Here is a 57050-nt window from a genome sequence, read left to right on the forward strand (position 1 = left end):
CGGCCCGATGTTCCGCCTCGACGACCAGGCCGCCGCCCGCGGGCAGGGCTGCCCGATCTGACCTCCCTGTCCGCCGGAAGGCGGTTGGCCGAGCGCCGAACAGGGCACCGTGCTGCCCAACCGCGCATGCGGGCCGACACACGGGAGTCGACGATGACGAATCTGGCGACGGCGCTGGTCGAGACGTCGAAGGAGCACGGCGATCGTCCGGCGCTGCGTCTGGACGACCAGGTCGTGACGTACGAACGGTTCCTCGACGCCGCGCGCGGCGTCGCGGGCCTGCTGCGGGCGCGGGGCGTCGAGCCCGGCGCGCGGGTGGGCATGGTCTTCCCGAACGTCCCGGCGTTCCCGATCGTGTTCTACGGCGCCGTGCTGGCGGGCTGCGTGGTCGTCCCGATGAACCCGCTGCTCAAGGGCCGGGAGATCGAGTACTACCTCGACGACGCGGGCATCTCGGTGGTGTTCGCGTGGGACGCCGCCGCCGACGCCTCGCGCGAGGCCGCGCAGGGCCGCGACATCGAGGTGGTCGCCGTCGGCGCCGCCGGGCCCGACGAGGCACAGCTCGCCGGCACGCCGGTGGAGGAGCCCGTCGAGCGCGACGACGAGGACACCGCGGTGATCCTCTACACCTCCGGCACCACGGGCTCGCCCAAGGGCGCCGAGCTGACCCACGCGAACCTGGCCACCAACGCCCGGGTCTCCTCGCGCACCCTCACCGAGCTCGGCACCGACGACGTCGTGATGGGGTGCCTGCCGCTGTTCCACGTCTTCGGACTCACGTGCGGTCTGAACTCCGCGGTGCTGTCCGGCGCCTGCCTGACGCTGCTGCCGCGGTTCGACGCGACGAAGGCGCTGACGATGATCGGGCGCGACCGCGTGACGGTCTTCGAGGGCGTGCCCACGATGTACGCGGGCCTGCTGCACGTGGAGGACCGCGAGCAGTACGACGTGTCGTCCCTGCGCTCCTGCATCTCCGGCGGTTCGGCGATGCCGGTCGAGGTGCTCCGCGAGTTCGAGGAGACCTTCGGGTGCGTGGTGCTCGAGGGCTACGGGCTCTCGGAGACCTCGCCGGTGGCCTCGTTCAACCACCCCCATGCCGAGCGCAAGGCCGGGTCGGTGGGCACCCCGGTCGCCGGCATGGAGCTGCGCCTCGTCGACGACGACGGCAACGACGTCACCGGCGACGACCCCGGGGAGATCGCCATCCGGGGCGAGGGTCTGATGAAGGGGTACTGGGGCCGTCCCGAGGCGACCGCCGAGTCGGTGCCGGACGGCTGGTTCCGCACCGGCGACGTCGGCCGCCGCGACGACGACGGCTACTACTTCATCGTCGACCGCAAGAAGGAGCTGATCATCCGCGGGGGCTACAACGTCTACCCGCGCGAGATCGAGGAGGCCCTCTACGAGCACTCGGCGGTCGCCGAGGTGGCCGTGGTCGGGATCCGGGACCGGGACCTCGGCGAGGAGGTCGGCGCGGCCGTCGCCCTGCGCCCCGGCGCTGAGGTCGGTGTCGACGAGCTGCGCGCGTTCGCCAAGGAGCGCGTCGCGGCCTACAAGTACCCCCGCCACGTCTGGCTGCTCGACGAGCTGCCGAAGGGGCCGACGGGCAAGATCCTCCGTCGCGAGGTCCAGCCGCCCGAGGACCTCTAGAAGGGGTGCGCTGCGCGCTCGTGAACACTTCGGAGTGCCACAGCACTCCGAACTGCTCACATGGGCGTCAGCCCACCTCGACGACCAGCCAGCCGCCGTGGTCGTCGGCGACGGTGAACGGGTGCGCGGAGCGCTCGCCGAGCGCGTGCAGGGCGGCGTGGTCGAAGGTCCTCAGGTGCCCGTACACGGGTTCGGGGACGTCCTCGTAGGGCACGGCCACCACCGCGCGGTGGCGGGCGACACGGAGCATCTCCTCGAGCACGGTCACCGTGTCCTGCGCGGGCAGGTGCTCGAGCAGGTGCACGGCGGTGACGGTGTCCACCGAGCGGTCCGCCGCGGGCAGGTGCCGGGCGTCGGCGACGACGGTGCGCACCGCCTCGTCGCGGCGCCGGGCGACGGCGCCGAGCAGGCCCATGGTCCCCGGGGTGTGGTCCGTCGCGACCACCGCGAACCCCTCCTGGGCGAGGCGTAGCGGCAGGAACCCGAAGCACGAGCCGACGTCGAGGACGGTGCGCCCGCGGATCTCGGCGACCGCGCGCTCGTGCACCGGGGCGAAGCCCGCGAGCGACGACTCCGGCGGCGCGAGAGGGTCGGCGGGCTCGCGGGGGTGGCGGAGCACGGCGAGACTGTTCGCGTAGAACGTCGACCACGCCGTGAGCGGGTCGCTGATCGTCGAGCGCACGATCCCGGTGAACACCCGCTCGAAGTCCGCCGCCGAGGTCACGACGCCCGAGAGCTCGCCCGCGACGAGCCCGGCGATGTCGTCGTCGAGCTCGTCGGGGCGCAGCCGGTGGAGCACGAGCAGGCGGTCGCCCGGCCGGTGCACCTCGAAGTGGTCGGTGACCCGCTCCGGGGGTCGCGCGGCCACGAGGCGAACGGGCACGGGTGCCCGGTCGACGTGGCAGACGACGATCCCGCCGTCCTCCCACCGCCCCGGGTGGGACGGGGCCAGCGGATCGATGCGGACCGAGCCCGCGGCCGGAGGGGTCGTGGGGGTGGGCGAGCCGCGGACGGTCATCGCCCCGTCATCGCCCGATCATCTCGGCCGCCATGTCGTGGCTGACCTCGGAGAGCCCGGTGAGGTCGCGGACGACGCGGATGCGGTCGACGAACTCCGCGTAGCGCGGCAGGTCGCAGGCGCCCAGGCCCCACGAGTAGCGGGGCTCCGGGGTCAGCCAGATCGTCTCCCGCGCCCGGCGGGTGATCTCGGCGAACGCCTCCATGTTGGCGTCGTTGCCGTTGCCCCGCCCGTCCCCGAGGACGATCACCGTCGAGCGCCGGTTCACCGCCGACCCGTGGTCCTCCAGGAACGTCCCGAACGAGGTCCCGTAGTCGGAGTTCGCGTCGACGTCGAGCAGGTCGCCGCCGAAGATCAGCCCCAGGGCGTTCTCGACGGTGTGGTCGGCGAACAGGTCGGTGACCTCGATGAGGTCGGCGACGAACGCGAACGAGCGCACCTGGCCGAACATGTCCTGCAGGCCGTGGACGAGGTGCAGCGTGAACCGCGCCGTCGCCCGCACCGACAGCGACACGTCCGCGAGGATCACGAGGCGCGGCTTGTCCTCGGTGCGCTCGACCGTCACGGGGCGGAACGGGATGCCGTCGAAGCGCATGTTGCGCCGCATCGTGCGCCCCGGGTCGATGCGCCCGCGGGCCGACTCGCGCCGCTTGTGGGTCAGCGCGCCGTGCAGTGTCTTGGCCAGCCGGCGCAGGGAGTCCTCGAGCTGCTGGCGCTCGTGCTCCTCGGCCCGGTCGACCTCGGCCCGGTGCGCGTCCTCGTCGGCGTGCCCGCCGTCCATCACCCGCTGCTCGATCTCCAGCAGGCGCTCGAGGTGGCGCTTGATGGCCTCCGGGAGGTTCTCGAGCATCCCGGCCAGGCGCCGGCGCAGCGCCAACGCATCGGTCTCGTCGCCCTCGTCGCGGATCCCGTCCTCGACGCCCTGCAGCCACCCCAGCAGCGCCTCCTGCTGGGCGACGTTGAGGTCGGCGTCGACCTTCGTGCCCGAGTCCGTCGCGATGTCGCCGGGCAGGCCGCCGCCGTGCAGGCGGTCGGTCTCGATCTGGACCTTCTCGCCCGTGCCGGTCTCGTCGGTGGCGCCGTCCTTCGAGAAGACGATCTCGTCGGTCATCGCCGCGAGGTCGATCTTGTTGGCCTCCTGGTGCAGGTTGTACTGCTGGGCCATGTCCTCGGGGTCGAAGAACTCCTTGATGTCCACGGGCGTGCCGTGGTCGTGACCCTCCTGCGGGGTCTCGCTCGGCTCCTCGGAGAGCGTGAAGTTCTCCAGGGCGCCGTCGTCGGAGAGGTCCTCGTGCCCGTGCCCGTGGCCGTGCCCGCGGTCCTCGGCGCCGATCCGCACCAGGGCGAAGAACGCGTCGAAGATCTCGTCGAACGACTCCTCGTCGCGGATGTCCTTGACCAGCGAGACGCGCAGGGCGGCCTTGAGCGTCTCGCGGTCCGCGAGCACGCCCGGCTCCCGCGCGCAGCGCATGGCGTCGAGGACCTCCGATGTGGAGATCCGCACCTGCCGGACACGGAGCAGCCGGACGAAGCGATGGATGCTGGCCTCCATGAGCGGGGCCCTCCTCTGCGTCGGTGCGGCTAGAGCGCGCGGCGCTTGCCGAGGCCCGCGCCGAAGGAGCGGGTGCCCTGGCCGGAGCTCACCGGGCGCTTCTTCGGCGGCTCGGTCTCGCCGCTGCGGGCCTTCTCCTGGTACTCGCGACCCGGCGCGCCGTACACGCCGGCGTGGCGGCCCTCCTCGTCCTTCGCCGCGCGGACCGCCCGGCCGTCGGGGCCGTCGTCCTCGTCGTCGAGGACGGGCCGCGACGTGGTCGGCGCGGGCCCGCTCGAGTGCCCGTTGTCCTCGTGGCCGTGCCCGTGGCCATGACCGTGGCCGTGCCCGTGGGCGTCGGCGATCTCGGCGTTGGGGTCGACGAGCTTCGGCAGCGCGCCGAGGGCCTTGGTGACGTCCTTGTCGTACTTGACGACGACGCTCACGGTGTCCGAGAGGACCTGCGAGTTCAGCTCGTCGATGCCGAGCACGGCCAGCGTGCGCGCCCAGTCGATGGTCTCGGAGATGCTCGGCGCCTTGCGCAGCTCGAGCTCGCGCAGGCCGCGGACCACCTCGACCAGCTCGCGGGCGGCGGCCTCGGGCAGCCCGGTGTTCTTGGAGCGCACGATCTCCAGCTCGCGCTCCGCGGTGGGGTAGTCCAGGAACAGGTGCAGGCAGCGGCGCTTGAGGGCGGCGGCCAGGTCACGGGTGTTGTTGCTGGTCAGGATGACGTACGGGGCGTGCTTGGCGACGAAGGTGCCGATCTCCGGCACCGAGACCTGGAACTCGCCGAGGGTCTCGAGCAGCACCGCCTCGAGCGCCTCGTCGGCGCGGTCGACCTCGTCGATCAGCAGCACGACGGGCTCGTCGGAGCGGATCGCCTCGAGCAGCGGGCGCTCGGCGAGGAAGTCCTCCGAGAAGAACACGCTGTCCTGGTTCTTGATCTTCTCCACCGACGACGGGATGTCGGGGGCGTCCTGCACGATCTCGGCGATCTTCTCGCGGAGCATCTGGGTGTAGAGGAGCTGCTTGCCGTAGTCCCACTCGTAGAGGGCCTTGGTCTCGTCCTGGCCCTCGTAGCACTGCAGGCGCAGGAACCGCCGGCCGGTGGCGACGGCGAGCATCTTGGCGAGCTCGGTCTTGCCCACTCCTGCAGGGCCCTCGAGCAGCAGCGGCTTCTCGAGGCGGGTCAGCAGGAACACCGTCGTGGCCAGGCGCCGGTCGGCGATGTAGCCGTGCTCGGCGAGCGCGTCGACGACCTCGTCGACCGAGCCGAAGGGGGACGCGGTCTGGTCGGTCGGGGTGCTCACGCAGCGCTTCCTCTCGTTTTCGGGAGACGGGGCGCGGCCCCGTCCTCTTCAGTGTGTCCCGGAAGACACGCCGGTGCCCGGCAGGGCTGAAGGAAGTTCAGCCCCCGCCGGGCACCGGGTGGTACGTCAGCTCAGCTCAGCAGGTCGTCGAGGTCACCGTTGAGGCAGTGGTCGACGACGGGGCGCACCGTCGTGAAGGTGCACTCCTTGGGGTTGCCCGGCGTGCAGGCGTCCCCGAGGACGTGGTTGGTGATGCGGTCCACGTCGGCGTCGTTGCCCGTGATCGTCTTCTCGTTCTCGTAGAACTTGGTCGGGCCCTTGCCCAGACGGTTCTTGGAGTACGAGTCCTGGGTGACGTCGGTGAACTTCTCCGGGATGCCCACGTCGCGCAGGAGACGGATGGCGGCGGCGAGCGCGGCCTCCGCGGCCTGGACGTCGGTCATGTGCGTCGTGTCCACGCCCATGGCCTGGGCGATGCGCGCGAAGCGCTTGTAGGCCACCGGCATGTTGAAGGCCCACACGCGCGGGAGCGCGACGGCGTTGTTCAGGCCGTGGTGGGTGTCGTAGAAGGCCGACACCGCGTGCGAGATCGAGTGGATGATCCCGAGGCCACCGGAGTTGAACGCCTGGGCGGCGATGTACTGCGCGTACATCATGCCCTCGCGGCCGGGCAGATCCTGCCCGTTCCACACGGCCTCGCGGAGGTGGTTGTTGGTGAGCTCGATGGCCCGGATCGCGTTGCCCAGGCTCGGCTCGAAGTTCAGCCGCGAGACGTAGGGCTCCGAGGCGTGCGCGAGCACGTCGAAGCCGCACTGCGCGGTGAAGTCGACCGGGCAGTCGTAGTAGAGCACCGGGTCGTCGATCGCGAGGCTGGTCACCGAGTTGTCGTCGAACGCGACGTACTTGTGCGGGTTGTTCGGGTCGGTCGTGGTGTCGGTGATGACGTAGGCCCACGAGGTCTCCGAGCCCGTGCCGGCCGTGGTCGAGACCGCGATGTGCGGCGGGTTCTTCGGGTTCTCGGACTGGTTGAAGCCCTCGAACTCGTTGACGTTGCGGCCGTCGTGGGCCACCGAGATGCGGGCGCCCTTGCACGCGTCGTGCGAGGAGCCGCCGCCGATGGAGACGAAGCTGTCACAGGAGTTCTCCTGGTACAGCTTCACCGAGTCCATGACGTTGTAGTCCTTGGGGTTGGACTCGACCTGGTCGTAGATGACCGTCTCGATCCCGTGCCACTTCATGGACTCGGAGATCTTGTGGACGATGTCCGTGCCGCGCAGGCCGGAGGTCATGATCAGCGTCTTCTTGAAGCCCATCTTGAGGGCCTCGGGGCCGATCAGCTCGTGCGAGCCGGGCCCGAGCAGCGCCCGCGGGAAGGGGTGGAACTCCTTGATCGGGAACGGCTTGAGCAGCTCGTCTACCTGCATGCTGGTCCTCTCGTCGGGGTCAGGTCCGAGGGCCCGCGCACCCGCGGGGTCTCTCGTGATCCGGCGTGACGCTAGGCGTGGCGCCGGTCACGGCGACAGGGGTACGCGGTGATCCCGACCACGGCGACGGTGCCCGTCCTGCACCTTCGGACAGGTGGGGCGCCTGCCCATCGTGCGGCGTTGTCGACTCCCCGCTGTTGCCAGTTGTACGTGACAACGGTGGCGGGTGGGTGAGCGGATCACGGGGAACCTCCGGCGGGTGACCGAGGACCTGGCCGGACGGTGTGCGCTCGTCACCGGCGCGAGCCGGGGGCTCGGGCGCGCGATCGCCGGCGGGCTGGCCGCCTCCGGGGCACGCGTGATCGGGATGGCCCGCGACCCCGACGCGCTCGCGCAGTCCGTGGCGGGGTTCGGCGGTGAGGCGCTGGCGCACGACCTCGCCGACGTCGACGGGATCGCCGCGCGCGTCGACGGGCTCGAGGTCGACGTGCTGGTCAACGCCGCCGCCGTGATGAGCGCGAAGCGCTCGAAGACCCTCGACACGACGGTGGACGAGTGGCGCGACGTGCGCGCCGTCGACCTCGACGCCCCCTTCGCGCTGATCTCGGCGCTGGTGCCGGGGATGGCGAAGCGCCGGTGGGGCCGCGTGATCAACCTGTCGGCGTGCCTCGGACGCATGTCCGGGCCGGGTACGGCGGGCGGGCTCGCCCCCTACCGCGTCGCCAAGGCGGGCCTCAACGCGCTGACCCGCAACCTGGCCCACGAGCTGGCGCTCGGCCGCCGCGGCGTCCTCGTCGACGCCACCTGTCCCGGCCACTGCCGCACCGACATGGGCGGGCCCGACGCGCCCCGGTCGATCGAGCAGGGCGTCGACACCGCCCTGTGGCTCGCGCGCCGGGACTCGACCCCCTCCGACCCCGCCCCCACCGGGCGCCTGTGGGAGGACCGGGTCGAGGTGCCGTGGTGAGTCGCCGCGCGGTGAGCGAGCCCTCACGGTCGATGTCGATCTCTACGAGGGCCGACCGGGCTCGCTGATCACGGGAACCGCGCACTCCCACGGTGAGGTCGGTGCCGACGTCGCGATCAGGGGTCGGCGAGCGCCGCCCGGGCCAGGTCCAGGGCGCGCTCGGGGGAGACGCCGAGGGCCGTCACGCGCCGGGCGTACTCCGCGGCGAGCTCGCGCGCCGGGTCGGGTGCGCCCCCGTCGCCGACGACGAACGTGCCCAGGCGCCCGCGGGTCTCGACGACCCCGGCGGCCTCGAGCTCGCGGTAGGCGCGGGCGACGGTGCCGGGCGCGATGTTGAGGTCGGTGGCGAGGCGGCGCACCGCGGGCAGGCGGGTGTGGGGCGCCAGCCCGCCGGAGCGGGCGAGCTCGCTGATCCGGGCGCGGAGCTGCTCGTAGGGCGGGTCGGCCGACGCAGGGTCGAGATCGATCAGATCGCTCACGACGTCGAGAATCCCCGCGAGAGGGCGTCGAACGCTTCCTCGACCAGCGCGCCGAGCGCGTCGGCGTCGGCCTCCGGCCGCGTGTGCCAGGCGCTGAACACCGCGCGCATCGCCGCCACCACGGCCCGACCAAACACCTGCGCGCGCAGCCCGCCGACGTCGACGCCCCAGCGACCGGCCGCGTCGGACGCGAGGGCCTGCTCCCAGTCGCGGTAGCGCACCGTGGCCCGGGCGGCCAGCTCCGGGACGTCCTCGATCAGCCCGAGACGCCGGCGCAGGGCGGGCAGCTCGGCGTCGGCGTAGTGGTTCACGGCCAGGAACGCGGCGCGCGCCGCGGCCACGGGGTCGTCGCCCGGCTCGGCCGCGAGCGCACGGACGAGCCCGGCCCGTCCTTCATCGAGCTCGCCGAGCACCACGTCGAGCTTGGTCGGGAAGTACCGGAAGAACGTGCGCCGGCCGACGCCCCCGGCGACCGCGAGCTCGTCGACGGTGGTCTCGTCGAAGCCCTGCGTGGCGAACAGCTCGAGCGCCACGTCCTCGAGGCGCCGGGCCACCGGGACCCGTCGCGCGCTCCTGCTCGTCACCCGAGTCGTCACCTCCAGAGCATCACGTACCAAGTCGCGCCCGTGAACGCCCCCACCGAACGGACGGGCGTTTCCCACCCGGACAACGTCTGGCGGTGGCACCGAGTGCCGCTTAGCGTTCCCAGCGCCCGAGGCACCCGCTGGTGAGGAGGACGCGATGGAGGAGAACGAGGAACTGGTCGAGGAGACCCTCGTCGAAGAGGTCTCGATCGACGGCATGTGCGGCGTCTACTGATGACGACGACGGCGGCGGGGGCCGGTCCCAAGGCGGCCCCCGCCGGCGTCGACGACTTCGACGCGGACGCCCCGTACCGGATCTCCGGTTCGGTGTCCGTGCGCCCGGAGTCGTTCGGCGCCCTGGTCTACGACTTCCACACCCGTCGGCTGTCGTTCCTCAAGACCCGTGCGCTCGTGCGGGTCGTCGAGGCCCTCGCCGACCAGCCCGACGTCCACGGCGCCCTCGAGGTGGCCGAGGTTCCCGCGCACCAGCGGCAGCAGTACCTCAAGGCCCTCGCCGGCCTCGCGAAGGCGGGCACGATCCAGCCCCGCTCCACCACCGAGGGGGACACCACCTCATGAAGCTCGTCGAGCACTTCGTCGAAGGCCTGACCTCCCCGATCTGCCTGACCTGGGAGCTCACCTACGCCTGCAACCTGTCCTGCGTGCACTGCCTGTCCAGCTCGGGACGGCGCGACCCGAACGAGCTGTCGACCGACGAGGCCAAGGCCGTCATCGACGAGCTGCAGCGCATGCAGGTCTTCTACGTCAACATCGGCGGCGGCGAGCCGACCGTGCGCAGCGACTTCTGGGAGCTGCTCGACTACGCGATCGCCCACGACGTCGGCGTCAAGTTCTCCACCAACGGTGTGAAGCTGGACAAGGCACGGGCCGCCCAGCTCGCCGCCACCGACTACGTCGACGTCCAGATCTCCCTCGACGGCGCGACGGCCGAGGTCAACGATCACGTCCGCGGCCCGGGCTCGTACGCCACGGCGATCCGCGCGATGGAGAACCTCTACGAGGCGGGCTTCGGCCAGTTCAAGATCAGCGTGGTCGTCACCCGCCACAACGTCGACCAGCTCGACGACTTCAAGGCGATCGCGGACCGCTACGGCGCCCAGCTGCGGATCACCCGCTTCCGCCCGTCCGGACGCGGCGCCGACTCGTGGGACGAGCTGCACCCCACCCGCGAGCAGCAGCGCCAGCTCTACGACTGGCTCGTCGCGCGCGGCGAGGACGTCCTCACCGGCGACTCGTTCTTCCACCTCTCCGCGTTCGGCGAGGAGCTGCCCGGGCTCAACCTGTGCGGCGCCGGGCGCGTGGTGTGCCTGATCGACCCGGTCGGCGACGTCTACGCCTGCCCGTTCGCCATCCACGAGCAGTTCCTCGCCGGCAACGTCCGCTCCGAGGGCGGGTTCACGACCGTCTGGCAGGACAGCGAGCTGTTCGCGGAGCTGCGCGGGCCGCAGTCGGGGGGCGCGTGCACGAAGTGCTCGCACTACGACGCCTGCCAGGGCGGTTGCATGGCTGCGAAGTTCTTCACCGGTCTGCCGCTCGACGGGCCCGACCCGGAGTGCGTGCTCGGCAACGGCGAGCGCGAGCTGGCGAAGCTGGAGATGGACGCGGTGATCCCCAAGCCCTCGCTGGACCACTCGCACCGGACCAGCCCGCAGAAGAAGGACGCCGGCGGCCCGGTGCCGCTGACGTTGTCGGTGCGCCGTCCTGACCGGGCGTGCGACTCCGACCCGCTGGCCGGGGAGGGCACCCGCCTGCCCGCCGGCATCCGGGTGGGCTGACCCGCTCCACCGAACGCCGGTCGCGACCGCGGTGCTTGCCCGCGCGCGACCGGTGGGCCGGTCCGGGCACCCGCCCGGGCCGGCCCCCCCACGTACGCAGTTCCCGCCGCCGAGGTCCCTCCGCCCCAGGCGGGCGCGCGACCCTGACGGGCATGCCCACGATCACGGCCAACGGCACCACGCTCTACTACGAGCTCCGGGGCGACGGCCCGCCGCTGATGTTCATCTCGGGTGGCCCGGGTGACGCCGGCTTCTGGCCCGAGGTCGCCGACGCCCTGGCGGACGAGTACACGGTGCTGAGCTACGACCGTCGCGGCAACTCGCGCAGCCCCCGCCCGGAGCACTGGACCGAGGCGCCGACGGACGAGCAGGCCGACGACGCCGCCGCGTTGCTGGAGGCGCTCGGTCTGGCACCCGCCGTGGTCCACGGGCACAGCGCCGGCGGGATCATCCTGGCGAACCTCGCACTGCGGCGCCCCGACGTGCTGCGGGGCGCCGTCTTCCACGAACCGGCCTTCGTGGTCACGCCGGGCGCGCAGGAGACGTTCGCCGCACTCCAGGAGCGCCTCGGCGCCGCCATGGCGCAGGGCGGGCTGTCGCGGGCCATGGAGATGTTCCTGCGCTGGGCCGACGGGGACGCGGGGTACGAGTCCCTCGATCCCGACTTCCGTGAGCGGATGCTCGGCGACGGCGAGGTCCTCTTCGGTCTCGAGATGAGATCGGCGCTGAGCAGCATGCCCACGTCCGACCAGCTCGCGTCGATCGCGGTGCCCTGCGTCGTCGTCGCGGGCAGGGAGAACCGGGATCCCGCGGCGACCCATCACTGGGCGTACGAGGCGGCGCAGTGGGCGGCCGAGGCCCTGGACGCCCCGCTCGTGGAGATGCCCGGCGCCCACGGATCGATGATCACCCACCCCGAGGCCTTCGTGGCGACGATGCGCCCGGTCCTGAGTCGCCTCGCCGCCTCGCAGGTCGACGCCTGACCCGACCCGATCAACGGGTTGCATCCCTTGCGAGGGGTGATCGGTCCGGATGCACCCACTTTCGATCCGATCCCGTGGCCGACACGGATGACGGTGCATGACCGGGTCATCACAGTCCGCGCCCGAGCCCCTGGCCGCCCTGCCGTTGCTGGCGGAGGCCGGGGTCAGCGTCTACTGGGTGCCGCTCGACGGGCGGACGGCCTGGGTGGCCGACGCGGACACCCGCCAGGTGTGGATCTCCCGCGCGATCCCGCGGGAGGCGTTGCTGCGCCATCTCGTCGAGGCGCTGCAGTTCCTCGACGACGGGGCCGGGTCGGATCCGGACGAGGCCGCGGTGCCGGATCTGCGCCTGGTCCACTCGACGGATCGCGTCGAGCGCCGCTCGCGTCGCCGGCCGCCGTCGTTGGGTGTCGTCGCCGACGGGTGAGGTCCGGGGCGCTCGGCGCTGGATCGTGGCGGGGCCCGGCCGCCCCCGACGGGCCGCTCCGCGAGGTCGATCGCGTCCTCGCGGCCCGAGTCAGGCCGGGCGCCACCCCAGCGTCTCGTCGGCGAGCAGATGGCCGACGAGCAGTTCGGTGCTGGCGGTGGCGTCGGGGTGGGTGACGACGTGCCAGGGCCGCGAGATCGGGACCCCCGCCATCGGCAGCTCCACCAGCGCTCCCTCCGCGAGCAGACGGGCGACGCCCTCGCGCGCCACCAGCGTCACCCCGAGCCCGGCCCGTGCCGCGGCGATCGTCGCGCCGTGCGACCCCATGATCAGCTGCGACGTCGCGCCGGGCAGGTCCTCGAGCAGGCTCGTGAGCGTCGTGCGGATGCCCGACCCGTGCTCGCGCAACAGCCAGGTGGCGCCGGCGGGGTCGAACCCGTCGTCCGCCCCGGGCGCGCCGACGACCGTGAGCGTGTTGTCCCGCACCGCCCGCACGCGCGCCGGGAGGTCGCCCGGCGGGCTGCCGGCGACGACGACGTCGACCTCGTGGTGGCGCAGCATCGGCCACACCACCGCACTCGGGGCGACCTCGACGCCGAGGGTGACGTCCGGCTGGCGGGCGCGGAACGACGCCAGCATCGCGGGGAGCAGGTGCTCGCCCGCCGTGGTCACCGCGCCCAGGCGTACGTGGCCGCGGCGCGGGTCGGCCTCGCTCCGGGCGGCGGCGGTGGCCTCGTCGAGCAGGCCGAGGATCCGGCGGGCGTAGCCCGCGTAGCGCGCGCCGGCGGCGGTGAGGCGCACGCCGCGCCCCTCCTTCTCGAGAAGCGCGACGCCGATCTCCTCGCCCAGCGCCCGGACCGCGGCGGAGACGGTGGACTCGGTGACCACGAGGGCCGACGCGGCCGCGCGCACCGACCCGTGGTCGGCGAGGGCGACGAACGCCCGCAGGCGCGCGGTGGTGGTCACGCGCGCCGACCCTATGTGAGCGAACTTCGGGCCTATAGCCCCGAAGTTCGCTCACATGGGGTCAGTCAGCGCGGTGGCCGCCTGCGAAGACGCGGCTGGCGCGGAGGTCGGGGGCCTCGAGGGTCGTGAGGTCCGCGAGGCCGACCTCGGTGTCCCCGCCCTCGCCGAGACGCCGTGCCTGGCGCATCCGGGCGCGGTCGAGGGCGTTGCGCACGCTGCGGGCGCCCGCGAACCACGGTTGCTCGCGACGCCGCTCCAGGTACTCGTGGAGTGCGATGTACGCCTCGGACGAGAAACGCAGCCCCTGGTCGGCGACCATGCCCTCGGCGATGGTCACCAGCTCGTCGGCCGTGAAGTCCGGGAAGTCGACGTGGTGCGCGACCCGGCTCTGCATCCCCGGGTTGGCCTCGAAGAACGTGGCCATGCGGTCGGCGTAGCCGGCGAGGACGACGACGAGGTCGTCGCGGTGGTCCTCCATCGCCTGCAGGAGGATCTCGATCGCCTCCCCGCCGTAGTCCCGCTCGTTGCCCGGGCGGTGCAGGTAGTACGCCTCGTCGACGAACAGCACGCCGCCCCGGGCCTTGCCGACGATCTCCTTGGTCTTCGGCGCGGTGTGCCCGACGTACTCGCCGACGAGGTCGTCGCGCGTGGCCGTCACCACGTGGCCGCGGCGCAGGAAGCCGAGGCCCGTCAGCAGCTCGCCGATCCGCTGCGCGACCGTCGTCTTGCCGGTGCCCGGGTTGCCGGTGAAGCACATGTGCAGGGTCGGCCGGTCGGCGGTGATCCCGAACCGCTCCCGGACGCGGTCGACCACCAGCAGCGCCGCGAGCTCGCGCAGCCGATCCTTCACCGGCGCCAGCCCGACCAGCTCGCGGTCGAGGGCGTCGAGGACGTCGTCGACCCCGGCCTCGCGGCGGACCTCGCCCAGGTCGACGGTGTCGTCGGGCGCGAGCGCCTCCTCGTCCCGTCGGCGTTCCTCGGCCTCCGCCGCCGTCTCGTCGGAGACGGCGGCCGAGCGACCCGAGGTCCCGAACGAGGTCCGTCCGTCAGCGGCCATGGCCGTTGCTCCGGGCGCCGCGACCCGAGTCCGCGCGTCCGTACCGCTGTCCCGACGGACGGTCGGTGGCGTACGCGTGGGTGGTGTACGCGATCTGGCGGTCCTTGCCCTCCTGGCGCTCCAGGCGGAAGCCCGGCTCCTCGGACGGCCGGTTGACCAGGAACGACAGCGCGACGGTCTGGCGCCCCAGCGAGGCGTCGTACGCGATGACCCGGACGTAGTGCTCCGGGTGCTCCTCGCGGCAGGCGCGGACCTCGTCGAGCAGGGCCGCCGGGTCCTGCAGGTCGAACATCGGCAGGCCCCACATCTCCCAGTAGGTGTTGCGGGGATGCGGGTCGTCGGTGAACTCGATCGACAGCGGCCACTCGTGGGCGAGCGCGTAGTCGATCTGGAGCCGGATCTCGTCGTCGGTGAGGTCCGGCAGGAACGAGAAGGTGCCCTGGGTGATGCGCACGGGATCCTCCTTACGAGGGGGTCGGGGTGGCGTCGACGGTGTCGGTCGAGGCGTAGTCGAAGGTGATGTCGCCCCACGTCGAGAGGGCCATCTCGAGCGGCTTGTTGCGCTTCCCGGCGTCGCGCAGGATGTCCGGGCCCTCGGCCAGGTAGTCCCGGCCCTCGTTCCGGGCCTTGATCATCGCCTCGACGGCGACGCGGTTGGCCTCGGCGCCCTGGGCGATGCCCATGGGGTGGCCGATGGTGCCCCCGCCGAACTGCAGGATCGTGTCCTCGCCGAGGTGGTGCAGCAGCTGGTGCATCTGCCCGGCGTGGATGCCGCCCGAGGCCACCGGCAGGGTCGCCGGCATCGACGCCCACTCCTGGTCGAAGAAGAGCCCCTTCGACGGGTCGGCGGCGTAGGAGTTCTTCCGCAGCACGTCGTAGAAGCCGTGCACCGACGCCGGGTCGCCCTCGAGCTTGCCGACGACGGTGCCCGCGTGGATGTGGTCGACGCCGGCGAGGCGCATCCACTTGGAGATGACGCGGAAGCTCACGCCGTGGTTCTTCTGCCGCGTGTACGTCGCGTGCCCGGCACGGTGCAGGTGCAGGATCACGCCGTTGCGCCGCGCCCACTTCGACATCGACTGGATCGCCGTGTAGCCGACGGTCAGGTCGAGCATGACGATGACGCTGCCGAGGTCGCGGGCGAACTCGGCCCGCTCGTACATCTCCTCCATGTCGCCGGCGGTGATGTTGAGGTAGTGACCCTTCACCTCGCCCGTCTCGGCCTGGGCCTTGTTCACCGCCTCCATGCAGGCCAGGTAGCGGTCCCGCCACCGCATGAACGGCTGCGAGTTGATGTTCTCGTCGTCCTTGGTGAAGTCCAGGCCGCCGCGCAGGGCCTCGTAGACGACGCGGCCGTAGTTGCGCGAGGAGAGCCCGAGCTTGGGCTTCGTGGTGGCGCCGAGCAGCGGGCGCCCGAACTTGTTGAGATACTCCCGCTCCTGGACGATGCCGTGCGGCGGACCCTGGAACGTCTTGACGTACTGCGTCGGGATGCGCATGTCCTCGAGGCGCAGCGCCTTGAGCGGCTTGAAGCCGAAGACGTTCCCGATGATCGAGCTGGTCAGGTTCGCGATCGACCCCTCCTCGAAGAGGTCGAGGTCGTAGGCGATGTAGGCGATCCACTGGCCGTCGACCCCGGGCACGGCGTCGACGCGGTAGCACTTCGCCTGGTAGTGCTCGTAGGTCGTGAGGCGGTCGGTCCACACCACGGTCCACGTGGCGGTGCTCGACTCGCCCGCGACGGCGGCGCCCGCCTCCTCCGGCGGCACCCCCTCCTGCGGCGTGACGCGGAACGCGCACAGGATGTCGGTGTCCTTGGGTTCGTAGTCGGGTTGCCAGTAGCCCATCTCCGCGTAGGGGATGACACCCGCGCTCCATCGGTCGGCCATGCCTCGAGAGTGGGCGTGGTCGCTGAGAAGGACAATCAAGTGTTGCGCGGCGACACTTCGTCGAACGGCTCACTGTCGACGGGTGCGGTGACGGTCACCGTCGTGCCCGTCCCCGGCCGCGAGGTGACCCGCACGGAGCCCCCGACGAGCTCCGCGCGCTCGCGGACCGAGGCGAGGCCGTAGCCGGCGCCGTCCGTGCCCGCCCGGTCGGCGGTGCGTTCGGCGGGGTCGAACCCCACGCCGTCGTCGGCGATCTCGAGCCGCACGCCGGTCGATCCGGTGGTCAGACGCACCGTGACCTCCTCCGCGCCGGCGTGCTTGAGGACGTTCTGCAGCGTCTCCTGGGCGATCCGGTAGAGCGCGACCTCGACGTGCTCGGGCAGCCGGCGGTCCTCGAGGTCGAGGGCCACGCGCACCTCGGGCAGCCCGCGGGCGAGCGCCGCGAGCGCGCCGGACAGGCCGAGGTCGTCGAGGACGGGCGGGCGCAGCGCCCCGATCGCGGCGCGGGCCTCGTCGAGGGTGGTGAGGACCATGTCCGACGCGGTGGTCAGGTCCGTGCGGGCCGCTGCGGCCTCGTCGCGGCCGAGGAACGTGGCGACGGCGTCGAGGTGGTACGAGAGCGTCACCAGGCGCTGGGAGATGCCGTCGTGGATGTCGCGGGCCAGCCGCTGACGCTCGGCCTCCTGCGCGGCGATCATCTGCTCGGCGAACCGGCCGTGCGCCTCCTCGCGCGCCGCGAGCCTGCGGTGCATCCGCGCCTGGTGCAGCGCGCCGGCGACGAGGCTGCCGATCGCGGTCAGCACGCGCACGTCGCGGTCGTCGAACTCCCGGTGCGCGACCGTGTGCACGTTGAGGACCCCGGCCAGCCCCACCGGCTCGCTCTCCATCGGCACCGACACCATCGAGGTGTACTGCTCGCCGTGGAGCTCCGGGATGGCGACGTAGCGAGGGTCGGCCCGCTTGTCGCCGGTGATCACCACGGGTTCGCGGTGGCTCGCGACCCATCCTGTGACGCCGGTGTCGAGCGGCAGCCGGACCCGGCCGACCTGCGCGTCGAACGGCGGCGTCGCCCCGGCGAGGGTCAGCGAGCGCTCGGTGTCGTCGAGGACGTGCACGAAGCAGACGTCCGTCGCGGTGGCCCCGGTGATCACCCGGGCCACCGCCCCGGCGAGGGGCTCGACGCCGGGGCCGCTCGTCGTCGCCTCGATGATGGCGAGCAGGACCTCGTTCTCGCGCTGCGGGTCGTCGAGGCCGAGGCCCCGCGTGGTCACCGGAACACCCCCTCGCGCAGCGCGGCCGCGACGGCCGCGGTGCGGTCCGGGACCTGCAGCTTGCGCAGCAGCGAGCGGACGTGGCTCTTGACCGTCTCGTCGCCGATGACGAGCTGGCCCGCGATGGCCCGGTTGCTGTGGCCCGCGACGAGCAGGGCGAGGACCTCGCTCTCGCGCTGGGTCAGTCCCAGGTGCGCGCCGGGCCAGAACTCGTCGCGCTCCATCCGGGCCGCCGACGCCGCCGCCCGCCCGGCCATCGTCGCGTCGACGACGGTCGTCCCCGTGGCGGCGAGCTCGAGGTGGCGCACGAGCTCCTCGCCGCCCATGTGCTTGAGCAGGTAGCCCGCCGCGCCCGCGCGCAGCGCCTGGTAGAGGTACTGCTCGTCGTCGTACACCGAGAGCAGCACCACCTTCTGGTCCGGCGCCCGCTCGGCCAGCGTGCGGCACAGATCCAGCCCGCTGTCGCCGCGCAGGCGCACGTCGCAGAGCACGATGTCGGGGGTCAGCGAGAGGGCGACGTCGAGGGCCTCCTCGGCGCCGTTCGCGGTGCCGACCACACGGACCCGGCCGGCGAACGGCGTGAGCATGGCCTTGAGGCCGACGAGGACCATCTCGTGGTCGTCCACCACGACCACCCGCAACGGACCGGACTGCTGCGCCGTGGTCCCGGTCATCCGTCCACCCTATGGCTGTTCTCCCCCGTACCACCCCCCGTCGCGGGGGAGAGGTGAACGGCGCGTCGCCCTAGCGTCGGTGCCGACGAGAGGAGACCTCGTGCCCGACAAGTCCTTGCGCATGCGGCGCGCCGGCGGTGACGGCCTGGTCACGCGGCCGGTGATGCTCGCGATCGCCGGTGACAGCGCCGCCGGCAAGACGACGATGACCCGCGGGCTCGTCGAGGCTCTCGGTCCCGATCGGTGCGTATCGCTGTGCACCGACGACTACCACCGCTACGACCGGGAGGAGCGCAAGGAACTGCCGTTCACGGCGCTCCACCCGGACTGCAACCACCTCGACATCATGGAGCAGCACCTGCAGCTGCTCGCGACGGGCAACCCGGTGCTCAAGCCGGTGTACGACCACGCGACGGGCGAGCTCGTGCGTCCCGAGCTGGTCGAGCCGGCCGAGTTCGTCATCGTCGAGGGGCTCTTCCCGCTCTGGAGCAAGCTCTCGCGGGCGTGCTTCGACGTCACCGTGTTCCTCGACCCGCCCGAGGAGATCCGGCGCGGATGGAAGGTCGCGCGCGACACGAGCAAGCGCGGCTACACGCAGGAGAAGGTGCTCGCCGAGCTCGAGCGTCGCGAGGAGGAGTCCGCGGCGTACATCCGCCCGCAGCGCCAGAACGCCGACCTCGTCGTCCGGTTCGCGCCGATCGAGGGCCGTGACGACCCCGCAGGCACGTCCCTGTCGGCGTCGCTGATGATGCGCCCGACCATCGACCACCCCGACCTGACCGACGTGCTGCAGTCCGGGCTCTCCCGCGCGATGCACCTCAAGCTCGAGCGCGACCCCGACGGCCGCCCCGTCGAGACCCTCCACGTCCACGGCTACGTGCCACGGGAGGAGAGCCTCGGGGTGGAGAAGGCGATCTGGTCGGCGCTCGGCGCGCCCGACACCGAGACCCCGGAGTGCCTCGGGCGCCTCGGCGACGCCCGCAGCGAGCCGCTGGCGATCGCCCAGCTCCTGCTGCTCTACCACCTGACGGACGCGGCCCGGTGAACGCCGTGACGCACCTCCCGGCCGCCGTGGTGTTCGACGTCGACGGCACCCTCGCCGAGACCGAGCGCGACGGTCACCGGGTCGCGTTCAACGAGGCCTTCGCGCAGCACGGCGTGGACCTGCGGTGGGACGTCGAGCGCTACCGCGAGCTGCTGGTGGTCACCGGCGGGCGCCGGCGGGTCGCCTACGCACTGCGCCAGGAGGGCGTCCCGGCGGCCGAGGCCGACGAGATCGCCGCGCGCGTCCACCGGACGAAGACCGAGCTGTTCGTCGACATCGTCCGGCGCGGGGAGATCGACCCCCGGCCGGGCCTGCCCGAGCTCCTCGACGACCTGCGCTCCCACGGGGTGCGGATCGCGGTCGCGACCACCGGGCGACGCGCGTGGGTGGAGCCGCTGCTCGCCCACCTGATCGGCGCGGACACCGCCGAGGTCGTCATCTGCGGGGACGACGTCGCCGCGCTCAAGCCCGACCCCGCGGCCTACCTGCTCGCCCTGTCGCGCCTGGGTGTGGACGCCACGTGGACGGTGGCGGTGGAGGACTCCGGGCCCGGGCTGCGTGCGGCCCTGGCCGCCGGGATGGCGACGGTGGTGATCACCAACGACGACACCGCAGGCCACGACGTCACCGGCGCCGCGATCGTGCGGGAGGCCTTCGACCGGCCGACCCCGCTCACCGCGGCCTGCCTGGCCGAGGCCCTCGCGGCGGTCCGTTCGTAGACCCCTACTGGCTCGGCGTCGTGCCGCCCGGCGTCGAGCCGGACCCGGAGCCGGAGCCCGAGCCGGAGCCCGACCCGGACCCGGAGCCCGAGCCGGAGCCCGAGCCCGAGCCGGAGCCGGAGCCGCCGCCCGAGCCGCCGCCCGAGCCACCGCCCGTGCCGGAGCCGCCGCCCGTGCCGTGCTCGCCGCCGCCGGTGGTGCCGTGGCCGGTCGTTCCGTGCGAGCCGGGACGGCTCGGCGAGCCCTCGGTGGTCGAGCGAGGGGTTCGCTCGGTGGTTGCGGTGGTGGTCGTGGGGGTGGTGGTCGTGGGGGTGGTGCTGCTCTGCTCCGCGACCGGGGCGACGGCCGGGGCCGCGGTGGTCGGGGTCGCCGTGGTGGTCGGAGTGGGCTCGGCGACGGTCGGGCCGGGGGTCGCGGGTGCCGTCGACGGCGCGGAGACCTGCGGCAGCGGCGCCGAGGCGGCGGCCGGGGACGCGGCGCCGGTCAGCGCGAACGCGCCGCCCCCCACGATCCCGAGGACGATCGCTCCCGCGGCGAGGCCGACCGTGAGCCCGCGACGGGGGGCGCGGCGCCGGGGCGCCGGGGCCAGGGCGGGTGCCGGGACGTCCGCGTCGACCGACGTGGACGGCAGGCTCGCGGTGTTCCGAGGGCCCTGCCGTGGGGCCGGCCGGGAGCGCCCCGCCCTCGCGGCGACCACCTGGGTGCGGGGGACCGGCACGGACGTCGTGGCCCCGTTCTGCTGGCCCCGGGCCGCGAGGTCCGCGGCGCCCAGCGCGACCGTGTGCTCGGGCTCGTTCTCGAGGGAGACCGGGCGCCCGAGCTCGTCGGCGAGCGCCGCGGCGATCGCACCGGTGCGGGTGCTCCACCCCACGAGCACGACGGCGTCCAGGTCCCCGGGCAGGCGCCGGGCGCTCGCGAGGGCGCGGTGCAGCCCGGCCACGGCGGCGTCGTCGGTGGGGTGCGCGTCGGTCGGGTACGACACGGCCTCGGGGTGTCCGACGATCGTGAACGCCCCGCCCCGGTGCACGAGCACGGTGGCGTCGACGCTGCCGCCGCCGAGGTCGACGACGGCGACCCCGCCGCCCTCGCGCAGCCCCTCGCGGGCGGCGTACCGCGCCGCGGCCGCCTCCGGCTCGGAGACCAGGGAGACCGCGCCGAGCCCAAGGCTGACCGCGACCCCCGCGAACGCCTCCCGCTCCTCGTCACCCCAGGTGGCGGGGTGGGTCAGCACGATGCCGTCGGGGGCGCCGCCCTCGCGCTCCGCGACGAGGTCGACGACGCGGCGCAGCATGGCGCCGAGCACGGCGGTGGCGGCGAAGGGCGCGCCGTCGAGGAGCAGCGGCGTCGGGTCGGCGACGCGGGGGCGGACCTCGCGCGCCGCGCGGGACGGGTCCGTCGCGGCCGCCCGCACGGCGGCGTCGCCGACCAGCGGCGGGCCGGACGCTCCCCAGTACAGGACCGAGGGCATCGCCGCGCTGTGCTCGCCGAGGGTGGCGACGCCGACCTTCCCGTCCCGCGCGACGGCGGCGGTGGTGATCGTCGTGCCGAGGTCGACGCCGAGGTGGTAGGTCATGGTCGTCTCCGTGTTCGGGGTCCCGGGGAGGGGAGAGGAGCGGGACGACCACGAGCCTCGCGGCGCGGCGAGGATCGGGGAGTAGGGAGAACCCGACGTCAGGGGGGTGTGGACCCTCGCTCCGGGGAGAGCGCCCGTGCCGCGCGGGCACCCGCGGCCGAGGCGACGGTCTCGAGCGGACCGCGGCCCGCGGTGGCCCGCCAGGCGAGGCCGAGCAGGAGCACCGCGACGACCTGCACGATGTAGCCGGGCACCGGCGCGTAGACGTCGAACGGCGAGTTCAGGAACAGCACGTGCGCGGTGTAGAGGGTCAGCGTCATGGCCCCCGCGGCGGCGAGCGGCGCCCGCAGCACCGTCACGGCGGCGCGCAGGGACGGTCGTTGCGCCGCGTCGAGGCAGAGCATGACCCCGACGACGGCCAGCGCGATGCCGGTGGTGCGGGCGAGGTCGAGGGGCGTCGAGGTGTGCGGGGCGTCCACCGCGAGCCACCACCACGTCGTCGTCGGGGTGGTGCCGTCGGCGCCGGAGGCGAGGATCTCCCGTAGGTCGGCCGGGTCGAGGCCGGCCGCCGCGGACGTCGCGGAGAGGGTCGCGAGGCCGCCGCAGGGCCCGAGCAGGAACGCCGACGCGCCGGACGCGGCCGCCGCGAGGGCGGCGCCGCCGGCCGCGAGCCCGGCGGCGAACCGCGGCGAGCGCAGGTGGGCCCGGCCGAGGGCGAGGCCGATCGCGAGGTACGGAATCCACGTCAGCGCGGGATAGGTGCCGGTCACCAGGAGTTCGCGCAGGAGCCCGGTCGGGTCGGTGACCAGCCGGCCGAGGGACGGGTTGGCGAGCGCGGGCGGGGGCATCCCGGCGCGCACGAGGTGGCTGAGCGCGGGGAGCCCGGCGGCCCCGAGCACGGCGCCGCCGACGAGCAGAGGGGTCGGCAGGAGCACGAGCGGTACGGCGAGCACGAACAGCACCGCGTAGGCGGGGAGGATCACCGCCGCGACCTCGGCCTCGGTGACGCTGCCGAGCACGAGCCCCAGCAGCCCGATCACCCCGGCGCGGGCGACGAGCGCGGCGCCCGCCCGCCGGGCCGGCCCGGCGCCCGTGACGCGCGTGCGGCCGGTCATGAACGCGACGCCGACACCGGCGAGCACCGCGAACAGCGCCGCGGCGTTGCCGGAGGCGATCCGCCCGACCCAGGTCGGCGCGCCCGCCGCGTCGGAGACGTAGAGCGCGTGGACCGCCATCATCCCGAGCAGCGCCAGGCCCCGGGCGGCGTCGATCCCGACGACGCGCCCGCGGCTGCCCGGCACGAGGGGGGCCGCGTGCCGGGCGCGGCCCGGCGTGGCGGTGGCGGGGTCGCGCACCGGGGTCTCGGTGGGAGACATCGCTGTCGCTCCTCGGATCGGGTCGGGGGTGGTGTGCTCAGCCGGGCGGGCGGAGCGCGCCGGCGCGGGTCAGCTGGTCGGTCACGGCGGGCAGGTCGGCGAACCCGCGGGCCACGTCGTCAGGGGTGACGACGCGGTGGGCGTTCGCGGCGACGTAGGCCCGCACGGCGTCGTCGAAGCGCTCCGCGCCGGCCTGCTCGCGCGCGGCGACGAGGACGGCCGCGCCCTGGGTGTAGACGCCGACGTTGTAGGGACCGAAGCCCCGGTCGGCCCAGACGGCCATCGGGTCGCCGAGGCGTCCGCGCAGGCGCGCGGGGACGTCGTCGAGGGCGTAGTCGTCCGCGGTGCCGGTGACGACGGCCTGGGCGTAGGTCGCGAAGGCCTCGTCGATCCAGGGGTCGCGGCCCTGGTCGTTGCCCACCAGCGCGTAGAACCACTGGTGGGCGAGCTCGTGCGCGGCCAGCTCTCCGAGCTGCTGCGGCGGGGTGTCGCCGAACTGCAGCGCCCCGGGGTACTCGAGGCCCGAGGTCTGGGACGGCGCGACCGCGACCCACAGGTCCGGGTACGGGAACGGTCCGAACAGGTCCTGCAGCCGCCGGACCGCCCCGTCGAGCTCGGCGGCCCACCGCTCCGGGTCGGTGCGGGTGCCGCTCACGGGCGTGAACAGGTGCAGTCGCGTGCCCGCGATGTCGCGCTCGAGGACGCGGTAGGCGCCGACCGCGACGGAGATGTCGCGGACGGCGTCGGCCCGGAAGACGTGGGTGGTGGTGCCGGGCCGCGGGCCCGGGACCGGGGGATCGGCGCGCCCGGCGCCCGAGACCGCCGCACCCTCCGGAGCGGTGACGCGCAGCGCGTCGAGCCGGAAGTCCTCGCTGACCGCGGTCTCGCCGGGAATGCGGACGGCGTCGTCGCGGACCCAGCCCTGCCCGCGGACCCAGGCGAGCATGGGGAACCCCGAGCCGAACCACGCGGTGCCGGTGGACGGCGAGGTGCCGAGGCGCTCGTCGGCGTCCACCCCGAGGCGCAGGGTGAAGCCGAGCTCGGCGCGCACGACCTCGCCGGCCGCGACGCAGGCGGGCAGGGGCAGCTCGACGAGCGTGCCGGGCGCGCCGGCCGTCGCCCCCGCGGGTCGCACGAGCGGGGCCGTCGGGCGGCCGCCGACCGATGCGTCGGTCACCTGCAGCGCGTTGCCCTCACCGGCGGGCGACGGGGCGTTCGGCCAGGTCCGGAACACCAGCTCGCAGATCGGCCGGTCGGGCGTGAACGTCACGGTCTCGCGGCCGGTGACGCTGCGGAGGTCGGGTGCGACGTCCATGGCGAGGTCGACGGCGGGCCGTCGGTCCCACGGGGCGGCGGCCTCGGCGGGCCCGACGGAGCAGCCCGCGAGCGCGGCGAGGGCGGTGAGCAGGGCGAGGAGGGCGAGCTTCACGGGCGGCCACGCTCCAGGGTGCGGTCGACGAGGTCGCGGGCGAGCTCACGGGCGTCACGGACGGGCAGCCCGGCGTCGGCGAACCAGTCGGGCGTGGCCTCGGGGTGCGGTCCCACCACACCGACGCGGCCGTGGCCGTGCGGGGCGACGAGGGCCGCCGGCGGCCCGTCGGGGTAGCGGGCGAGGACCTCCACGCCGGCGTCGGCGCGCTCGTCGAGGACGAACGTCGCCGGGTCCTGGGCGAAGACCGAGCGCCGGTGGCCGCGCCAGTCCACGTCGACCAGCGCGTCGTCCTCGGTGTCGAGCACGGCGTCGTCGCCGGCGACGTACTGGTCGGTGTCGCCGGGCAGCAGACCGAACCCGGGGGACTCGCCGGCCAGGTAGGCGCCGAGACAGAAGCCCAGGTACCGGCCGCCGCCGTGCACGTAGCTCCGCACGGCGCGGCGGTGGCGGCGCATCCGGCGCCAGCCGCGGCGCAGGGTGCCGCCGCCGGGCTGGGCGTAGAGCTCGGCCCCGGCGAGGGTCCGCTCGGTCAGGGCCAGGTCCTCCCGCGGGCCGACGAACCGCACGTCGAGGCCCCACCGCGGCTCCGCCAGCAGGGAGGCGACGGCCTCGGGACAACCGGGCAGGCTCGCCGGGCCCCGGTACACGAGTGCGGTCACGCCGCCTCCCCGATCCGGTCGCCGGTGCTGGCGTCGGTCCTGTCGGTGACGACCGGGAGCTCCATCGTCGGCACGGAATCCGGCGGCTCCTCGACCCCGCGGGCGGGGATGCCGCGCCAGCGGGTGCCGTCGCCCAGCTCCTCGCCCTTCATCAGCAGGGTCAGGCCGTCGAGGTCGACGTCGCGGCCGACGCCGGCGTCGTAGAGCACGATGCTGCGCGCCCCGACGGTCGCGCCGTCGCCGACGCGGACCGTCGACATCTTCATGACGCGGTCCTCGAACAGGTGCGTCTGCAGGGACACCCCGGGCCCGACCGCGGCGTCGTCACCGATCTCGACGAGGTCGAACTCGGTGAGGTAGGTGGTGGCGAGGTAGGTGCGCCGCCCGATGCGCGCCCCGAAGCGGCGCAGGGCCACCGGGAGGAACGGGGTGCCGACGAGCAGGCCGAGCATCGTCGGGACGGCGGCCGCCTCGTAGAGCCCGGTGACGAACTCGGTGCGGCGGACGAACGGATCCCACAGCGGCGCGACGCGCGGCCGGTAGGTGCCGACGATGTGGCGCTTCACGGCGACGACGTAAGCGACGACCGCGGCGCTCGCGGCCGCGGCGATCAGCGGGGCGCCGAGCGCGGTGGGCAGCAGATCGCGGCCGCGGGCCAGCGCCGAGAGCGTGAGCAGGTAGAGGTAGAGCCCGACCCCGAGCAGCGAGGCGGGGAGCGTGGCGCGGACGAACTCGACGGCCAGGCGCTCGCGCACCCGCCGGCGGGTCGGGTGGAACGTCTCCCGCTCGTCGTGGTCCCCGGAGTCCTGGCGCTGCGGCAGGTGCATGGCGGGGGAGCCGAGCCACGAGCTGTCGTCGGGGACGCCCGCGGGCGGCGGCACCGTGTGCACGCCGACCAGGGAGCCGTGCCCGGTGCCGGTGCCCGACGGGACGAGGGCCGCGTTGCCGACGAAGGCGCGGTCGCCGACGGACGTCGGGCGCAGCAGCATCCGTCCGTCGGCGAACGTGGCGGCGCCGACGCTGGCCATGTCGGCGACGAAGCTCCCCTCGCCGAGGGTCAGCAGGTCGGGATCGAGGTGCGCCGCGGTGGAGACCTCCGCGCCGCGCCCGACCCGCGCACCGAGCAGCCGCAGCCACGGGACGGTGTAGAGGGTGGCGTAGAGCGAGTTGGTGAACGTCAGGCTCTGCGCCAGCAGCGCGTCGGCGATCCACTTGCGCAGCCCCAGCGAGGAGCGCACCGGATGGATCCCGACGGGCGTGCGCGCCAGGACGACGCGGCGCCCGAGCGCCACCACCACGCAGACCATCAGGACGAACACGGGCCCGGACACCAGCGTGGCGGCGAACCCGGCGAGGACACCGAAGGCGAGCAGCGCCGACCACACGAGCATCACCGAGGGCACGACCATGGCGATCGCGAGCGCCTCGAGACCGACCAGACCGGCCAGCGCGCCGGCCACGTGCCGTGCCCGCCAGCCCGGCAGCGGGCCGGCGTCGCGCATGGCGACCAGCGCCGCGTCCTGGGTCTCGTGCTCCTGCGGGGGCGAGCCCGCCCAGGTCCGCCCGGCCGGGACCACCTCGTCGCGGCCCAGCGACGACTGCTCGGCGAGCATCCCGACGGGGCCGATCCGGCTGCCCGGCGCGAGCACGGTGTTGGCGCCGGCCACGGCGCGGCGCTCGAGCCGGACGGGTCCGACGACCACCTGGCCGTCCTCGACCGACCACGGGTGCAGGGCCGCGCCGTAGCCCACGGTGGCGTCGTCGTCGAGGTGGAGCATCCGGGGCAGCGTGAGGTCGGCGGTGACGACGTGGGTCCGGCGGCCGACCCGGGCGCCGAGCAGACGCAGGTAGGGGGCGAGCAGCGGCGACCCGACCAGCACCGGCAGCGGCGCGAGCCGCAGCACGAGGTCGAGCGTCCAGAGCCGGAGGAACGTCGGCCCCCAGAGGCGGTACCGGCCCGGGCGGATCCCGGCGGCCAGCGGCCGGGCGAGCAGCACCGGCAGCAGCCACCGCACGCCCAACCAGGCCGCCGCGCCCGCGGCGAGCACCTGGGCGAGCACCTCGGTCGAGACCGTTCCGTCGTTCGCCGTGTAGACCCAGCTCACCGGCAGCGTCACGGCGAGCAGGAACAGGTAGAGCACCACCGCCTGGGCCGTCCCGGCCGCCGCGACCCGAGGGGTCGACGAACGGACGGGACCGGGCCGGGGCGCCGCCGAGGTCGCGGTGGCGGACCCGGCGCCCGCGAGGTGGGTCGCGAGCGCCCGCACCGAGGGGTGCGCATAGAGGTCGCGCACCGCAGGACTCCCGCCGACCCCACGCTCGCGCAGCAGGGTCACGGTGGTGGCGGCGAGCAGGGAGTGGCCGCCGAGCTCGTCGAAGAAGTCGGCCTCGACCGAGAGCTCGGCGGGGGTCAGCCCGAACGCCTCGGCCCACACGGCGGCGATCTGCTCCTCGAGCTCGCCCTCCGCCGCCACCACGGGGCCGGTGGCGGCGACCAGCCGGCGCCCGGCGGGCGCGGGCAGCTGCGCGCGGTCGACCTTGCCGCTGACCTGCGTCGGCAGCTCGTCCAGGACGTCGAGGGTCGCCGGGATCATGTAGGCGGGCAGGCGCTCGCGCAGCGCCGCGACCAGCCGGGCGGTGAGCGCCTCGGCGTCGGCGAACTCCCCGACGACGTACGCGGCGAGGTCCCCGGAGCCGGCGTCACCGCCGCCGCCGGGGTCGAGCGCGACGACGGCGCTGCCGACCTCGGGGTCGGTGAGCAGCACGCTCTCGATCTCGCCGAGGTCGACCCGGTGGCCGCGGACCTTCACCTCGGCGTCGGCGCGGCCGAGGTACTCGATCTCGCCGTCGGCGGTCCACCGGCCGAGGTCCCCGGTGCGATAGAGCGGGTGGCCGGTGGCCGGGTGGGTGACGAACACCGAGGCGGTCTTCTCCGGCAGGCCCACGTACCCGCGCGCGACCCCGGGGCCGGCGAGGGCGATCTCGCCGATCTCGCCCGGGCCCACGAGGCGCGGCGTCGGGTCCTCGGCCTCGAGCAGCTCGACGCCGTAGGTGGGCAGCGGCCGGCCGATGGTGACCGGGCGGTCGGGCACGAGCTCGCACCACGTCGCCGTCACCGTCGCCTCGGTGGGTCCGTAGGTGTTGAGCAGACGCCGCCCCGGGCGGCTCCAGCGCTCGACGAGCTCGGCCGGGCAGGCCTCACCGCCGACGAGGACGGTGCGCAGCCCGGGCAGGTCGCGCGGAACGGTGGCGAGCAGCGTCGGCACGCAGTACAGGACGCTGACGCGCGTGCGTTCGAGGTGGTCGGCGAGGTCCGCGCCCAGGCGTCGCTCGTCGTTCGGCCCGACGACGAGCGTCGCGCCGACCGCCCACGTCGGCCAGATCTCCTCGATCGAGAAGTCGAAGGAGATCGTCATGCCCTGGTGGACGCGGTCGGTGGGGCGCACGTCGTAGACGGTGGGCACCACCGCGACGAAGTTCGTGATGCTCGACTGCGCGACCTCGACGCCCTTGGGTCGCCCGCTCGAGCCGGACGTGTAGATGACGTACGCGGTGGGGTCGTCAGAGCCGTCGGGAGAGCCCTCGGGGGCACGGTCGGCGGGCCGGTGCGTGGGGGCGGCGTCGAGGGTGGCGGCCTCGCCGTCGACGGCGAGCCAGGCGCGGCCCAGCGGCGCGACGGTGTCGGCGAGCGCGGTGGAGGTCAGGAGCAGGTCGACGCCGGCGTCCTCGGCGACGTACGCCAGGCGGTCGGCGGGCGACTCGGGGTCGACGGGCACGAAGGCCGCGCCGGCCTTGAGCGCGCCGAGCAGGGCGACGTAGGTCTCCGGCGAGCGCTCGAGGAAGAGCGCGACCCGGGCGCCGGGCCGCACACCGCGGTCGGCGAGGACGTGCGCGAGTTGGTTCGCGCGCGCGTCGAGGTCGGCGTAGCTGGTCGCCCGCCCCTCGTGCTCCACGGCCGTCGCCCCGGGCGTCGTGTCGGCCGTGCGCTCGAAGACGTGCTCGAGCCGGGCCTCCGGCAGGCGTGTGGGCCCCGCCGCCGGGTCCGGGCCCGGCTGCCGTGGCAGTGGCCGGGTCGCGTCCTCGGTGACGGCTCCCGTCATCGGCTGCCTCTCCCCGTCGGCGTCCCCCGGGCGCCGCTCGGTGAGGTGGATCGGCACCACGGGGACGTCGTCGACGGCGTCATCGCTCGTCGGGACCCGGCGTGATGAGCCGGGCTGGGCGTGTCAGTACCTCGGCGCCCCCGGTCGCGAAACGCGACCGCGCCGCCCCGTCGACCTCGTCACAATCGGGTAACGCGATGACGGAGCGTGAGAGAAAGCGGACGAATCGTCACCACCGCACCACGATGGGGTCACTCGCCGACGAACGTCCCGCGGGGCGTTCGGCCCCCGCGGCGAACGGCTACCGTCACGCCCGTGCTCGCCGATCCGGTGTTGCTCGGCGTGCGGACGGCGGGCAGCCGCGTGCTCTTCGGGCCGCACGTCACGAACCTCGCCGACCCGCGGCGCCCGCGGGCGCTCGGCGCCGATCACGTCGAGCACTACCGGGCGCGCGCCGCCGGGGGCGCCGGGCTGGTGGTCACCGAGGTGGCGTCCGTGGTGGCCGACGACCACCCCTACGAGTACGCGCCGCTCGCCGCCGACTGCGCGGAGGGCTGGGCCGCGATCGCGGACGCCTGCCGTCCGTACCGGACGCTCGTGCTCGCCGGGCTCGGGCACGCCGGCGGGCAGGGTTCGTCGGCGTACACCCGCGGGCCGCTGCGCGCGCCGTCGGCGGTGCCCGACCCGGCCTCGGGCGAGGTACCGGCCGTGCTGGACGCCGACGGGATCACGGCGGTGGTGTCGGGCTTCGCGCAGGCCGCCGCGGCGGCCGTGACGGCGGGCTGCGACGGCGTCGAGATCCAGGCGGGCCAGCACGCGCTGCTGCGGCAGTTCCTGTCCGGGCTGACCAACCGGCGTGACGACGCGTACGGCGCGGACCGCGGTCTGCTGCTGGCCGAGGTGCTCGGCGCGGTGCGTGACGCCGTCGGCGCCGAGGCGCTGGTCGGTCTGCGCCTGGCCGTCGACGAGCTCGCGCCGTGGGCGGGCGTCACACCCGGCACGGCGCGCACGGCTCTGGAGCGGGTGGCGGGGCTCGTCGACCTCGTCGTCCCCGTGCGGGGCTCGGCGCTGTCGGTCGGCGCGACGCGGCCCGACGCGCACACGCCGCCGGGCTTCCTGCGCCCGCTCCTGGCCGAGCTGCGGGTGCCGGGCGTGGCGATGGTGCTGGCGGGGAGCGTGGTGGACGCCTCCGACGCGGAGTCCGCACTGGCCTCCGGCGACGCCGACGTCGTCGAGATGACCCGCGCCCAGCTCGCCGACGCCGACCTCGTCGCCCTCGTCCGCGCGGGCGAGGGCCCGCGACCCTGCGTGCTGACCAACCAGGAGTGCCGGGCGCGCGACGTCCGCAACCCTCGGGTGTCGTGCACGGTGGCGGCGCCGGAGGTCCCCGAGCGGGTCGTCGCCCGTCGTGCCGACCCGGTCCTCGTCGTCGGCGCCGGCCCGGCGGGACTCGAGGGGGCACGGACGCTCGCGCGGGCCGGCTGTCCGGTGCGGGTGGTCGAGCGTGCCGACACGGCCGGTGGCCTGCTGCGCTGGGTGGCCGGGCTGCCGGGTCGCGAGCGCTTCGCGCGGCTCGTCGACTGGTACACGGGTGAGCTGTCGGCGCTGGGCGTCGACCTCGCGTTCGGGGTCGACGCCGAGGTGCCCGCGTCCGGCCGGGTGCTGCTGGCCACCGGCGGTGTGGACCGGCCGGGGCGCGGGACGCCGATCGCCGCGGCGCTGCGCGAGGGCCTGCCCCCGGGTCCCGTCGTCCTCGACGACCCCCTCGGCGACGGCGCGGCGGTAGCGCTCGCCGAGCGCCTGGCCGCCGAGGGCCGCGAGGTCGCCATCGTCGCGCCCGGCGTGCTCGTCGGCCCCGGGCTGGCGCGCACCGGCGACCTCGTCGACGCGCAGGTCCGCCTCGCCCGCGCCGGCGTCCGGCGGGTGACCGAGGCGCGGGTGGTCGGCTGGTCGTCCGGCTCGGCGACGGTGGCCGACGTCGTCACGGGGGCGACGACGTCGCTTCCCGCGGAGGTGCTCGTCGACGCCGGCCCGCGCCGTGCGCCGGCGGGCCCGGCGCCGCGGGCGGACCTGTACGTCGTCGGCGACGCCGTGGCAACGCGCACGGTCGCCGAGGCCGTGCGCGAGGGCCGGGCGGCAGCGCAGGAATTGCTGTCGTGAGCGTTCTGGCCGACCCCGTGCGCCTCGGTCCCCTCGTGGCGCGCAATCGGATCGTGTTCCCGGCCCACCTGACCAACGCGGCCGTGGCGCGCCTCCCCACCGCCGCGCACGCCGCGTACTACGGCGCGCGCGCCGCCGGCGGCGCCGGGCTGATCATCACCGAGGAACAGTCGGTCGACCCCGCCGACCGGCCCTACGAGAAGCTCGTCGACGGCACCGACCCCGCCGTCGTCCCGGGCTACCGCGCGATCGCCGAAGCGGTGCACGCGCACGGCGCGCTCGTGCTCGCGCAGCTCGGGCACAACGGCGGGCAGTCGTCGTCGCTGTACTCGCGGGTGCCGGTGGACGGCGCCGACGACGAGGCCGACCCGATGTTCCGGGAGGTCCCGCGCGCGCTCTCCGAGCACGGTCTCGCGCGGCTCGTGGCGGGGTTCGGGGTCGTGGCCGGCCATGTCGCGGCGGGCGGGCTCGACGGGGTCGAGGTGCAGTGCTCGCAGGCGTCGTTGATCCGGCAGCTGCCCTCGTCGCGTGCGCTGCCGTTCCTGCTCGCGGTGCTGGCGGCCGTGCGGGAGGCGATCGGGCCCGACCGCGTGCTGGGCGTGCGCCTGCAGGGCGACGAGGGGATCCCGGGCGGCTCGACCGTCGACGACGCGGTGCGGCTGGCCGCCGCCGTCGAGCCGCACGTCGACTACGTCAACACCGCGGTCGGCGTCGCCACCCGGACCCTGTCGTTGATCGAGCCGCCCATGGGCGTGCCCGCGGGGTACGCGGCGCACGTGCCGTCGGCGGTGCGCGCCGCGGTGTCGGTGCCGGTGATCGGGGTGGGGCGGTTCACGACGCCCGCGCAGACCCTCGACGCGGTGCGCTCGGGGTCGTGCGATCTCGTCGGCGTCGTCCGAGGCCAGATCGCCGACCCCTCCTTCGCGGCGAAGGCCCTGCGCGGGGTCCGGGTGCGGCGCTGCATCGGCTGCAACCAGGAGTGCATCGCCCGCGTCGGCCTCGACCAGCGCCTGGGGTGCGCGGTGAACCCGTCGGCAGGTCGCGAGGCCGTGTCCGTCGACGTCACCGCTCCGACGAGGGCGATCTCCCCGTCCGCTCGCGTGCTGGTGGTCGGCGGCGGGCCGGCGGGGTTGGCGGCGGCGGTCGCGGCGGCGCGGTGCGGGCACGCGGTGACGCTGGCCGAGCGGGCCGACGCCCTCGGCGGCCAGCTCGCCCTCGCCGCCCGGGCGCCCGAGCGCGGCGAGCTCGTGCACGTGGTGTCCGACCTGGCGTTCGAGGCCCGCGAGCTGGGGGTGGAGGTGCGGCTGCGAACCTCGATCCGCGCCGCGGAGGACGCCGACGCCGTCGTCCTCGCGACCGGCGCCCGCCCCGCCCTGCCCGCCTGGGCGTCCGGGCTCGCCCGCGTCGTCGACGTCACCGACGTCCTGGCCGGGCGCGTCACCCCGAGCGGGCACGTCCTCGTCGTCGATGCCGGGCGCTCGCACGCGGCGACCTCGACCGCCGAGCTGCTCGCCCGGCGCGGCGCGAGCGTGACCACGCTGACCTCGGCGCTCGTCGCGGCCGGCGCCCTCGCGCCGACCCTCGATCGCGAGCGCTGGCGACGTCGCGCCGCCGACCTCGGGATCGAGGAGCACACGGATCGCGTGGTGCTGGGCGCCCGTCCCGGCCCGGTCCTCGACGTGCTCGCCCACCTCACCGGCGAGGTGACGCCGTGGCCGGCCGACTGGGTCGTGCACGCGGGCCCGCCGACGCCGGTGCTGCCGGGCACGGAGGTGCCGGAGCTGGGCGTGCCCGTCGTCCGCGTCGGCGACTGCGTCGCCCCCCGCGACCTCGGGGCCGCGATCCGCGAGGGCACCGCTGCCGGGGAGGGCCTCCGTGAGCGAAGTCCACGGCGATAGCCGGGAAGATCGCGCACGTAGACGTGAGCGATCTTCGGGCCTATAGCACCGAACTCCGCTCACATAGGGTCGGCGCGTGGAGATGGCCGAGGCCCGCTGGCCGGAGTGCGAGGACGTGCCGGTGCTGCTCGTCCCGGTCGGGGCGACCGAGCAGCACGGCCCGCACCTGCCGCTCGGCACCGACACCGCGATCGCCGCGGCGGTCGCGGCGCGCAGCGGCCTGCCGGTGGCCCCGGCCCTGCCCTACGGCGCGTCCGGGGAGCACGAGACGTTCCCGGGCACGGTGTCGATCGGCACCGAGATCCTGGCGGCGGTGATCGTCGAGCTCGGGCGCTCGGCGTGTCGCTTCGCCCGCCGGCTCGTGCTCGTCAACGGGCACGGCGGCAACGTCGGCGCCCTGCGCGCCGCGGTCGCCCTGCTGCGCTCCGAGGGGCGCGACGTCGCGTGGTTCCCGTGCGGCGTCCCGGGCGCCGACGCGCACGCCGGGCACCACGAGACCGGCGTGATGCTCGCGCTGGCGCCCGACACCGTGCGCCCGGACCTCGCCGCCCCCGGCAACACCGCCCCGCTGCGCGAGCTCATGCCCGCGATCAGCGCCGGCTCGGTGCGCGACGTGAGCCCGTCGGGCGTGCTCGGCGACCCGACCGGCGCGACGGCCGGCGAGGGCGCCGAGACGGTCTCGGTGATCGTCGCCGCGCTCGTCACGGCCGTCGAGCGGTGGGCCGTGGACGACGCGATGGGACGCCTGACCTGAGCCGGCGGCGCTCGGCCAGGGTCACGACGTCGATCGCCGGCCGGACCTAGACTCCGGGCGATGGCCCCCTTCGCCGACCGCGACGGAGCCGGTCGCGCGCTCGGTCGGGCGCTCGCCGAACTGGACCTGCACCGCCCCCTGCTCGTGGGTCTCGCCCGCGGGGGCGTGCCGGTCGCCGCGGCGGCGGCCGCGGCGCTGGGGGACGGGGCGGAGGTCGACGTCGGCGTCGCCCGCAAGATCACGGCACCGGGGCGCCCGGAGGCCGGGCTCGGCGCGGTGGCCGTGGACGGCGAGCCGGTGTGGTTCGACCTCGCGCTGCAGAACGCCGGCCTGCCCCCGGACGTGCTGGACGACCTCGTCGTCGCCGAGCGCACCGAGGCCGCCCGCCGCGAGGAGGCCTACGGGTCGGGGTGGCGAGGCCGCGTGGCGGGGCGGGACGTCGTCCTGGTCGACGACGGGGTGGCGACGGGGATGACGGCACGGGCGGCGCTCGAGGCGCTGGTCGCCGGTGGCCCGTCGAGCCTGGTGCTCGGCGTACCGGTCGCGGCGCCGCCGGCGCTCGAGCGCCTGGCCGACGACTGGGGCGGCACCGTCGTCGCCGTGCTCGTCCCGCCGGACTTCCGCGCGGTCGGTGACGTCTACGACGACTTCGGGCAGCTGACCGACGACGACGTCCTGCGTGTCCTCGATCGCTGACGACCCACCGCGCGGCTGCCTAGACTCGCCCGCCATCAGCGCCTCCACCGTCAGCCCCGCGGCCCCCGCCACGGCGACACGCCCCCCGCACGGCTGGGCGGTCGTGCTCGACCGGCGCGTGTGGCGCGCCGATCGCGGCCGCACGCTGATCGGGGGCTCGCCGCCGCGCGTGCTGCACCTCTCGCCCGCGGCGTACGGGCGCCTCGCCGGCCCGGACGGGATCGCGCCGGACGCGCGGCTCACGGTCACCGACGCGACGTCGGCGGCACTGGCGCGCCTGCTCACCGACGCGGGCGTCGCCCACCCCGATCCCGGCCACCCGGACGCCCCGGCGCCCGCCGCGGTCTCGGTCGTCGTGCCCGTCCGCGACCGTCCCGGCGAGCTCGCCCGCCTGCTCGGTGCGCTGGCCGCGACCGCGCCGGGGATCGCCGAGGTGGTCGTCGTCGACGACGGCTCGACCGACCCGGACGCCACGGCCCGTGTGGCCGCCGCCCACGGCGCGCGCGTGGTCTGCCATCCGGTCTCCCGCGGGCCCGCCGCCGCCCGCAACACCGGCGCCGCCACCGCGGCCGGCGAGATCGTCGCGTTCCTGGACTCCGACGTCGTCCCCGAGCCCGGCTGGCTCGCCCCGCTCCTGGGTCACCTCGCCGACCCCGCCGTCGTCCTCGCCGCCCCCCGCATCGTGGCCTGGGAGGCGTCGTCGGCCGGTGCCGGCCCGGGGGCCACGCTGACAAGTTCAGCACAGCACGCCGATAGGGTCAGGAAATCCCCCCGCTCGATCGCGCGCCGGACCGTGGCCCGCTACGAGGAGCGACGCTCGAGCCTGGACCTCGGGCCGCGCGCCGCCCCGGTCACCGCCCGCTCCCGCGTCGCCTACGTCCCGAGTGCGGCGCTGCTCGTCCGCCGCGAGGCGCTGGGCGCCGGGTTCGCCGAGGACATGCCCGTCGCCGAGGACGTCGACCTCGTCTGGCGCCTCGCCGCCGCCGGCTGGCGCCTGCGCTACGAGCCGTCGTCCCGGGTGGCGCACGAGCACCGCGACGCCGTCGGCGCGTGGCTCGAGCGCAAGGCGTTCTACGGCACCGGCGCCGCCCCGCTGGCCCTGCGTCACCCGCGCCGCGTGCCGCCGGTCGCCCTCGCCCCGTGGACCGCGGCCGCCATGACCCTGCTCGGCGTCCAGCGCCGGTGGAGCACCGCCGCCGCGGGCGCCGTGACGCTGCTGGCCACGGCCCGCCTGGCGCGGGGGCTGGCGCGGCCGGGCCGGAAGGACACGCGTCTCGGCGACATCCGGCGCGCCGTCGCCCTCGCCGCGGTGCTCGCGCCCTGGGGCCTCGGCGGCGCGGCGTGGCAGGCGGCCGGGGCCCTCACGCGGCACTGGTGGCCGGCGGCGGTGGCGGGCGCGGTGGTGTCCCGCCGGGTCCGCCGGGCGCTGCTCGTCGCCGGCGTGGTCGAGGGCGTCGCCGACTGGGCCCGGTTCCGCTCGCCCGGCGACGGGCCGGACGACGTCGTCGGCCACGTCGTCGCCCACCGGCTGGACGACCTGGCCTACGGAGCAGGGCTGTGGTGGGGCGCGTGGCGGTACCGGACGACCGCGCCCCTGCGTCCGGACCTCAGCGGGAAGGGCCCCGACCGATGACCCCGATCGTCCGCACCGTCGCCGTCGGCCGCCCGCGCGAGGTCCCGGGACCCCGCGACGGCGAGACGACGAGCACCGCCATCTGGAAGGAGCCGGTGGACGGGCCGGTCGAGGTCGGCCCCGAGAACCTCGCCGGGGACGAGCAGGCCGACCGCGTCAGCCACGGGGGGCCGGAGAAGTCCGTCTACGCCTACGGCGAGGAGGACCTCGCCTGGTGGCGCGGCGAGCTCGGCGCGCTCGACGACCAGATCTTCGGGCAGAACCTCACGACCGTCGGCTACGACCTGCGCGATGCCGTCGTGGGCGAGCGCTGGCGGATCGGGAGCGCCGAGCTCGTCGTCGTCCAGCCGCGCACCCCGTGCTTCAAGCTCGGCCTGCGCGCCGGGGACCGGTCCATGCCGCGCCGCTTCACCGCCGCGGTCCGGCCGGGCGTCTACCTGCGCGTCGCGTCGACGGGCACGCTCGCCGCCGGCGACCCGATCGAGGTCGTCGACCGGCCCGCGCACGGCGTCACCGTGTCGGAGGTGTTCGCCATCGTCCACCACGAGCGCGACCGCGCCGCCCGCCTGCTCGAGGTGCCGGAGCTGCCGGCCGGCTACCACCACTGGGCCCGCGAGCGCCTCGCCCGTCGGTGATCGTGGGGGCTCCGCTGACGATGGACGTCAGCATGGCCCCCGGGCTGACATCGACCGCCCCCACACGCACCGACCACGCCCTGTTCCGGCGCGTGCGTTCCGGGTGAGGTGCGAACCCCTCCCAACGGACGGTTCGCCTACCGACCGGAGTGTTCTTTTCCGCAGCGATCCGCCCGTTCCAGGGGTGTGTCGAGCCGCAGAAGCGGATGTCTGACCGCCCTTGCTCCGCGTGTGCGGTGTACAGGTCGGTAACCACTCCGACCTGGTCATTCGGGTAGCCCATCCGCCCCCTGAGTGGATGTTGCGCCGCCCGGTGGTCGGCGGTGTGATGTGTCGGCCACCACGCCGGAGATGGGGGCACAGGCGCGCGCGAAGTCAGCGGGCGTCGTTCGCACACCACCACCACGTCCTCGGTCTCGACGTCCGGGCTCCGGTGCCACGTCGTTCGACCGAGTGAGGAGTGAGGTCCATGGCACGCATCCGGACCACCGTCGACGGCCTCGTCTACGAGGACGACGTCGAGCCGCGCATGTTGCTCGTCCAGTACCTGCGTGAACGGCTCGGCAAGACGGGCACGGTGATCGGCTGCGACACGAGCAACTGCGGGGCGTGCACCGTTCACCTCGACGGGATGAGCGTGAAGTCCTGCTCGGTGCTGGCCGTCCAGGCCAACGGCGCCGAGGTGCTCACGATCGAGGGCCTCGAGCGGGACGGCCAGCTGCACCCCGTGCAGCAGGCCTTCCACGACAACCACGCACTGCAGTGCGGTTACTGCACGCCCGGCATGATCATGCAGTCGATCGACCTGCTCGGTGACAACCCCGACCCCACCGAGCACGAGGTCCGCGAGGGCATCGAGGGCAACCTCTGCCGTTGCACCGGCTACCAGAACATCGTGCGCGCCGTCCAGGACGCCGCGACGAAGATGAAGCCGGGAGCCGCCCCGACCGCCGAGGCCGGAGCCAAGCAGACCGTTGCCGGCGGAGGCGCCTGATGACCACCACCGAGAACCCGACGGACGCACCGGTCAAGGAGATCGGGCGCGACCGCCGCCGCAAGGAGGACCGCCGGCTCATCACCGGGCGGACCCAGTGGACCGACAACAAGGCCCTCACCGGGCTGCTGCACATCGCGATCGTGCGCAGCCCGTTCGCCCACGCGACGATCAAGGGCATCGACACCTCGGCGGCCAAGCAGCTGCCGGGGATCGTCGCCGTCTACACGGCCGCCGACATCGGCGCCGACCAGGTGCAGCTCCCGTGCGCGTGGCCGGTCACGAAGGACATGCGCTCGCCCCAGCGTCCCGCGCTGGCCGGCAGCCGGGTGAACTTCGCCGGTGAGGGTGTCGCCGTGGTCGTCGCGCGCAGCGCGGCGATCGCCAAGGACGCCGCCGAGCTGGTCGAGGTCGACTACGACGAGCTCGAGCCGGTCCTCGACATGGAGGAGGCGCTGAAGGACGGCGCCACCCTCGTGCACCCGGACCTGGGCACGAACTCGAACGCCCAGTGGGTGTTCGACTCGGGCGAGGCGGGCTCCGGCGGCAACGCGACCGAGGCCATCAGCAAGGCGGAGTCCGACGACGACCAGATCGTGGTCCGCCGCCGCTTCCGCCAGCAGCGCCTCGTGCCGGTGTTCATGGAGCCCCGCTCCACGGTCGTCGACCCCACGGGCGAGCAGCTCGTCATGTGGTCCTCGACCCAGGTGCCGCACATCCTCAAGACGATGCTCGCGCTGACCCTCGGCCTGCCCGAGCACAAGCTCCGCGTCATCGCGCCGGACGTCGGCGGCGGCTTCGGCGGCAAGATCGCCGTGGCCCCCGAGGAGGTCGTCACCCTCCTGGTGTCCCAGAAGCTGGGCAAGCCGGTGAAGTGGACCGAGACCCGCTCGGAGTCCCTGCTCACGGCCCACCACGGCCGCGACCAGATCCAGGACCTGACGATGTCGGTCACCAAGGACGGCACGATCACCGGCCTGGACGTGAAGCTCCTGGCCGACATGGGCGCCTACCTCGGCCTCGTCGGGCCGGGCGTGCCGATCCTCGGCGCGTTCATGTTCAACGCGATCTACAAGATCCCGGCCTACCGGTTCGACTGCACCAACGTCTTCACCACCAAGACGCTCACCGACGCCTATCGCGGCGCCGGTCGTCCGGAGGCCACCTTCGGCATCGAGCGCCTGATGGACGAGGCCGCGCTGGAGCTCGGCATGGAGCCGATGGAGTTCCGGAAGAAGAACTGGATCAAGCACGACGAGTTCCCGTTCACGACGGTCAGCACGCTGACCTACGACACGGGCAACTACGAGGCCGCGACCGACCAGGCCATGCAGATGTTCGACTACGACGGTCTGCGCAAGGAGCAGGCGGAGCGCCGCAAGCGTGGCGACGTCAAGCAGCTCGGCATCGGCATCTCGACCTTCACCGAGATGTGCGGCCTCGCGCCCTCGCGCGTACTCGGCTCGCTCGACTACGGCGCCGGTGGCTGGGAGACCGCGGCCATCCGGATGCTGCCGACGGGCAAGGTCGAGGTCGTCGTCGGCGTCAGCCCGCACGGCCAGGGCCACGAGACCGCGTTCTCGCAGATCGTCGCCGACCAGCTCGGCGTCGGCTTCGACGACGTCGAGATCCTCCACGGCGACACCCAGTCGTCCTATCGGGGCCTCGACACCTACGGCTCGCGCTCGCTCGCGGTCGGCGGCATCGCCGTCGTCAAGGCGGCCGAGAAGGTCATCGAGAAGGCCAAGCCGATCGCCGCGCACATGCTCGAGGCGTCCGAGGGCGACCTCGAGTTCGCCGCCGGGAAGTTCTCGGTCAAGGGCACCGACAAGGGCGTGGGCATCCAGGACATCGCGCTCGCGGTGTTCGCCGCCCACGACTACCCGGAGGGCATCGAGCCCGACATCGACGCCCACGCGACGTTCGACCCGGAGAACTTCTCGTTCCCGCACGGCACGCACCTCTGCGCCGTCGAGGTCGACACCGAGACCGGGTTCGTCTCGATGTACAAGTACGTCTGCGTCGACGACGTGGGCAACGTGATCAACCCGCTGATCGTCGAGGGACAGGTCCACGGCGGCCTGGCGCAGGGCATCGCCCAGGCCCTCTACGAGGAGGCCGCGTACGACGACCAGGGCACGCTGCTCTCGGGCACGCTGGTCGACTACACGCTGCCGAGTGCGGCGGACCTGATCAGCTTCGACACCGCGAACACCACCACCGCGTCGACCACCAACCCGCTCGGGGTCAAGGGCGTCGGCGAGGCGGGCACGATCGCCTCCACCCCGGCGGTCGTGAACTCGGTGCTCGACGCGATCCGGCACCTCGGCGTCAAGGACATCGACATGCCGACCACCCCCTACCGCGTCTGGAGCGCCATCCAGAACTCGTCGGGGACCTCCGGCCGCGCCGACGAGGCGAACGTCGCCTCGCCGGGTGCCGGTCTCGGCTCCACCGCCCGTGACATGCCCGAGGGAGGCAACCTGTGATCCCGGCCCAGTTCGACTACGTCCGGCCCACCACGGTCGAGGAGGCGCTGCAAGCCCTGCGCGACGGCGGCGACGACGCCAAGCTCCTCGCCGGCGGCCAGAGCCTGCTGCCGGTGCTGCGACTGCGCATGGCCGACCCGTCGCTGATCATCGACCTCGGGGGAATCCCGGAGCTGCGGGGTGTCCGCGAGGACGGCAACGAGGTCGTCGTGGGGGCCATGACGTCGCACCACGACGTCACCCGTGACGACATCCTGCGCCAGCACGTCGCCCTCATCCAGGAGGCGACGAAGACGGTGGCCGACCCGCAGGTGCGCCACCGCGGCACGCTCGGCGGGGCCCTCGCCCACGCCGACCCGGCCGGCGACCTCGCCGCGCCGGCGCTGGCCCTCGAGGCGAAGTTCGTCATTGCGGGGGCGAACGGCACCCGCACGGTGGCGGCGGCGGACTTCTTCGAGGACTACTTCGCCACCGCCATCGGTGAGGGCGAGCTCCTCACCGAGATCCGCTTCCCGAAGTACACGGGTTGGGGCGCGCGGTACGAGAAGTTCAACCGGGTCGCCCAGGCCTGGTCGATCGTGGCCGTGGCCGCGACGATCAAGGTCGACGGGGGCACGATCTCCGATGCCCGTATCGGGCTGACCAACATGGCGGGCACCCCGGTGCGCGCCACGGCCGTCGAGTCGGCACTGGTCGGTCAGAGCGCCACCGAGGACAATGTGCGCAAGGCCGCCCAGGCGGCCGCCGAGGGCACCAGCCCCACCGCGGACGCGGACGCCGGTACCGACTACCGCGAGCACCTCGCCAGGGTGCTCACCGGTCGGGCCGTCCTCGCGGCCGCGGGCTGAGTCCTCCGCGGTCCATCCCGTCCGACGATCCGATCGTCGCGACGTCCCGGCCCGCCCCCGCAGCAGCGGGGGCGGGCCGCCGTCGTGATCGCACAGGAGGTACCGAGTGAAGTTGGAGAACGAGTTCACCGTCCCGGTGGACATCGACACCGTGTTCGACGCCCTGAACGATCCGGAGAAGGTCACTCCGTGCTTCCCGGGCGCCACCCTCGACTCGCGCGACGGCGACGACTTCACCGGCACGGTGAAGGTGAAGCTCGGCCCGATCTCGATGACCTACAAGGGCAAGGGCACGTTCGTCGAGCGTGACAAGACCAACCACAAGGTCGTCGTCGACGCCCAGGGTCGCGACTCGCGCGGCAACGGCACCGCGTCGGCCAAGGCCACGCTGACGATGACCGACGACGGCGGCAAGACCAAGGTCAACGTCCTCACCGAGATGCAGGTGACGGGCAAGCCGGCCCAGTTCGGGCGCGGCGTCATGGCCGACGTCGGCGACAAGATCCTCGGGCAGTTCGCGTCCTGCCTCGCCGACGAGTTCGGCAGCAGCACGGCCGGCGGCCCCGCGGCCGCCACGGTCACCGGGACCGACACCGGGTCCACCGGCGGCAACGGCACCGGCCCCGCGCCGGAGGCCGTGGCCTCGGGCGACGCCGCGCCGGTCACCGGCCCGCCCGCGCCCGCCCCGGTCTCCTCCGGGTCGGGGGCGCCCGCCGCCGCCGCGATGCCGACCACGGTGGCCGAGGCCGCCAAGGGCGACTCGGGCGCCAAGCCCGGCGCGTCGGTCGGCGGGGCCGCGAGCGGCTCCGGACAGGCCGCCGCGCAGCCGAGCCAGCCGCGTCGCCAGCAGGTCGAGGCGATCGACCTGCTCGACAGCTCGCGCGACGCGGTGATCAAGCGCCTCGTGCCCGTGGGCATCGGCGCCGGCGTCCTCGCCGCGATCATCGCGATCATCCTGGTGGTCCGCGGGCGCAGCTAGCCCTGCCCGCGCTCCGCGACGCCCAGGGGCCCTCCACCCGCGCCGGGTGGAGGGCCTCTGCGCGTCTACCGGGCGCCCAGGTTGGGCCCGGGTGGGACCTCCAGGAAATCGTCCCCGAGGTCGCTGGAGTCGCTCACACCTCCGGAACCCGACTCCTCCGCACCGGACGCTTCGGAAACCGAAGCATCCCCGCCACCCGACTCCGACGCCTCGGAGCCCGGAGCCTCCTCGAGGAAGTCATCATCAGGACCGCGAACGTGCACGACGGACGCCGAGGAGAACCCACCCTCGACGAGGGAGCACCTCGTGATCACCGGCGTGATCACCTCCACCTGATCAGAGCAGGAACGACCGCGCCGGCGGTGTCTGAAAGGGTCGGTGCGTGCACCTCGGCCCCACGAACACGATCGTCGACGTCCCCGGCCTGCAGGTCGGGCACGCGGACCTCGAGGGCGAGGGCGCGCTGTCGGGGACGACGGTCGTGCTGCCCGGCCCCGAGGGCGCGGTCGCGGGCGTCGACGTCCGCGGTGGTGGCCCCGGCACCCGCGAGACCGACGCGCTCGACCCGCGCACGCTCGTCGAGCGCGTCCACGCCGTGGTGCTCACCGGCGGGAGCGCCTACGGGCTCGCCGCCGCCTCCGGGGTGGCCGACGCGCTCGGGGCCGCCGGGCGTGGCTTCCCCGTGGGGCCCGGACCGGGCGAGGTCGTGCCCGTCGTGCCCGCCGCGGTGGTGTTCGACCTCGGGCGCGGGGGCCGGTTCACGGCCCGTCCCACGGCGGAGACCGGGGCACGGGCGCTCGCCGCCTGCACCGATGCGCCGCCGGCGCAGGGGGTCGTCGGCGCCGGCTGCGGCACGGTCGTCGGCGGGCTCAAGGGCGGGGTCGGATCCGCGTCGTCGGTGCTCTCGGACGGCACGGTGGTGGCCGCCCTCGTGGTGGCCAACGCCGCGGGCTCGGCGGTCGACCCGGCCACCGGCGAGCTGTGGGCCGCCCGGCACCTCCACGCCGGCGATGTCGAGCCCCCGGCCCTGCCCGGCGACCGCACCGCGCTGCTCGCGGCCCTGCGCGAGGCTGCCGCGCCCCCGACGCTGAACACCACGATCGGCGTCGTCGCCACCGACGCCGGCCTGACCGTCGCCCAGTGCGCGAAGCTCGCCGCGGTCGGGCAGAGCGGCCTCGCCCGTGCCGTGCGCCCCGCCCACGGCATGACCGACGGCGACACGTTCTTCGGCCTCGCGACCACCCGGCGCCCGGCCCCCGACCTCGCCGCGGTGCAGGAGCTGCTCACCGCCGGCGCCGACTGCGTCACCCGCGCCGTCGCCCACGCCGTCCTGGCCGCCCGCTCCGTCGAGACTCCCGCCGGGCACTGGCGCGCGTACCGCGACCTCGTCGGCTGAGCGCCGGTCGGCTGTCGCAGCGAGGGACGCCTCCGCTGCGTCCCACGCAGCCGGGGTGACCCTCGCTCCACTGCGGGGCACCATGGAGGGCGTGGAGGGCTACCGCGAGCGGCCGATCGGGCCCGGGATGGTGCTCTGGGCGAGCGACGGCGGCGCGACGACGATCCTGCCCGACGGGTGCCTCGACCTGATCTGGAACGGGCGCGCGCTCGTCGTCGCCGGCCCCGACGCCGGCGCCCGCCACCACGACGGCGGCGGCGCGCGTCACGTCGGCCTGCGCTTCTCCCACGGGCGCGGGCCGACGAGCCTGGGCGTGCGCGCCGACGAGCTGCGCGACACCACGGTGCCCCTCGACGCGGTGTGGTCCGAGGCCGCCGCGCAGGAGCTCGCCGAGCGTGCCGCCGAGGACCCCGTGCGGGCGTTCGGCGACGTCGCCGGTGCGGTCCCGGCGAGCGACGACCCCTTCGGCGCCCGCGTCTTCACCGCCCTGGCACGGGGCGCCGACGTCGCCGGGCTCGCCGACGCGCTGGGCACCACCACCCGCACGCTGCACCGGCGCTGCCTGCCGGTGTTCGGCTACGGCCCCCAGCACCTCGGGCGCATCCTGCGCCTGCAGCGCGCGCTCGCCCGGGCCCGCACCGGTACGCCGTGGGCCGAGGTGGCTGCCGTCGAGGGCTTCGCCGACCAGCCGCATCTCGCGCGGGAGGTCCGCACCCTCGCCGACACCACGCCGACGGAGCTCCTACTGCGGTAGCGCCGCGAACAGGTCCACCGGCGCCCCGTCGGGGTCGTCGACGACGGCGTAGCGCATGCCCCAGAACGCGTCCCAGGGCTCGAGCGCGCCGTGGTACCCGGCCCCGACGAGCTCGGCGTAGAGCGCGTCGACCTCGGCGGGGGAGTCGCACGCGAACGCCACGGAGCGCCGGGGCCCGCCCGACGGCTCCGTCCAGGACGGGTCGAACGACCGGACGGTGTCCACGGTGTCGAACGCGAAGCGCAGCCCGCCGGCGAGCTCGACCTCGACGTGGGGCGCGGTGTCGGCCTCGGGCGGCGCGTCGAGGCCCAGGCGGCGGTAGAAGGCGAGCGAGGCGGCCATGTCGGAGACGACGAGCTCGACGACGGCGAGGCGCGGAGGCATGGACGTCACCGTAGGGACGCCCGCGGCGCGGGGCTTGGAGCGATCGGACACCATGCGCGTGTGCACCGGACGCTCGGCTTCACCGCGCCGCTGTGCCCGGACAACCTGTTCGGCCACCTGGTCGCGACGGCCGTGCCCGGCGTCGAGGAGTGGCACGACGGCGCCTACCGCCGCACGCTCGCGCTGCCCGGCGGGCCGGGGGTGGTCTCGCTGCGGCCGGGCGACGCCGGCATCGACGCCACCCTGACCCTCACCGACGACGCCGACCTCGACGCGGCCGAGTGGCTCGCCCGGCGCCTCCTCGACCTCGACGCCGACCCGGTGATCGTCGACGACACCCTGCGCGCGGACCCCGTGCTGGCCCCCCTGGTCGACGCCGCGCCGGGCCGGCGGGTCCCCGGCGCGCCCGACCCCGAGGAGTTCGCGGTGCGCGCGGTCCTCGGGCAGCAGGTCTCCACCGCCGCCGCCCGGACCCACGCCGGCCGGCTCGTGCGCGGGTATGGCACGCCGCTGCCCGACGGCCTCGCGGGTCCCGGCAGCACGCTCACCCACCTCTTCCCGTCCTCGCCCGCCCTCACAGCCGTCGATCCCGACGAGCTGGCGATGCCCCGGACCCGACGGCGGACGCTGCTCACGCTCGTCGCCGCCCTCGCCGACGGCGAGGTCGTCCTCGACCCGGCCGACGTCCCCGGTTCCCGTGCCGCGCTCGGCGCGCTGCCGGGGATCGGCCCGTGGACCGTCGACTCGGTGGCGATGCGCGCCCTCGGCGACCCCGACGCGTTCCTGCCCACCGACCTCGGCATCCGGGTGGCCGCGGAACGCCTCGGGCTGCCGGGGAAGGACCGCGACCTCGTCGCCCGCGCCGAGGCCTGGCGCCCGTACCGGGCCTACGCCACGCAGTACCTCTGGGCGGCGCTGGACCACGCCGTCAACGTCATGCCAGGCTGATCAGGGCCTCGCCCGAGGAGGTGGCCATGGCGGCGGACGACGCCCTCTGGAGTGCTCTCGGCCGGGTGGCGGAGACGCCGACCCTGCTCGTGGCCTGCGCCTTCGACGGCGCGCTCGCCGCGGAGGAGGGCGACCCCGCGGAGGCGCGCGCGGAGCAGCAGTCCTCCGAGGCGCTCAACGTGCTCATCGCCCTGCACCGGACGACGGTGGCGGTGGTGTCCGAGCGGCCCGCCGAGGAGGTCGCCGAGCTGATGTTCCTGTCCGGCGCCAAGGGCGGCGCCCGCGTCGTCGCCCCCGAGGGCGTGGCCGCGCTCCGCGACGAGGTCGGCGCAACGGCCGTCGTCGCCGTGGGCCTCGACCACGAGCCGGGTGCCGACGACGTGGTCATCGGCGTCGCGGCCGAGGCGCCGTACGAGGTCGAGGACGTCGACGACGTCTGCCTGGTGCTCGAGGAGCTGGCGGGCCTCCGTCGCGGCTACTGAGCGGCGGATCAGAACAGCAGCGTGTCCCGGGACTCCAGATCGAGCAGCGTGCGCTTGCGCTCCAGCCCGCCCGCGTAGCCGGTGAGGCTGCCGTCGGCGCCGACCACGCGGTGGCACGGCACGACGATCGCGACGGGGTTGCGGGCCATCGCCCCGCCCACCCGTCGGGCGTCGACGGGCTCGAGGCCCACCGCGGCGGCGAGCTTGCCGTAGCTCACGGTCTCGCCGTAGCCGACCGAGGCCAGGCCGTCGAGCACCCGGCGGTCCCACGCGGGGTGGGCGTCGAGGTCGACGGGGACGGTGAACTCCCGCAGCGTGCCCGCGAAGTAGGCGTCGATCTCGCGACGGGCGAGGTCGAGGACGCGCTCGGCGTCCGCGTCACGCGGCTCGTCGGACGCTGCGGGGGAGAACCCGAGCAGCGTCAGCCCGCGCGGTGAGGCGTCGAGGTGCAGCGGCCCGAGAGGGGTGTCGTGGACGATGCTCATGTCCCGGAGAACACCTCGGTGGGCCGCGGCGTGGCGGTCAGCCGCCGGCGAAGGGCGGCAGGACGTCGACGACCGCGCCCTCGGCGAGGACCAGGGTCCGGTCGCGCACGGCCACCTCGTCGAGCAGGAAGCTGGCGGCGGCGAGCACGCGCGCGAGCGCCTCGCCGTGGTCGGCGGCCAACGCCGTGATCAGGTCGTCGACGGTGGCGCCGGCGGGGACCGTGACGTCCTCGCTGCGGGTGCCGGCGGCGGCCTTGGCCCCGGCGAAGTAGCGGACGGTGACGCCGATGGGCGGGGCCGTCGTGGCGGTGGTGGGAGCGGTGGGTGCGCCCATCATCCTCCGATCGCACTCATGGGCCGGTCGGGCTGCAGGAACCCGGGCTCGTCGATGCCGTGGCCGGGCTTCTTGCCCCACATGGCCACGCGCCACGCGTCGGCGATCTCCTCGTCGGAGCCACCGCCACGCAGGAACCGTCGCAGGTCGTTCTCGGTCTGCGAGAACAGGCAGTTGCGCACCTGGCCGTCGGCGGTGAGCCGCGTGCGGTCGCAGTTGCCGCAGAACGGCCGGGTGACCGAGGCGATCACGCCGACCTTGGCCGGGGTGCCGTCGTGACCGGTCCAGCCGTCGACGAGGAAGCGCTCGGCGGGGGCGCCACCGCGCTCGGCCGGGTCGTCGGAGAGCGTGAACCGTGTGCGCAACGAGGCGAGGATCTGCTCCGCGGTGATCATGCGGTCGCGCTGCCACGAGTGCCCGGCGTCGAGGGGCATCTGCTCGATGATGCGCAGCTCGTAGCCCTCCTCGAGTGCCCAGGCCAGCAGGTCGGGCGCCTCGTCGTCGTTGAGGCCGGGCATGAGCACCGTGTTGATCTTGATGGGGTCGAGGCCGTGCTCGCGGGCGGCCCGCAGGCCTGCGAGGACGTCGTCGAGCCGATCGCGCCGCGTGATCTCGGCGAAGCGGTCGCGCCGCAAGGTGTCCAGGGAGGCGTTGACCCGGTCGAGCCCCGCAGCCGCGAGGCCGGCCGCGCGGCGCGTGAGGCCGAGCGCGTTGGTGGTCACCGACATCTCGGGCCGGGGCGTCAGCGCGGCGGTGGCCGCGACGATGTCCTCGAGGCCCTTGCGCAGGAGGGGTTCGCCGCCGGTGAACCGGATCTCCTGCACGCCGAGACGTTCGACGGCGACGCGCACGAGGCGCACAACCTCGTCGTCGGTGAGTGCCTCCTCGCTCGGCATCCACTCCAGGCCCTCGGCGGGCATGCAGTAGGTGCAGCGCAGGTTGCAGCGGTCGGTCAGCGACACCCGCAGATCGGTGGCCACCCGGCCCCACGAGTCGACCAGACGTGCGTCGTCCGGCCGCCCTGAGGTGTCCGTGGTGGCGGTGGCGGACCCGGGGACGGCCGGCACACCGAGGTCGAGAACGCTCATCACTTCCCACCCTAACCGCGTCGACGACCGCGAGTGGTCGGCGTCTCCGCAGGTCGGATCCCCTCTCCGCAGATGCGGACATCGCGTCGCGAGAAGATCGCAGCTGCGGTGTGCGGTGCGGAGAAACGGTCCCTTCGGAGAGGCGCGCCGTCGGCGCCGGACCGGCCTCTGAGGTCGCGGGATGCCCGGCGGGCCGGGCGCCCACACGTCTACGGCGCCCGCAGCCCCCGGACGGCGGGACACCCCGTCGCGATCGCCGAATGACGCCCTGCCGGCCCCTCTGACACGCCCGGGCGAGCGGTTCCCCGGACGGGGCGTCGCCGCCCACTACCGTCAGCGACCATGTCCACCGGTCGGCGCCGCCTGGGCTGGCTGCTGCCGACCGTGCTCGTGCTCCTGCTCGTCGCCGGGGTCGCCGGCACCTGGACCCTGCTGCGTCAACCGCAGCTGCTGGCCGGCTCGTCGGCGTCCGTGGTGCCCGTCGTGCGGGCCGACGTCGTCACCGAGGTCCGCGTGCCGGGTGCGGTCCGCAGCGCGGGCGAGGCCGAGGTGTCGTTCGCGGTGAGCGGCACGGTGACGACGATCCCCGTCGTGCCGGGCGCCGTCGTCCGCGCCGGGGACGTGCTCGCCACCCTCGACGACGGGCCGACCCGTGCGCGGGTCAGCGCCGCCCAGGTCGCCGTCGCGACCGACGTCCGCGACCTCCAGGCCGCCCGCAACGCCGTCCCCTCCGACCCGGCCCTGCTCGGGCGCCTCGAGACGACGGCCGCTCGCGACCGGGCCGAGCTCGCCGAGGCCACCCGCGTCCTCGACGGCACCGTCCTGCGGGCCCCGCGCGACGGCACGGTGACCGCCGTCGCCGGGCAGGTCGGCGACCGCGTGCTCGCCGGCGCGCCGACCCCGGACGACGCACTCAGCCGCCGACCGTTCGTGCGCCTCGCCGACCTCGGCGCCCTCGTCGTCCGCGCCTCGGTCGCACCCCGCGACGTCGCCCGTGTCGCTCCGGGTCAGGCGACGGCCGCGGCCGTCGACGGGGTCGGCCCGACGGTGTTCGGCGAGGTCGTCGGCGTCGAGCCCGCGCCCGGTCCGGACGGCGCCTACGGCGTCACCGTCGCCACGTCGCTCCCGCCGGAGACGATGCGCGTCGGCCAGGCCGCCGACGTCCGCATCCTCGTGAGCCGCGCCGTCGGCGTGCTCGTGGTGCCGCCGTCGGCGGTGCGGCCCACCGGCCCGAACCGCGGCACCGTCCTCACGCCCCCGCCCGACGGCCGTGGCCCGAACCGGCTCGTCACCGTCACCACCGGCATCGCCGACGCGACCTCGATCGAGGTGCGCGAGGGCCTCCGCCTCGGCGACCGGGTCCTGGTCCCGCGCGACGCCGAGGAGCCGCGGCCGTGAGTGGGCGGGACGGGTACCCGGACCACCCCGACGACCCGGACGACCCCCGCGACGACTACCTGCCCGCGGACTACGAGACCGACCCCCGCGGGGAGCCCCTGCCTCCACTGCCCCCGCCGGAGCGACGCCGGCGCCCGCGGCGCTGGGTGATCGGCCTGGCGGTGCTCACGGCGTTCGTCCTCGGCGGCGTGGGCGGAGTGATCGCGGACCGCCACCTCGCCGTCGGGTGCGAGACCTGCGCTCCGCCCGCGGGCGAGGGCACGCCGCTCGTGGGCACGATCGAGAGCACGTCCGACGGGCTGCTGGCCGTCCGCACCCCGGAGGGGAGGCTGATCGCGGTGCGCACCTCGCCCGCCACGCGCGTGGTCGACCAGGAGCCGCGGCCGGGTCCGGTGACGGCCCTGCCCCGCGGGACCCGCGTGAGCCTGATCGGCGTGCGCGACGTCGACGGCGTCCTCACCGCCCAGACGGTCGGCGTTCCGGGCTGACGCGCGCCCGGTGCGGCAGCGAGGGCGTCCTTCGCTGCGCACCACGCACTCGGGGTGACCCTCGCTCCACCCGGCGCGGTTCCCGAGTTCGGCGCGAGGGCGTCCTTCGCTGCGTCTGACGCACTCGGGGTGACCCTCGCTCCACCCGGGCCTGGCTCAGAACGCCCGCGCCAGCCAGCCCATCAGGTCCGAGCCCCACCACGAGCTCGTGTCGCCCGCGTCCGACGCCGCGACGGGGACGGGCACCGGCAGCGTCGTGGGCAGGCCCGGAGGCACGAGGCCCGGAGGCACGAACCCCGGCGGCACGAGCCCCGGCGGCGGGATGACCGGCGGGGTGGTCGTGGTCGTCGTAGTCGTCGTGGTGGTGCTCGTCGGTGTGGTGGTGGTCGGCTCGGGCTCGGTGGTCGGCTCGGGCTCGGTGGTCGGCTCGGGCTCGGTGGTCGGCTCGGGCTCGGACGTGGTCGTCGAGGTGGCCGACGTGGTCGTCCTCGTGCTCGACGGCGGGGTGGTCGTCGTCGACGGGGGCGCCGTGGTCGTCGTGCTCGTGGGCGTCGCCGACGTGGTCGTCGTGGTCGGCTCGGTGGTCGGCTCGGTGGTCGGCGTCGTGGTGGTCGTGGTCGGCCGGGTGGTGGTGGTCGTCGGCCGGGTGGTGGTGGTCGTCGGCTCGGTGGTCGTGGTCGTCGGCCGCGTGCTGGGCGAGACGGTGACGGTCGAGGTCCGGGTGGTCACGCTGGTCGGCGGGGCCGCGGCCGTGGTCGTCAGCCACAGCCCGCGCAGCACCGGGCTCTCGCCGCCGTCGGCGCGGCGCATCAGGATGCGGATCCCGATCTCGCCGGTCGGGTCGCCGAGGTCGGCGGCGCCGTCGCGGGGCACCCGCACCCAGTCGCCCCAGCGCCCGTTGCGCTGCAGGCCGCGGGCCTCGACGACGACGGCGGCACCGCGGGGGACGTCGACCGCGGGGACGCCGGCGATGCCGTCGACGAGCCCGAGGGTGCGGCGCGGCGCGAGCACGACCTCGCCGTTCGGGACGCCGTCGAGCCGGACGGCGCCGTCGGTGAGCACGACGCCCCGGTCGTCGCCACCCTCGAGGGCGATCTCGGCGGACCAGCTCTCGCCGGGCGTCGGCGTGCTCGCGGCGGCGGGGACGGCGAGGACGACGGCGAGACCGAGGGCCCCGGCGGCGACGGCGAGCGCGCCGCCCCGCACGGCGGGATCAGCAGGACGGGACATCGCGTGCCTCCACGAGCTCGGCCGGGACGTACTGGGCGGTGCCGAGGCGGATCCACCGGGTGCCGACACCGGTGCGCCCGCCCGCGGCCTGTGCCGCGCACTCGTAGGACATGCGGGCCTGCGGAGCGACGGAGCCGACGACCGCGGCGTCGGCGGCCGGGGCCGCTCGGACGTCGAGCCGGGTGTCGCGGTCGAGCGCCGTGCCCGACGGGCCGCGCCCGGTCCAGAGGTAGGTGACGGTGACCCAGGCGTTGTCGTTGAGGCCGAGGTCGTCGCGGAACGTGCCGTCGGCGAGGTCGATGCCGGCGGGGTTGGTCACGCGGCGTCCGGTGGCGTCGCGGCCGCCGCGGTAGCCGTCGACGAAGGCGGCCTCCGCGGCGGGGCGTCCGCGGGGCAGGTCGGCGAAGGCCCGGCGCAGCTCCGGCGGGTTCCAGTAGTCGTCGCGCGTGTTCCAGGGCCCGACGTCCCATACCGGCGCCCAGGTGCAGCGCGTCGCGGTGGCGCAGACGCGCACCGTGTAGTCGCCGCCGCCGCGCGGGCTCAGGCCGCGGCGCGAGGGCAGGGCGACGAAGCGGTCGTTGCGCTCGACCTCGTGGCCGTTGGCCGTGTCGTTGCCGACGAGCCCGATCCGGGTCGCGAAGACGCGGGACGTGAGCGCGGTGGCCGGGGCCGGGACGCCGAAGCCGACGGGGGAGCGGTCCGCGGTCAGCCAGAGGCGGCGCAGGGCCGGGCTCCGCCCGTCGGCCGACGCGACCAGCGTGATCCGGACCTGGATCTCCGAGGTCAGCTCGGAGAGCTGCGCCGGGTCGCCCGCCTCCGCCTCGTCCCACTCGCCCCACGTGCCGTCGTCCCGGATGCCGCGAACCGCGACGATCACCTGCGCGCCCGCGGGCACGTCGGCGGTCACCTCGGCCGCGACCCGGTCGGTGACGGCGGCCGGACGGCGCGGGGCCAGGAGCAGGTCGCCCTCGGCCGGCGCGTCACCGGTGGACGTCCGGCGCGGCGCGAGGTCGATCAGGCGCACCGCCTCGTCGCGGACGACGACGTTGCTGTCGTCGCCGCCGTCCACTGCGAGCTCGGCGGCCCACGACTCGCTCGACGGCAGGGCGGAGGCCGACGGGGCGATGAGGCCTGCCGCGAGGGCCGCGCCCACCGCGAGCGCGGCGAGCAGGACACGGCGACCCGGCATGGGCACTCCTCAGGCCTCGGTGTCCCCGCGAGTGGAGGACGGTCGACGCCCATGCAAGGAGGTGGACGCTGCGTCGACAAGCGAAACACAGGAGACGCATGTGGGTGATAGCCGATCCGGCGACTTACATCCCTGTCATTCCCTTGATCGTCGCGCCGCGCGTCGACGCGCCGAACATCACCCCGATGAGGTACCTCTACCGGGGTGGGGGAGGACGGCGGGACCGGCGCGACCTGTGTGGTCCACGACGAGCGGCCGCAGGACCGCCGTCGCCTGCGGCTGCTCGTCCGCGCCGTCGCTGCTCCCGACCCGGTCGCCGCTGCCCGGGACGCGGACGATCTGCTCGCACGCCTCGCCGCGACGCCACGGGCGTTCGCGGTCGTCGGGATCTCCGAGTCCGAGCCGTCCGGGCTGGCGGTCGTGCGCCGCGTCCTCGCCGACGTGCCGGGCACAGCCGTGCTCGTGGCGGGGTCGGCGGGCGCCGACGCGCCCGCCCAGCAGGCCCTCGCGGAGGGGGCCGCGGGCTTCCTGCGCTGGGACGCCCCGCGCGCGATGATCCGCACCCTGGTGCGCAGCGTGGCGTCGACGGCGGCCGGGGACGACCTCGTGCCACGCCCCGCGGGCGCCCCCGCCGCCGAGATCGTCAGCGACGGGGGCCTGCGCGACGTGGTGGTCGACCTCGAGGCCCAGCAACGTCTCGAGCTGTCCGTGCGCGAGGTGCAGGTGCTCATCGGCGTCAGTCGCGGGCTGACCAACGCCGACATCGGCCGGCGTCTCTACCTGTCCGACCACACGGTCAAGTCCCACACCGGGCACCTGTTCCGCAAGCTCGGGGCGAGCGACCGCGCGCAGGCGGTCAGCCACGCCTGGCGGCTGGGCCTGTTCTCGCCCGCGCCGACCCGCCCGGCCCGCACCTGACCCCCGTGCGCCTTGATCTCCTGGCGGGCGACGGAGCGCAGGTGCACCTCGTCCGGGCCGTCGGCCAGGCGCAGGGCGCGCGCCCAGGAGTAGGCGTAGGCCAGCGGGAAGTCGTCGGACACCCCGCCGCCGCCGTGGATCTGGATCGCGCGGTCGATGACGCTGCACGCCATCCGCGGGCAGATCACCTTGATGGCCGCGATCTCGGTGGCCGCGCCGCGCGAGCCGACGTTGTCGATCATCCAGGCGGCCTTGAGCACGAGCAGGCGGGCCTGCTCGATCTCGATGCGGCTCTCGGCGATCTGCTCGCGCACGACGCCCTGCTCGGACAGCGGCTTGCCGAACGCGACGCGCTCGTTCGCCCGCCGCACCATGGCGTCCACCGCGCGCTCGGCCATGCCGATGAGGCGCATGCAGTGGTGGATGCGGCCGGGGCCGAGGCGCGCCTGGGCGATGGCGAAGCCGCCGCCCTCCTCGCCGAGGAGGTTCTCCACCGGGACGCGGACCTGGTTGAGCTCGATCTCGCAGTGCCCGTGCTGGTCCTGGTAGCCGAACACCGGCAGGGCGCGGCTGATCGTCAGTCCCGGGGTGTCCCGGGGGACGAGCACCATCGACTGCTGGCGGTGCGTCGGGGCGTCGACGTCGGTCTTGCCCATGACGATGAAGATCTGGCAGCGCGGGTCGGACGCGCCGGAGATCCACCACTTCTTGCCGGTGATGACGTACTCGTCACCCTCGCGGCGGATCGAGGTGGTGATGTTGGTGGCGTCCGAGGAGGCGACTGCGGGCTCCGTCATCGCGAACGCGGAGCGGATCTCGCCGGCGAGCAGGGGCTCGAGCCAGTTCTGCTTCTGCTCGGGCGTGCCGAACAGGTGCAGGGTCTCCATGTTGCCGGTGTCCGGCGCCTGGCAGTTGATCGCCTCGGGGGCGATGACCGGCGACCAGCCCGACACCTCGGCGACCGGCGCGTACTCGAGGTTCGACAGGCCCGAGACGTCGGGCAGGAAGAGGTTCCACAGGCCCCGGTGCCGGGCCTCGGCCTTGAGGTCCTCGACGATCGGCGGCAGCTCGTGCTCGGCGGTCGTCCCGCGCCGCTCCTCCCGCCACTCCTCGTAGACCTTCTCGGCGGGCAGCACGGCCTCGTCGAGGAAGGCCCGCATGCGGTCGGTGTAGTCCTGCGCCGCGGCACTGGGTGCGAAGTCCACCCCCGCACCATCCCACCGCTCTCGGCCTGCGCGCGAGGGCAGTGACGCCCGTCGCCGGGTCTGCTGCGGGCGCCGTCCCGGACCTGCGGCGAGGTCCGGGGGTGTACAGGCGCATCGGCGGCTCTAGACTCCCCGGACGTGACGCACTTCCGGATCGCCGAGGCCGCCCGACTGCTGGGCGTCAGCGATGACACCGTCCGCCGGTGGACCGACGGGGACGCCCTGCCGGTCTCGATCGACGCGAGCGGCCGCAAGGTCATCGCCGGGGCGGACCTCGCCGCGTTCGCCCGCGCGCAGGCCCACAGCGTCCCGGACCCCTCGGGCATCGGGCGCTCGGCCCGCAACCGCTTCGTCGGCCTCGTCACCGCGATCGCCAGCGACAAGGTCATGTCGCAGGTCGAGATGCAGTGCGGGCCGCACCGGGTGGTGTCGCTGATGAGCACCGAGGCCGTCGAGGAGCTCGGGCTCGAGGTCGGCTCGCTGGCGGTCTCGGTCGTGAAGGCGACGCACATCATCGTCGAGACACCCGGAGGCATGGCGTGACCCGCGCCCGCAGGCGCGTCCTCGCCGGCCTGGTCGCCGCCGTCGCTCTCGGCGTCGCGGCATGCGGGGGGTCCGGAGGCGAGCAGCAGGCGCCCCCGTCCCGCACGCTCACCGTCTCGGCCGCGGCGTCGCTCACCGACGTCTACGGCCGGTTGAAGACCCAGTTCGAGCAGGCCGACCCGGGCACCGAGATCCGCCTCAACTTCGGCGGCTCGGACACGCTGGCCCAGCAGATCGTGCAGGGCGCGCCCGCCGACGTGCTGGCCACCGCGAGCACGAAGACGATGCAGACCGCGCAGCAGGCCGGCCGCATCCAGGGCCAGCCGGTCACCTACGCGGCGAACCAGCTCCAGATCGCGGTCCGGCCCGGCAACCCGAAGCAGATCACCGGACTGCCGTCCCTGGTCGGCCCGCAGGTCACCGAGTCGGTCTGCGCGCCGGCCGTGCCGTGCGGCGCCGCCACCGAGGCCGCCGAGCGCGCCGCCGGCGTCACCCTCGACCCGGTCAGCGAGGAGCAGGACGTCCGCTCCGTGCTCCAGCGCGTCACCACCGGCAACGTCGACGCGGGCCTCGTCTACGTCACCGACGTGAGGTCGGCGGACGGGCAGGTGCAGGGGATCGACTTCCCGCAGGCCACCGCCCAGGGCGCGGCGCAGAGCTACCTCATCGGCGCGGTCACCGGCAGCCAGAACGCCGACCTCGCCGACAGCTGGATCCGGTTCGTCACCGGGCCCCAGGGCGACGTCGCGCTGACCCAGGCGGGATTCCAACTCAAGTGACACGCGCCGTCCCCGCGTCTCCGCGCCCCCGCAGCAGCCGCACCGGCTCGGCGGGGCACGCCCTGCCGTGGCCGGTGTGGGTGCCCGCGGTCGTCGGGTTCGGGCTGATCGCGGTCCCGGTCGCCGGGCTGGTGCTGCGGGCCGACTGGCCGAACTTCCTCTCGCTCGTCACCAGCGACGCCGCCCTCGACGCCCTGCGGCTCTCGCTGCAGACGGGGCTGACGTCGACGGCGCTGTGCCTGCTGTTCGGGACCCCGCTCGCGCTCGTGCTCGCGCGGTCGGACCTGCCCGGCCTGCCCGTGTTCCGCTCGATCGTCCTGCTGCCGCTGGTCCTCCCGCCGGTGGTCGGCGGTCTGACGCTGCTGTTCCTTCTCGGGCGCACCGGGCCGGTCGGGCAGCTGCTCGACGCCTGGTTCGGGATCACCGTGCCGTTCTCCACCGCGGCCGTGGTGATCGCCCAGACCTTCGTCGCCATGCCGTTCCTCGTGGTCAGCCTCGAGGGTGCGCTGCGCACCGCGGGCGACCGCTACGAGGCGGTGGCCGCGACCCTCGGCGCCTCGCCGATGACCGCCCTGCGCCGCGTCACCCTCCCCGTCGTCCTGCCCGGCCTGGTCTCCGGCGCCGTCCTGGCCTTCGCCCGCGCCCTCGGGGAGTTCGGCGCGACCGTCGCCTTCGCCGGCAGCCTGCAGGGCACCACCCGCACCCTCCCGCTGCTGATCTACCTGGACTCCCAGGACGACCTCGACTCCGCCGTCGCGCTCTCCCTGCTGCTCGTCGTCGTGGCCGTCGTCGTCATCGTCGGCACCCGGACCCGCGACGCGAGCGGGGTCCGGTGAGCGCCGCGGGAGCCGGGCCGGAGTCGCGCGAAGGGCACCGTGAGCCGGATAGAACGGTCGATGGTGCCCTTCGCACGGACACCGCGGACACCGCGGACACCGCGGACACCGCGGACACCGCGCGCACCGCGGACACCGCGCGCACCGCAGGCCTCACCGCCCGCGTCACCACCCGCCGTGGCGGCTTCACCCTCGACGTCGCCGTTCAGGTCGCGCCCGGCGAGGTCGTCGCCGTCCTCGGGCCCAACGGGTCGGGCAAGTCGACGCTGCTCGGGACGCTCGCGGGCCTGTTCGACCCCGAGTCGGCGACCGTGACCCTGGCCGACCGGGTCCTCACCGACACCGCGGCGGGCGTCGCCGTGCCCGTCCACCGGCGGCGGGTCGGGCTGCTCAGCCAGCAGGCGCTGCTGTTCCCGCACCTGACCGCGCGCGAGAACGTCGCCTTCGGCCCGCGCTGCGCGGGGCAGGGCCGACGGGCCGCGGGGACGGTCGCCGACCGCTGGCTCGCCGAGATGGGCGTCGCCGAGCTCGCCGACCGCCGCCCGTCCGAGCTGTCCGGTGGGCAGGCCCAGCGGGT

At 74.8% G+C, this 57050-nt stretch carries 53 protein-coding genes and 1 pseudogene (1 of these 54 running past the window's edge); 30 read left to right on the plus strand and 24 right to left on the minus strand.

Features of this window, described 5'->3' with window-relative positions; all coding sequences use genetic code 11:
• The first annotated feature begins 153 nt into the window (after positions 1–153).
• Positions 154–1650: a long-chain-fatty-acid--CoA ligase gene (locus tag PH189_RS27360; protein ID WP_274192026.1), complete on the plus strand. Its 1497-nt coding sequence runs from the start codon at positions 154–156 to the stop codon at positions 1648–1650.
• Between the two features lie 67 nt (positions 1651–1717).
• Here the strand turns inward: PH189_RS27360 and mftM are convergent, their stop codons facing one another.
• From mftM to mdo, 4 genes are all read right to left on the minus strand, one after another.
• Positions 1718–2668, minus strand: a complete 951-nt coding sequence (gene mftM / locus PH189_RS27365; protein ID WP_274192027.1) for a mycofactocin oligosaccharide methyltransferase MftM — start codon at positions 2666–2668, stop codon at positions 1718–1720.
• A gap of 7 nt (positions 2669–2675) precedes the next feature.
• On the minus strand, positions 2676–4220 hold the full coding sequence (locus PH189_RS27370) for a VWA domain-containing protein (protein WP_274192028.1): 1545 nt from the start codon (positions 4218–4220) through the stop codon (positions 2676–2678).
• A gap of 29 nt (positions 4221–4249) precedes the next feature.
• Positions 4250–5509, minus strand: coding sequence for an AAA family ATPase (locus PH189_RS27375; RefSeq protein WP_274192029.1), 1260 nt, complete (start codon positions 5507–5509; stop codon positions 4250–4252).
• Positions 5510–5640: 131 nt separating this feature from the next.
• Positions 5641–6933, minus strand: coding sequence for an NDMA-dependent methanol dehydrogenase (mdo, locus tag PH189_RS27380; protein WP_274192030.1), 1293 nt, complete (start codon positions 6931–6933; stop codon positions 5641–5643).
• Between the two features lie 259 nt (positions 6934–7192).
• On the opposite strand from mdo, the gene PH189_RS27385 reads away from it, so the two are divergent.
• On the plus strand, positions 7193–7900 hold the full coding sequence (locus PH189_RS27385; RefSeq protein WP_274192031.1) for an SDR family NAD(P)-dependent oxidoreductase: 708 nt from the start codon (positions 7193–7195) through the stop codon (positions 7898–7900).
• A 116-nt stretch (positions 7901–8016) separates the two neighbouring features.
• On the opposite strand, the gene PH189_RS27390 is transcribed toward PH189_RS27385, so the two are convergent.
• Together PH189_RS27390 and PH189_RS27395 are read right to left on the minus strand one after the other, a co-directional pair.
• Entirely contained in the window at positions 8017–8379 is a 363-nt protein-coding gene (locus tag PH189_RS27390) for a GntR family transcriptional regulator (RefSeq protein ID WP_274192032.1), read from the minus strand.
• Positions 8376–8963 carry an acyl-CoA-like ligand-binding transcription factor gene (locus tag PH189_RS27395; protein ID WP_274192033.1) on the minus strand — a complete coding sequence of 196 codons (588 nt, stop codon included), beginning with the start codon at positions 8961–8963 and terminating at the stop codon, positions 8376–8378. The genes PH189_RS27390 and PH189_RS27395 overlap by 4 nt, the downstream gene beginning before the upstream one ends.
• Positions 8964–9120: 157 nt before the next feature.
• Here PH189_RS27395 and mftA point away from each other — a divergent pair, with 157 nt between their 5' ends.
• From mftA to PH189_RS27420, 5 genes are all read left to right on the plus strand, one after another.
• Complete coding sequence (gene mftA, locus PH189_RS27400) at positions 9121–9198, plus strand: mycofactocin precursor MftA (RefSeq protein ID WP_274192079.1); 78 nt, start codon at positions 9121–9123, stop codon at positions 9196–9198.
• Positions 9198–9542, plus strand: a complete 345-nt coding sequence (mftB, locus tag PH189_RS27405; RefSeq protein WP_274192034.1) for a mycofactocin biosynthesis chaperone MftB — start codon at positions 9198–9200, stop codon at positions 9540–9542. Before mftA ends, mftB begins: the two co-directional genes overlap by 1 nt.
• On the plus strand, positions 9539–10759 hold the full coding sequence (gene mftC / locus PH189_RS27410) for a mycofactocin radical SAM maturase (RefSeq protein WP_274192035.1): 1221 nt from the start codon (positions 9539–9541) through the stop codon (positions 10757–10759). Before mftB ends, mftC begins: the two co-directional genes overlap by 4 nt.
• A gap of 152 nt (positions 10760–10911) precedes the next feature.
• On the plus strand, positions 10912–11742 hold the full coding sequence (locus tag PH189_RS27415; protein WP_274192036.1) for an alpha/beta fold hydrolase: 831 nt from the start codon (positions 10912–10914) through the stop codon (positions 11740–11742).
• Between the two features lie 97 nt (positions 11743–11839).
• Complete coding sequence (locus PH189_RS27420) at positions 11840–12169, plus strand: hypothetical protein (protein ID WP_274192037.1); 330 nt, start codon at positions 11840–11842, stop codon at positions 12167–12169.
• A 90-nt stretch (positions 12170–12259) separates the two neighbouring features.
• Here the strand turns inward: PH189_RS27420 and PH189_RS27425 are convergent, their stop codons facing one another.
• The 6 genes from PH189_RS27425 to PH189_RS27450 all read right to left on the minus strand — a co-directional run bounded on the left by PH189_RS27425 (position 12260) and on the right by PH189_RS27450 (position 18026).
• Positions 12260–13135, minus strand: a complete 876-nt coding sequence (locus PH189_RS27425; RefSeq protein WP_274192038.1) for a LysR family transcriptional regulator — start codon at positions 13133–13135, stop codon at positions 12260–12262.
• Positions 13136–13196: 61 nt separating this feature from the next.
• Positions 13197–14192 (minus strand): AAA family ATPase, encoded by a 996-nt coding sequence (locus PH189_RS27430; RefSeq protein ID WP_274192039.1) that lies wholly within the window; start codon positions 14190–14192, stop codon positions 13197–13199.
• Positions 14182–14646 carry a ribulose bisphosphate carboxylase small subunit gene (locus PH189_RS27435; RefSeq protein ID WP_274192040.1) on the minus strand — a complete coding sequence of 155 codons (465 nt, stop codon included), beginning with the start codon at positions 14644–14646 and terminating at the stop codon, positions 14182–14184. The genes PH189_RS27430 and PH189_RS27435 overlap by 11 nt, the downstream gene beginning before the upstream one ends.
• 10 nt (positions 14647–14656) lie before the next feature.
• Complete coding sequence (locus PH189_RS27440; RefSeq protein ID WP_274192041.1) at positions 14657–16081, minus strand: form I ribulose bisphosphate carboxylase large subunit; 1425 nt, start codon at positions 16079–16081, stop codon at positions 14657–14659.
• Between the two features lie 35 nt (positions 16082–16116).
• Positions 16117–17352, minus strand: a complete 1236-nt coding sequence (locus tag PH189_RS27445) for a GAF domain-containing sensor histidine kinase (RefSeq protein ID WP_274192042.1) — start codon at positions 17350–17352, stop codon at positions 16117–16119.
• The gene (locus PH189_RS27450) at positions 17349–18026 is read right to left on the minus strand and encodes a response regulator (RefSeq protein WP_274192043.1); all 678 of its coding nucleotides are present in this window, start codon (positions 18024–18026) and stop codon (positions 17349–17351) included. The genes PH189_RS27445 and PH189_RS27450 overlap by 4 nt, the downstream gene beginning before the upstream one ends.
• A gap of 100 nt (positions 18027–18126) precedes the next feature.
• On the opposite strand from PH189_RS27450, the gene PH189_RS27455 reads away from it, so the two are divergent.
• Together PH189_RS27455 and PH189_RS27460 are read left to right on the plus strand one after the other, a co-directional pair.
• Entirely contained in the window at positions 18127–19071 is a 945-nt protein-coding gene (locus PH189_RS27455; protein ID WP_274192044.1) for a phosphoribulokinase, read from the plus strand.
• Positions 19068–19790, plus strand: a complete 723-nt coding sequence (locus PH189_RS27460; protein WP_274192045.1) for an HAD-IA family hydrolase — start codon at positions 19068–19070, stop codon at positions 19788–19790. Before PH189_RS27455 ends, PH189_RS27460 begins: the two co-directional genes overlap by 4 nt.
• 4 nt (positions 19791–19794) lie before the next feature.
• Here PH189_RS27460 and PH189_RS27465 read toward each other — a convergent pair whose 3' ends face one another.
• The 5 genes from PH189_RS27465 to PH189_RS27485 all read right to left on the minus strand — a co-directional run bounded on the left by PH189_RS27465 (position 19795) and on the right by PH189_RS27485 (position 28930).
• Entirely contained in the window at positions 19795–21363 is a 1569-nt protein-coding gene (locus PH189_RS27465) for an Hsp70 family protein (protein WP_274192046.1), read from the minus strand.
• Between the two features lie 98 nt (positions 21364–21461).
• On the minus strand, positions 21462–22739 hold the full coding sequence (locus PH189_RS27470) for a heparan-alpha-glucosaminide N-acetyltransferase domain-containing protein (protein ID WP_274192047.1): 1278 nt from the start codon (positions 22737–22739) through the stop codon (positions 21462–21464).
• A gap of 37 nt (positions 22740–22776) precedes the next feature.
• Positions 22777–24168: a M1 family aminopeptidase gene (locus PH189_RS27475; protein ID WP_274192048.1), complete on the minus strand. Its 1392-nt coding sequence runs from the start codon at positions 24166–24168 to the stop codon at positions 22777–22779.
• Complete coding sequence (locus tag PH189_RS27480; RefSeq protein ID WP_274192049.1) at positions 24165–24830, minus strand: BPL-N domain-containing protein; 666 nt, start codon at positions 24828–24830, stop codon at positions 24165–24167. Before PH189_RS27480 ends, PH189_RS27475 begins: the two co-directional genes overlap by 4 nt.
• Positions 24827–28930 carry a Pls/PosA family non-ribosomal peptide synthetase gene (locus tag PH189_RS27485; RefSeq protein WP_274192050.1) on the minus strand — a complete coding sequence of 1368 codons (4104 nt, stop codon included), beginning with the start codon at positions 28928–28930 and terminating at the stop codon, positions 24827–24829. Before PH189_RS27485 ends, PH189_RS27480 begins: the two co-directional genes overlap by 4 nt.
• Positions 28931–29245: 315 nt before the next feature.
• Between PH189_RS27485 and PH189_RS27490 the strand changes: the two genes are divergently transcribed.
• From PH189_RS27490 to PH189_RS27545, 12 genes are all read left to right on the plus strand, one after another.
• Complete coding sequence (locus PH189_RS27490; RefSeq protein WP_274192051.1) at positions 29246–31090, plus strand: oxidoreductase; 1845 nt, start codon at positions 29246–29248, stop codon at positions 31088–31090.
• On the plus strand, positions 31087–32988 hold the full coding sequence (locus tag PH189_RS27495) for an oxidoreductase (protein ID WP_274192052.1): 1902 nt from the start codon (positions 31087–31089) through the stop codon (positions 32986–32988). The genes PH189_RS27490 and PH189_RS27495 overlap by 4 nt, the downstream gene beginning before the upstream one ends.
• A gap of 82 nt (positions 32989–33070) precedes the next feature.
• Positions 33071–33742 carry a mycofactocin biosynthesis peptidyl-dipeptidase MftE gene (gene mftE, locus PH189_RS27500; protein WP_274192080.1) on the plus strand — a complete coding sequence of 224 codons (672 nt, stop codon included), beginning with the start codon at positions 33071–33073 and terminating at the stop codon, positions 33740–33742.
• A 60-nt stretch (positions 33743–33802) separates the two neighbouring features.
• Complete coding sequence (locus PH189_RS27505) at positions 33803–34438, plus strand: phosphoribosyltransferase (RefSeq protein WP_274192053.1); 636 nt, start codon at positions 33803–33805, stop codon at positions 34436–34438.
• A complete protein-coding gene (locus PH189_RS27510; protein ID WP_274192054.1) occupies positions 34422–36071 on the plus strand; it encodes a glycosyltransferase in 1650 nt (549 codons plus the stop codon). The genes PH189_RS27505 and PH189_RS27510 overlap by 17 nt, the downstream gene beginning before the upstream one ends.
• Positions 36068–36706 carry an MOSC domain-containing protein gene (locus PH189_RS27515; RefSeq protein WP_274192055.1) on the plus strand — a complete coding sequence of 213 codons (639 nt, stop codon included), beginning with the start codon at positions 36068–36070 and terminating at the stop codon, positions 36704–36706. The genes PH189_RS27510 and PH189_RS27515 overlap by 4 nt, the downstream gene beginning before the upstream one ends.
• 469 nt (positions 36707–37175) lie before the next feature.
• Complete coding sequence (locus PH189_RS27520) at positions 37176–37700, plus strand: (2Fe-2S)-binding protein (RefSeq protein ID WP_274192056.1); 525 nt, start codon at positions 37176–37178, stop codon at positions 37698–37700.
• Entirely contained in the window at positions 37700–40189 is a 2490-nt protein-coding gene (locus PH189_RS27525) for a xanthine dehydrogenase family protein molybdopterin-binding subunit (protein ID WP_274192057.1), read from the plus strand. Before PH189_RS27520 ends, PH189_RS27525 begins: the two co-directional genes overlap by 1 nt.
• On the plus strand, positions 40186–41037 hold the full coding sequence (locus PH189_RS27530; RefSeq protein ID WP_274192058.1) for an FAD binding domain-containing protein: 852 nt from the start codon (positions 40186–40188) through the stop codon (positions 41035–41037). The genes PH189_RS27525 and PH189_RS27530 overlap by 4 nt, the downstream gene beginning before the upstream one ends.
• Before the next feature lie 106 nt (positions 41038–41143).
• Entirely contained in the window at positions 41144–42016 is an 873-nt protein-coding gene (locus tag PH189_RS27535; RefSeq protein WP_274192059.1) for an SRPBCC family protein, read from the plus strand.
• Between the two features lie 382 nt (positions 42017–42398).
• Positions 42399–43412, plus strand: coding sequence for a P1 family peptidase (locus PH189_RS27540; protein ID WP_274192060.1), 1014 nt, complete (start codon positions 42399–42401; stop codon positions 43410–43412).
• 55 nt (positions 43413–43467) lie between these two features.
• A complete protein-coding gene (locus tag PH189_RS27545; RefSeq protein WP_274192061.1) occupies positions 43468–44166 on the plus strand; it encodes an AraC family transcriptional regulator in 699 nt (232 codons plus the stop codon).
• Here PH189_RS27545 and PH189_RS27550 read toward each other — a convergent pair.
• The gene (locus tag PH189_RS27550) at positions 44155–44550 is read right to left on the minus strand and encodes a VOC family protein (protein WP_274192062.1); all 396 of its coding nucleotides are present in this window, start codon (positions 44548–44550) and stop codon (positions 44155–44157) included. The two genes, PH189_RS27545 and PH189_RS27550, sit on opposite strands and share 12 nt — an antisense overlap.
• A 60-nt stretch (positions 44551–44610) precedes the next feature.
• Between PH189_RS27550 and PH189_RS27555 the strand changes: the two genes are divergently transcribed.
• On the plus strand, positions 44611–45498 hold the full coding sequence (locus PH189_RS27555; RefSeq protein WP_274192063.1) for a DNA-3-methyladenine glycosylase family protein: 888 nt from the start codon (positions 44611–44613) through the stop codon (positions 45496–45498).
• Between the two features lie 26 nt (positions 45499–45524).
• A complete protein-coding gene (locus tag PH189_RS27560; protein WP_274192064.1) occupies positions 45525–45980 on the plus strand; it encodes an HAD family hydrolase in 456 nt (151 codons plus the stop codon).
• Positions 45981–45988: 8 nt separating this feature from the next.
• Here the strand turns inward: PH189_RS27560 and PH189_RS27565 are convergent, their stop codons facing one another.
• The 3 genes from PH189_RS27565 to moaA are packed head-to-tail and all read right to left on the minus strand — an operon-like array spanning position 45989 to position 47887.
• Positions 45989–46465 (minus strand): methylated-DNA--[protein]-cysteine S-methyltransferase, encoded by a 477-nt coding sequence (locus tag PH189_RS27565; protein WP_274192065.1) that lies wholly within the window; start codon positions 46463–46465, stop codon positions 45989–45991.
• Between the two features lie 37 nt (positions 46466–46502).
• Positions 46503–46802 carry a MoaD/ThiS family protein gene (locus tag PH189_RS27570; RefSeq protein WP_425550183.1) on the minus strand — a complete coding sequence of 100 codons (300 nt, stop codon included), beginning with the start codon at positions 46800–46802 and terminating at the stop codon, positions 46503–46505.
• The gene (gene moaA / locus PH189_RS27575; RefSeq protein WP_274192066.1) at positions 46799–47887 is read right to left on the minus strand and encodes a GTP 3',8-cyclase MoaA; all 1089 of its coding nucleotides are present in this window, start codon (positions 47885–47887) and stop codon (positions 46799–46801) included. The genes PH189_RS27570 and moaA overlap by 4 nt, the downstream gene beginning before the upstream one ends.
• 342 nt (positions 47888–48229) lie before the next feature.
• Here moaA and PH189_RS27580 point away from each other — a divergent pair, with 342 nt between their 5' ends.
• Together PH189_RS27580 and PH189_RS27585 are read left to right on the plus strand one after the other, a co-directional pair.
• On the plus strand, positions 48230–49285 hold the full coding sequence (locus PH189_RS27580; RefSeq protein WP_274192067.1) for an efflux RND transporter periplasmic adaptor subunit: 1056 nt from the start codon (positions 48230–48232) through the stop codon (positions 49283–49285).
• Positions 49282–49773 carry a hypothetical protein gene (locus PH189_RS27585; RefSeq protein WP_274192068.1) on the plus strand — a complete coding sequence of 164 codons (492 nt, stop codon included), beginning with the start codon at positions 49282–49284 and terminating at the stop codon, positions 49771–49773. The genes PH189_RS27580 and PH189_RS27585 overlap by 4 nt, the downstream gene beginning before the upstream one ends.
• 156 nt (positions 49774–49929) lie before the next feature.
• On the opposite strand, the gene PH189_RS27590 is transcribed toward PH189_RS27585, so the two are convergent.
• Together PH189_RS27590 and PH189_RS27595 are read right to left on the minus strand one after the other, a co-directional pair.
• Positions 49930–51003, minus strand: coding sequence for a hypothetical protein (locus tag PH189_RS27590; protein WP_274192069.1), 1074 nt, complete (start codon positions 51001–51003; stop codon positions 49930–49932).
• Positions 50987–52192, minus strand: coding sequence for a hypothetical protein (locus tag PH189_RS27595; protein WP_274192070.1), 1206 nt, complete (start codon positions 52190–52192; stop codon positions 50987–50989). Before PH189_RS27595 ends, PH189_RS27590 begins: the two co-directional genes overlap by 17 nt.
• Positions 52193–52744: 552 nt before the next feature.
• Here PH189_RS27595 and PH189_RS27600 point away from each other — a divergent pair.
• Positions 52745–52999: pseudogene (locus PH189_RS27600) on the plus strand (LuxR C-terminal-related transcriptional regulator); the annotation flags it as partial.
• Here PH189_RS27600 and PH189_RS27605 read toward each other — a convergent pair.
• Entirely contained in the window at positions 52969–54315 is a 1347-nt protein-coding gene (locus tag PH189_RS27605) for an acyl-CoA dehydrogenase family protein (RefSeq protein ID WP_274192071.1), read from the minus strand. The pseudogene PH189_RS27600 and the gene PH189_RS27605 sit on opposite strands and share 31 nt — an antisense overlap.
• A gap of 138 nt (positions 54316–54453) precedes the next feature.
• On the opposite strand from PH189_RS27605, the gene PH189_RS27610 reads away from it, so the two are divergent.
• The 4 genes from PH189_RS27610 to PH189_RS27625 form a co-directional block, all read left to right on the plus strand.
• Positions 54454–54858 (plus strand): TOBE domain-containing protein, encoded by a 405-nt coding sequence (locus tag PH189_RS27610; RefSeq protein WP_274192072.1) that lies wholly within the window; start codon positions 54454–54456, stop codon positions 54856–54858.
• Positions 54855–55637: a molybdate ABC transporter substrate-binding protein gene (gene modA, locus PH189_RS27615; RefSeq protein ID WP_274192073.1), complete on the plus strand. Its 783-nt coding sequence runs from the start codon at positions 54855–54857 to the stop codon at positions 55635–55637. Before PH189_RS27610 ends, modA begins: the two co-directional genes overlap by 4 nt.
• A 62-nt stretch (positions 55638–55699) precedes the next feature.
• On the plus strand, positions 55700–56473 hold the full coding sequence (locus PH189_RS27620) for an ABC transporter permease (protein WP_274192082.1): 774 nt from the start codon (positions 55700–55702) through the stop codon (positions 56471–56473).
• A protein-coding gene (locus PH189_RS27625) for a sulfate/molybdate ABC transporter ATP-binding protein (protein WP_274192074.1) crosses the window boundary here: on the plus strand, positions 56470–57050 show its start. The gene runs 679 nt beyond the window's last position; only the first 581 of its 1260 coding nucleotides appear in the window; it begins with the start codon at positions 56470–56472; the stop codon falls past the right edge of the window. The genes PH189_RS27620 and PH189_RS27625 overlap by 4 nt, the downstream gene beginning before the upstream one ends.

It is taken from the genome of Actinomycetospora chibensis (assembly GCF_028737215.1).
GTDB lineage: Bacteria > Actinomycetota > Actinomycetes > Mycobacteriales > Pseudonocardiaceae > Actinomycetospora > Actinomycetospora chibensis.

What these genes read in the sequence shown, in the direction of transcription:
- PH189_RS27450 (WP_274192043.1), bottom strand. Translation starts at nt 18,026, where the DNA reads ATGACCGGGACCACGGCGCAGCAGTCCGGTCCGTTGCGGGTGGTCGTG.
- PH189_RS27505 (WP_274192053.1), top strand. Translation starts at nt 33,803, where the DNA reads ATGGCCCCCTTCGCCGACCGCGACGGAGCCGGTCGCGCGCTCGGTCGG.
- PH189_RS27415 (WP_274192036.1), top strand. Translation starts at nt 10,912, where the DNA reads ATGCCCACGATCACGGCCAACGGCACCACGCTCTACTACGAGCTCCGG.
- PH189_RS27570 (WP_425550183.1), bottom strand. Translation starts at nt 46,802, where the DNA reads ATGATGGGCGCACCCACCGCTCCCACCACCGCCACGACGGCCCCGCCC.
- PH189_RS27430 (WP_274192039.1), bottom strand. Translation starts at nt 14,192, where the DNA reads ATGGCCGCTGACGGACGGACCTCGTTCGGGACCTCGGGTCGCTCGGCC.
- moaA (WP_274192066.1), bottom strand. Translation starts at nt 47,887, where the DNA reads ATGAGCGTTCTCGACCTCGGTGTGCCGGCCGTCCCCGGGTCCGCCACC.
- mftC (WP_274192035.1), top strand. Translation starts at nt 9,539, where the DNA reads ATGAAGCTCGTCGAGCACTTCGTCGAAGGCCTGACCTCCCCGATCTGC.
- PH189_RS27580 (WP_274192067.1), top strand. Translation starts at nt 48,230, where the DNA reads ATGTCCACCGGTCGGCGCCGCCTGGGCTGGCTGCTGCCGACCGTGCTC.
- mdo (WP_274192030.1), bottom strand. Translation starts at nt 6,933, where the DNA reads ATGCAGGTAGACGAGCTGCTCAAGCCGTTCCCGATCAAGGAGTTCCAC.
- mftE (WP_274192080.1), top strand. Translation starts at nt 33,071, where the DNA reads ATGGCCGAGGCCCGCTGGCCGGAGTGCGAGGACGTGCCGGTGCTGCTC.
- PH189_RS27525 (WP_274192057.1), top strand. Translation starts at nt 37,700, where the DNA reads ATGACCACCACCGAGAACCCGACGGACGCACCGGTCAAGGAGATCGGG.
- PH189_RS27465 (WP_274192046.1), bottom strand. Translation starts at nt 21,363, where the DNA reads ATGACCTACCACCTCGGCGTCGACCTCGGCACGACGATCACCACCGCC.
- PH189_RS27485 (WP_274192050.1), bottom strand. Translation starts at nt 28,930, where the DNA reads ATGACGGGAGCCGTCACCGAGGACGCGACCCGGCCACTGCCACGGCAG.
- PH189_RS27520 (WP_274192056.1), top strand. Translation starts at nt 37,176, where the DNA reads ATGGCACGCATCCGGACCACCGTCGACGGCCTCGTCTACGAGGACGAC.
- PH189_RS27550 (WP_274192062.1), bottom strand. Translation starts at nt 44,550, where the DNA reads ATGCCTCCGCGCCTCGCCGTCGTCGAGCTCGTCGTCTCCGACATGGCC.
- PH189_RS27595 (WP_274192070.1), bottom strand. Translation starts at nt 52,192, where the DNA reads ATGCCGGGTCGCCGTGTCCTGCTCGCCGCGCTCGCGGTGGGCGCGGCC.
- PH189_RS27515 (WP_274192055.1), top strand. Translation starts at nt 36,068, where the DNA reads ATGACCCCGATCGTCCGCACCGTCGCCGTCGGCCGCCCGCGCGAGGTC.
- mftB (WP_274192034.1), top strand. Translation starts at nt 9,198, where the DNA reads ATGACGACGACGGCGGCGGGGGCCGGTCCCAAGGCGGCCCCCGCCGGC.
- mftA (WP_274192079.1), top strand. Translation starts at nt 9,121, where the DNA reads ATGGAGGAGAACGAGGAACTGGTCGAGGAGACCCTCGTCGAAGAGGTC.
- PH189_RS27470 (WP_274192047.1), bottom strand. Translation starts at nt 22,739, where the DNA reads ATGTCTCCCACCGAGACCCCGGTGCGCGACCCCGCCACCGCCACGCCG.
- PH189_RS27420 (WP_274192037.1), top strand. Translation starts at nt 11,840, where the DNA reads ATGACCGGGTCATCACAGTCCGCGCCCGAGCCCCTGGCCGCCCTGCCG.
- PH189_RS27565 (WP_274192065.1), bottom strand. Translation starts at nt 46,465, where the DNA reads ATGAGCATCGTCCACGACACCCCTCTCGGGCCGCTGCACCTCGACGCC.
- PH189_RS27590 (WP_274192069.1), bottom strand. Translation starts at nt 51,003, where the DNA reads ATGTCCCGTCCTGCTGATCCCGCCGTGCGGGGCGGCGCGCTCGCCGTC.
- PH189_RS27440 (WP_274192041.1), bottom strand. Translation starts at nt 16,081, where the DNA reads ATGGCCGACCGATGGAGCGCGGGTGTCATCCCCTACGCGGAGATGGGC.
- mftM (WP_274192027.1), bottom strand. Translation starts at nt 2,668, where the DNA reads ATGACCGTCCGCGGCTCGCCCACCCCCACGACCCCTCCGGCCGCGGGC.
- PH189_RS27560 (WP_274192064.1), top strand. Translation starts at nt 45,525, where the DNA reads ATGGCGGCGGACGACGCCCTCTGGAGTGCTCTCGGCCGGGTGGCGGAG.
- PH189_RS27370 (WP_274192028.1), bottom strand. Translation starts at nt 4,220, where the DNA reads ATGGAGGCCAGCATCCATCGCTTCGTCCGGCTGCTCCGTGTCCGGCAG.
- PH189_RS27360 (WP_274192026.1), top strand. Translation starts at nt 154, where the DNA reads ATGACGAATCTGGCGACGGCGCTGGTCGAGACGTCGAAGGAGCACGGC.